Annotated in this window: 44 protein-coding genes and 2 pseudogenes; 24 read left to right on the forward strand and 22 right to left on the reverse strand. The window is 72.0% G+C overall.

Annotation, left to right across the window (positions count from 1 at the left end; all coding sequences use genetic code 11):
* From OFY01_RS19685 to OFY01_RS19695, 3 genes are all read left to right on the forward strand, one after another.
* On the forward strand, nt 1-658 hold a 658-nt coding region (locus OFY01_RS19685), incomplete at its 5' end, for a LysR family substrate-binding domain-containing protein (protein WP_266601706.1).
* Nucleotides 659-807: 149 nt separating this feature from the next.
* On the forward strand, nt 808-2,778 hold the full coding sequence (locus OFY01_RS19690; RefSeq protein WP_266601708.1) for a collagenase: 1,971 nt from the start codon (nt 808-810) through the stop codon (nt 2,776-2,778).
* Nucleotides 2,775-3,326, forward strand: a complete 552-nt coding sequence (locus OFY01_RS19695) for a hypothetical protein (protein ID WP_266601710.1) — start codon at nt 2,775-2,777, stop codon at nt 3,324-3,326. Before OFY01_RS19690 ends, OFY01_RS19695 begins: the two co-directional genes overlap by 4 nt.
* Before the next feature lie 43 nt (nt 3,327-3,369).
* Here OFY01_RS19695 and OFY01_RS19700 read toward each other — a convergent pair whose 3' ends face one another.
* On the reverse strand, nt 3,370-3,801 hold the full coding sequence (locus OFY01_RS19700) for a RidA family protein (protein WP_266601776.1): 432 nt from the start codon (nt 3,799-3,801) through the stop codon (nt 3,370-3,372).
* A gap of 5 nt (nt 3,802-3,806) precedes the next feature.
* Entirely contained in the window at nt 3,807-4,976 is a 1,170-nt protein-coding gene (locus OFY01_RS19705; protein WP_266601712.1) for an acyl-CoA dehydrogenase family protein, read from the reverse strand.
* 196 nt (nt 4,977-5,172) lie between these two features.
* Here OFY01_RS19705 and OFY01_RS19710 point away from each other — a divergent pair, with 196 nt between their 5' ends.
* Nucleotides 5,173-6,813, forward strand: coding sequence for an AMP-binding protein (locus OFY01_RS19710; RefSeq protein WP_323135535.1), 1,641 nt, complete (start codon nt 5,173-5,175; stop codon nt 6,811-6,813).
* Nucleotides 6,814-6,817: 4 nt separating this feature from the next.
* Entirely contained in the window at nt 6,818-7,672 is an 855-nt protein-coding gene (locus OFY01_RS19715) for a PaaX family transcriptional regulator (protein ID WP_266601716.1), read from the forward strand.
* 337 nt (nt 7,673-8,009) lie between these two features.
* Here the strand turns inward: OFY01_RS19715 and OFY01_RS19725 are convergent, their stop codons facing one another.
* Together OFY01_RS19725 and OFY01_RS19730 are read right to left on the reverse strand one after the other, a co-directional pair.
* Nucleotides 8,010-10,361 (reverse strand): bifunctional salicylyl-CoA 5-hydroxylase/oxidoreductase, encoded by a 2,352-nt coding sequence (locus OFY01_RS19725; RefSeq protein ID WP_266601718.1) that lies wholly within the window; start codon nt 10,359-10,361, stop codon nt 8,010-8,012.
* Nucleotides 10,362-10,366: 5 nt separating this feature from the next.
* Nucleotides 10,367-11,197: an enoyl-CoA hydratase family protein gene (locus OFY01_RS19730; protein ID WP_266601720.1), complete on the reverse strand. Its 831-nt coding sequence runs from the start codon at nt 11,195-11,197 to the stop codon at nt 10,367-10,369.
* 242 nt (nt 11,198-11,439) lie between these two features.
* Between OFY01_RS19730 and OFY01_RS19735 the strand changes: the two genes are divergently transcribed.
* Entirely contained in the window at nt 11,440-11,892 is a 453-nt protein-coding gene (locus tag OFY01_RS19735) for an ATP-binding protein (protein WP_266601722.1), read from the forward strand.
* On the opposite strand, the gene OFY01_RS19740 is transcribed toward OFY01_RS19735, so the two are convergent.
* From OFY01_RS19740 to OFY01_RS19760, 5 genes are all read right to left on the reverse strand, one after another.
* Complete coding sequence (locus tag OFY01_RS19740) at nt 11,846-13,390, reverse strand: amino acid permease (RefSeq protein ID WP_266601778.1); 1,545 nt, start codon at nt 13,388-13,390, stop codon at nt 11,846-11,848. The genes OFY01_RS19735 and OFY01_RS19740 overlap by 47 nt on opposite strands.
* A gap of 121 nt (nt 13,391-13,511) precedes the next feature.
* Nucleotides 13,512-14,528, reverse strand: a complete 1,017-nt coding sequence (gene argF, locus OFY01_RS19745; RefSeq protein WP_266601724.1) for an ornithine carbamoyltransferase — start codon at nt 14,526-14,528, stop codon at nt 13,512-13,514.
* 160 nt (nt 14,529-14,688) lie between these two features.
* The gene (locus OFY01_RS19750) at nt 14,689-15,924 is read right to left on the reverse strand and encodes an arginine deiminase (protein WP_266601726.1); all 1,236 of its coding nucleotides are present in this window, start codon (nt 15,922-15,924) and stop codon (nt 14,689-14,691) included.
* A gap of 233 nt (nt 15,925-16,157) precedes the next feature.
* Nucleotides 16,158-18,767 (reverse strand): polynucleotide kinase-phosphatase, encoded by a 2,610-nt coding sequence (locus OFY01_RS19755; protein ID WP_266601728.1) that lies wholly within the window; start codon nt 18,765-18,767, stop codon nt 16,158-16,160.
* Nucleotides 18,764-20,224 (reverse strand): 3' terminal RNA ribose 2'-O-methyltransferase Hen1, encoded by a 1,461-nt coding sequence (locus OFY01_RS19760; protein ID WP_266601730.1) that lies wholly within the window; start codon nt 20,222-20,224, stop codon nt 18,764-18,766. Before OFY01_RS19760 ends, OFY01_RS19755 begins: the two co-directional genes overlap by 4 nt.
* A gap of 108 nt (nt 20,225-20,332) precedes the next feature.
* Between OFY01_RS19760 and OFY01_RS19765 the strand changes: the two genes are divergently transcribed.
* A complete protein-coding gene (locus tag OFY01_RS19765) occupies nt 20,333-21,256 on the forward strand; it encodes an LLM class F420-dependent oxidoreductase (protein ID WP_266601732.1) in 924 nt (307 codons plus the stop codon).
* Nucleotides 21,257-21,485: 229 nt separating this feature from the next.
* Nucleotides 21,486-21,671: a hypothetical protein gene (locus OFY01_RS19770; protein ID WP_266601734.1), complete on the forward strand. Its 186-nt coding sequence runs from the start codon at nt 21,486-21,488 to the stop codon at nt 21,669-21,671.
* 49 nt (nt 21,672-21,720) lie between these two features.
* Here the strand turns inward: OFY01_RS19770 and OFY01_RS19775 are convergent, their stop codons facing one another.
* The 9 genes from OFY01_RS19775 to OFY01_RS19815 form a co-directional block, all read right to left on the reverse strand.
* Complete coding sequence (locus OFY01_RS19775; protein ID WP_266601736.1) at nt 21,721-22,278, reverse strand: DUF6099 family protein; 558 nt, start codon at nt 22,276-22,278, stop codon at nt 21,721-21,723.
* 236 nt (nt 22,279-22,514) lie between these two features.
* Nucleotides 22,515-22,892: a nucleotide pyrophosphohydrolase gene (locus OFY01_RS19780; protein WP_266601738.1), complete on the reverse strand. Its 378-nt coding sequence runs from the start codon at nt 22,890-22,892 to the stop codon at nt 22,515-22,517.
* Nucleotides 22,889-24,055 carry an ATP-binding protein gene (locus tag OFY01_RS19785; protein WP_266601740.1) on the reverse strand — a complete coding sequence of 389 codons (1,167 nt, stop codon included), beginning with the start codon at nt 24,053-24,055 and terminating at the stop codon, nt 22,889-22,891. The genes OFY01_RS19780 and OFY01_RS19785 overlap by 4 nt, the downstream gene beginning before the upstream one ends.
* A gap of 175 nt (nt 24,056-24,230) precedes the next feature.
* Nucleotides 24,231-24,623 (reverse strand): cell division protein SepF, encoded by a 393-nt coding sequence (locus OFY01_RS19790; protein ID WP_266601742.1) that lies wholly within the window; start codon nt 24,621-24,623, stop codon nt 24,231-24,233.
* Nucleotides 24,624-24,836: 213 nt separating this feature from the next.
* Entirely contained in the window at nt 24,837-26,837 is a 2,001-nt protein-coding gene (locus OFY01_RS19795) for an ABC transporter permease (protein WP_266601744.1), read from the reverse strand.
* An 89-nt stretch (nt 26,838-26,926) separates the two neighbouring features.
* Nucleotides 26,927-27,733 (reverse strand): molybdate ABC transporter substrate-binding protein, encoded by an 807-nt coding sequence (gene modA, locus OFY01_RS19800; protein WP_266601746.1) that lies wholly within the window; start codon nt 27,731-27,733, stop codon nt 26,927-26,929.
* A gap of 118 nt (nt 27,734-27,851) precedes the next feature.
* Nucleotides 27,852-28,250: a TOBE domain-containing protein gene (locus OFY01_RS19805; RefSeq protein ID WP_266601748.1), complete on the reverse strand. Its 399-nt coding sequence runs from the start codon at nt 28,248-28,250 to the stop codon at nt 27,852-27,854.
* Between the two features lie 192 nt (nt 28,251-28,442).
* Entirely contained in the window at nt 28,443-30,218 is a 1,776-nt protein-coding gene (locus OFY01_RS19810; protein ID WP_266601780.1) for an amylo-alpha-1,6-glucosidase, read from the reverse strand.
* Between the two features lie 269 nt (nt 30,219-30,487).
* Nucleotides 30,488-31,504, reverse strand: a complete 1,017-nt coding sequence (locus tag OFY01_RS19815) for a LacI family DNA-binding transcriptional regulator (protein ID WP_266601750.1) — start codon at nt 31,502-31,504, stop codon at nt 30,488-30,490.
* A 164-nt stretch (nt 31,505-31,668) separates the two neighbouring features.
* On the opposite strand from OFY01_RS19815, the gene OFY01_RS19820 reads away from it, so the two are divergent.
* Nucleotides 31,669-31,869 carry a hypothetical protein gene (locus OFY01_RS19820; RefSeq protein ID WP_266601782.1) on the forward strand — a complete coding sequence of 67 codons (201 nt, stop codon included), beginning with the start codon at nt 31,669-31,671 and terminating at the stop codon, nt 31,867-31,869.
* Nucleotides 31,870-31,964: 95 nt separating this feature from the next.
* Nucleotides 31,965-32,735, forward strand: coding sequence for an AraC family transcriptional regulator (locus tag OFY01_RS19825; RefSeq protein ID WP_266601752.1), 771 nt, complete (start codon nt 31,965-31,967; stop codon nt 32,733-32,735).
* 167 nt (nt 32,736-32,902) lie between these two features.
* On the opposite strand, the gene OFY01_RS19830 is transcribed toward OFY01_RS19825, so the two are convergent.
* Nucleotides 32,903-33,637 (reverse strand): ArsR/SmtB family transcription factor, encoded by a 735-nt coding sequence (locus OFY01_RS19830; RefSeq protein ID WP_266601784.1) that lies wholly within the window; start codon nt 33,635-33,637, stop codon nt 32,903-32,905.
* A gap of 56 nt (nt 33,638-33,693) precedes the next feature.
* Between OFY01_RS19830 and OFY01_RS19835 the strand changes: the two genes are divergently transcribed.
* From OFY01_RS19835 to OFY01_RS19860, 6 genes and pseudogenes are all read left to right on the forward strand, one after another.
* The gene (locus OFY01_RS19835) at nt 33,694-34,428 is read left to right on the forward strand and encodes a flavin reductase family protein (RefSeq protein ID WP_266601754.1); all 735 of its coding nucleotides are present in this window, start codon (nt 33,694-33,696) and stop codon (nt 34,426-34,428) included.
* A gap of 87 nt (nt 34,429-34,515) precedes the next feature.
* Nucleotides 34,516-34,827, forward strand: a complete 312-nt coding sequence (locus OFY01_RS19840; protein ID WP_266601756.1) for a cupin domain-containing protein — start codon at nt 34,516-34,518, stop codon at nt 34,825-34,827.
* 236 nt (nt 34,828-35,063) lie between these two features.
* Nucleotides 35,064-35,765 carry a GNAT family N-acetyltransferase gene (locus OFY01_RS19845; RefSeq protein WP_266601786.1) on the forward strand — a complete coding sequence of 234 codons (702 nt, stop codon included), beginning with the start codon at nt 35,064-35,066 and terminating at the stop codon, nt 35,763-35,765.
* A 571-nt stretch (nt 35,766-36,336) separates the two neighbouring features.
* Nucleotides 36,337-36,672 (forward strand): annotated as a pseudogene (locus OFY01_RS19850) (ABC transporter ATP-binding protein); the annotation flags it as partial.
* A 213-nt stretch (nt 36,673-36,885) separates the two neighbouring features.
* Nucleotides 36,886-37,473 (forward strand): TerD family protein, encoded by a 588-nt coding sequence (locus OFY01_RS19855; RefSeq protein WP_266601758.1) that lies wholly within the window; start codon nt 36,886-36,888, stop codon nt 37,471-37,473.
* Nucleotides 37,466-37,993 (forward strand): SigE family RNA polymerase sigma factor, encoded by a 528-nt coding sequence (locus OFY01_RS19860; protein ID WP_266601760.1) that lies wholly within the window; start codon nt 37,466-37,468, stop codon nt 37,991-37,993. Before OFY01_RS19855 ends, OFY01_RS19860 begins: the two co-directional genes overlap by 8 nt.
* A 529-nt stretch (nt 37,994-38,522) precedes the next feature.
* Here the strand turns inward: OFY01_RS19860 and OFY01_RS19865 are convergent.
* Both OFY01_RS19865 and OFY01_RS19870 read right to left on the reverse strand, forming a co-directional pair.
* Nucleotides 38,523-39,095, reverse strand: a complete 573-nt coding sequence (locus OFY01_RS19865; RefSeq protein WP_266601762.1) for a TerD family protein — start codon at nt 39,093-39,095, stop codon at nt 38,523-38,525.
* Nucleotides 39,092-39,298 carry a hypothetical protein gene (locus OFY01_RS19870; protein ID WP_266601764.1) on the reverse strand — a complete coding sequence of 69 codons (207 nt, stop codon included), beginning with the start codon at nt 39,296-39,298 and terminating at the stop codon, nt 39,092-39,094. Before OFY01_RS19870 ends, OFY01_RS19865 begins: the two co-directional genes overlap by 4 nt.
* 1,122 nt (nt 39,299-40,420) lie before the next feature.
* On the opposite strand from OFY01_RS19870, the pseudogene OFY01_RS32630 reads away from it, so the two are divergent.
* From OFY01_RS32630 to OFY01_RS19900, 6 genes and pseudogenes are all read left to right on the forward strand, one after another.
* Nucleotides 40,421-40,603 (forward strand): annotated as a pseudogene (locus OFY01_RS32630) (glycosyltransferase); the annotation flags it as partial.
* A 75-nt stretch (nt 40,604-40,678) separates the two neighbouring features.
* The gene (locus tag OFY01_RS19880; protein WP_266601767.1) at nt 40,679-40,930 is read left to right on the forward strand and encodes a hypothetical protein; all 252 of its coding nucleotides are present in this window, start codon (nt 40,679-40,681) and stop codon (nt 40,928-40,930) included.
* Entirely contained in the window at nt 40,927-43,782 is a 2,856-nt protein-coding gene (locus tag OFY01_RS19885; RefSeq protein ID WP_266601768.1) for a bifunctional glycosyltransferase/CDP-glycerol:glycerophosphate glycerophosphotransferase, read from the forward strand. The genes OFY01_RS19880 and OFY01_RS19885 overlap by 4 nt, the downstream gene beginning before the upstream one ends.
* Nucleotides 43,779-44,960 (forward strand): glycosyltransferase, encoded by a 1,182-nt coding sequence (locus OFY01_RS19890; RefSeq protein ID WP_266601769.1) that lies wholly within the window; start codon nt 43,779-43,781, stop codon nt 44,958-44,960. Before OFY01_RS19885 ends, OFY01_RS19890 begins: the two co-directional genes overlap by 4 nt.
* 135 nt (nt 44,961-45,095) lie before the next feature.
* A complete protein-coding gene (locus OFY01_RS19895) occupies nt 45,096-46,829 on the forward strand; it encodes a phosphatidylglycerol lysyltransferase domain-containing protein (RefSeq protein ID WP_266601788.1) in 1,734 nt (577 codons plus the stop codon).
* Nucleotides 46,830-46,885: 56 nt separating this feature from the next.
* Entirely contained in the window at nt 46,886-48,007 is a 1,122-nt protein-coding gene (locus tag OFY01_RS19900) for an alpha/beta hydrolase (protein ID WP_266601770.1), read from the forward strand.
* Nucleotides 48,008-48,017: 10 nt separating this feature from the next.
* Here the strand turns inward: OFY01_RS19900 and OFY01_RS19905 are convergent, their stop codons facing one another.
* Nucleotides 48,018-48,545, reverse strand: a complete 528-nt coding sequence (locus OFY01_RS19905) for a hypothetical protein (protein ID WP_266601771.1) — start codon at nt 48,543-48,545, stop codon at nt 48,018-48,020.
* 304 nt (nt 48,546-48,849) lie between these two features.
* Here OFY01_RS19905 and OFY01_RS19910 point away from each other — a divergent pair, with 304 nt between their 5' ends.
* Together OFY01_RS19910 and OFY01_RS19915 are read left to right on the forward strand one after the other, a co-directional pair.
* Nucleotides 48,850-49,536, forward strand: coding sequence for a response regulator (locus tag OFY01_RS19910; RefSeq protein ID WP_266601772.1), 687 nt, complete (start codon nt 48,850-48,852; stop codon nt 49,534-49,536).
* Entirely contained in the window at nt 49,533-50,657 is a 1,125-nt protein-coding gene (locus OFY01_RS19915; protein WP_266601774.1) for a sensor histidine kinase, read from the forward strand. The genes OFY01_RS19910 and OFY01_RS19915 overlap by 4 nt, the downstream gene beginning before the upstream one ends.
* Nucleotides 50,658-50,847: the final 190 nt, after the last annotated feature.

Genomic DNA, 50,847 nt, shown 5'->3' on the forward strand with positions numbered 1-50,847 from the left:
ACCGCCGCGCCGTCTCCGTCTCGCCGTCACCAACTCGCCCGTGCTCCCCGGGCTGCTCAGCCGCCTGCGGGAGCGCCGACCGGGCATCGCGCCGACCGTGACCAGCGTCTACGCGTCCTCCGACAGCGTGGAGCTGCTGGAGAAGGGCGCGGTGGACGCCGCGATCGCGGCCGACTATCCGGGGCTCGAACTGCGCCACTCGGCCGCCGTGACGCACCGCGGCTTCGCCACGGAGCCGTCGTTCGTCGCCCTGCCGGCCACCCACCGGCTGTGCCGGGCACGGGACGTCGCCCTCGCCGATCTCGTGGACGACGCGTGGTTCCTCACCCCGGACGACGGCGCCGGCTGGCCCGGCGTGTTCTACGCGGCGTGCGAGGCCGCGGGGTTCGCTCCGGCCACCGTGCACGAATTCCTCGGCGACTCACTGCAGTTGCAGGCGATGATCGCGCAGGGGCTCGGCGTCTCGGTGGTGCAGGCGACGCTCAGGCCCGCTCCCGGGGTCGTCGTCAAGCCGCTCTCCGGGGCGCCTTTGTGGTGCCGTTACGTGCTGGCCTGGCGCGGCGACGCCGTCAGCGACGCGCAGGCGGACACGCTGGTGGCGTGCGCGTCGGCGTCCTACCGCGCGCTCGCCGCACGGTCCGCGCACCTGCGGGCGTGAGCGACGGCTCCGTCGGTCTTCCACGGGTGTTATGACCCGCGCCGCCAAGTGCTATGTCACATGGCATTGTCCGTGCCATGGGGCGCTGCCAGAGTGCCGCTCGCGCCTCAGTTCGATCCCCGGGGCGCGACCGCCACGAAGGAGCATGGATGCGCCTCCGTTTCACTCTTCCCCGATGGGTCACGGGCGGCCTCGCCGCCTGCGTGACCGTGGGCGGCCTCCTGGCCGCCCCCGCGGCAGCCGCGCCTCACGCGTCTTCCGCGCCGCCGTCCACCGTCCGGCCGACGGCCGCGGCATCCCTGGCCACCCCCCGCCCCACGGCCCAGTCCCCCACCCTGACCGGCGCCGACGAGCGGCCCGCCGTGCGGCGCAGACCGGTCGGCGCCGCCCGCCTCGCGCCCCAGCGCACCCAGACTCCGGACACCGTCGGCGAACACCCGCGCACCCCGGCCCGCAAGGCCGCTGCCTGCGACGCGGCGGCCTTCGCCGGCCGCACCGGCACCGATCTGGTCGCGTACGTCAGAGCCGCACCGATCGGCTGCGTCAACACCCTGTTCGACGTGACGGGCCGCACCGCCCACGACATCTTCCGCGAGGGCCAGATGGTCAGCGTGGCCGACGCCTTCGCCGCCTCGGCGGCGTCGTACCACGGCGACGACTCGACCGGCATCTGGCAGCTCGTCCTGTTCCTGCGCGCCGGGTACTACGTGCAGTCCTACCACCAGTCAGACGTGGGCGCCTACGGCCCCCGGCTGGCCGCGGCCACCCGCTCGGGACTCGACGCCTTCTTCGGCAACTCCCGTTCGGGCGATGTGAGTTCAGCCAACGGCGACGTGCTCGGCGAGGTTGTCGTGCTGACCGACAGCGCCGGGGAACAGGGCCGCTACCTGGACGCGTACGAGCGCATCCTCATCGACTACGACAGCTCCTACGACGCGGTCCCGAGCATGGTCGCCGCCGTCAACGACGTCTACACCCCGCTGTGGCGCGGCAACTGGAACCCCGAGTACGTCAGCGCCGTCACCGACGACCCGAGCATCATCTACACCCTGCACTTCTTCGCCTTCGCCCATCTGGGCCTGCTGGGCACCGGCAACAGCGTCCTGGACTCCAACGCCGGGATGATCGAGGCCCGTTACCTCGAGCACCCGGCCCTGCGCGGCCAAGTGCGCCCCCTCGTCGAGCAGCTGCTCCACTTCTCCCGCGTCACCGGCCCGACCGCCCGGCTGTGGGTCGCGGTGGCGACCCAGGCCGCCACGTACGACAAGGACCACTGCTCCGCGTACGGCGTCTGCCACCTGCCCGCCAGGCTCGCCGCCGCGGCCCTGCCCCGCACCCACTCCTGCGACGCGCACCACACCATCCGGGCACAGGCGCTGAGCGCGCGGGAGATGGAGGCGGCCTGTGCCAGCGTGCTGGGGCAGGACGCGTACTTCCGGCGCCTCGTCGGCAGCGGCGGCCCGATACCGGGACAGTACGAGTCGAGCATCGAGTTCGCCGTGTTCGCCAGCAGGGCCGACTACCAGACCTACGCCGGGGCCATCTTCGGCATCGACACGGACAACGGCGGCATGACCCTCATCGGTGACCCGGCCGACCCCGGCAACAAGCCTCTGTCGGTGATGTACCAGAAGGACCACGACGACGGCTTCCCCGCCCGGATCTGGAACCTCAACCACGAGTACACGCACTACCTCGACGCCCGCTACGACATGAAGGGCGACTTCGGCAAGCAGACGTCCGTCCCGGACGTGTGGTGGATCGAGGGCGTCGCGGAGTACGTCTCGTACGGCTACCGAGGGATCACCGACGACGAGGCGGTCGCCGAGGCCGCGAAGCACACGTACAAGCTCAGCACGCTGTTCGGGAACACGTACGCCAACAGCGACGTCACCCGCACCTACCCGTGGGGCTATCTCGCGGTGCGCTACATGATGGAGCGGCACCCCGCCGACGTGGCCGCCATGCTGGCCCGCTTCCGCGTCGGCGACTACCAGGGCGGCCATGCCGTCTACGCGACCCGGATCGGCACCCGCTACGACGCCGACTTCGACGCGTGGCTCAGCGCCCGCGGGTCCGGCGCCCAGGGGGTCGACCGGCCGGCACTTCACCGTCGATGACGGTGGCTGTCGGCGGTGCCGCGCACCGTCGACAGCGCCCGTCGGCAGTCGTGGCCCGTGGTGACCTCGGCCGTACCGGACGCCACCGGCACCGCGTTCGACATCCGCGCGCTGGAAGAGGTCGCGTCAGCCGTGCGAGGGAAACGGCTCGGTCGCGAACTTTCGCCGACACGCTGTGCGCGAAGGTCGCCACGACCGCCGGGCCCGCCTCGGCGACCGCCACTGCCGGGGTCGAGAAGGCGAGCATCGGGCTGCGGGGGCTGCCCGTCATCGGGGTCTGCGGCGGCACGGCCACGTCGGAGAGCACCTGCACCGCCCGGTCCGGCGACGTCGGCCTGACGTTCACCGTCGCCGGCCGGCGCGTCGACGTCGGTGACACGCCCGACCTCGACGTCGGCCTCGGCGTCGTCGGCGCCGAGCTCGTCGTCAACGAGCAGGTCGAGAACGGTGGCGACCTCACCGTCGACGCCGTGCACCTGACCGCGCCAGGGGGCATCGACATCGTCATCGCCTCCGCGACCAGCGCGGCGCACAACTGCACGGCCTGACCCGCGAGGCCGGGTAGAGGCGTCCCCTTGCCCGGGGGCGCCTCTACGTTCCGTCCGGCAGCACCGCCACCCCGTCGACCTCGACCATCGCCTGCTCGTCCCAGAGCCTGGCCACGCCGATGACCGCCATGGCCGGGTACTCGCGCCCGGCCAACCGACGCCAGATTCGGCCCAGTTCGGCGGCGTGCGCCCGGTAGTCCGCGACGTCCGTGGCGTAGACGGTGACGCGGGCGAGTCCCGACGGGGTGCCGCCCGCCGCGCGCAGGGCGGTCAGGAGGTTGCCGAGCGCGGCCTCGAACTGCTCGGGCAGCGTCGCGCCGACGACCTTGCCGTCCGGGTCGAGCGCGGTCTGCCCGGCGAGGAAGACGAGCCGGGAGCCGGTGACGGTGACGGCGTGCGAGAAGCCGGTGGGCGGGGAGAGCTGGGGCGGGTTGATCCGCTCGGCCGGGCTCGGGTCCGTGGCGCTCTGGTCCATCGGGTTCATGGGCGGGTCGCCTCTCCGTGGGACGCGTACAGCTCTCGGGCGATGATGGCGTACTGGACCTCGGTGGCGCCTTCGTAGATGCGGGGTGCGCGCACCTCCCGGTACAGGTGTTCCAGGAGGTGGCCGCGGCGCAGCGCCCGTGCCCCGTGCAGTTGGACGGCCGCGTCGACGACGTGCTGGGCGGTCTCGGTCGCCTGCAGTTTGGCCATGGCCGCACGGCGCGGCACGTCGCCGGAGTCCGGGGCCTCGTCGTACGCCGACGCGGCCGCGTGGACCATCAGGCGTGCGCTCTCGACGCGCAGCGCCATGTCGGCGACGGTGTGCCGTACGGTCTGGAGATCACTCAACGGGCCGCCGAACGCCTGGCGTTCGGCTGTGTGGGCGAGTGTCGCGTCGAGCGCGGCCTGCGCCATGCCGACGGCGAACGCGCCGACGCTCGGCCGGAAGAGGTTGAGCGTGCCCATCGCGACGCGGAAGCCCCGGTCCACCTCGCCCAGGACGTCGTCGGGTCCGACCGGCACGCCGTCGAAGGTGAGGGTGCCGATGGGGTGCGGGCTGAGCATGTCGAGGTGCTCGCCGGTCAGACCCGGACGGTCGGCGGGGACGAGGAAGGCGGTCACCCCGCGGGCGCCCGCGTCCGCGGCGGTGCGGGCGAAGACCGTGTAGAAGTCGGCCTCGGGGGCGTTGGAGATCCAGCGCTTCTCGCCGGTGAGCCGCCATCCGCCCGTGCCCTCGGCACCGCTTGCGCCGGGTTCGCGGTCCGGTTCCGCGCGCAGCGCGAGCGCCGCCGCGTCGGAGCCCGCCCCCGGCTCACTCAGCGCGAACGCGGCCACCGCCCGGCCCGCGCCGACCTCGGGCAGCCACCGAGCCCGCTGCTCGGGCGTGCCGTGCGCGTGCACCGGGTGCGCTCCGAGGCCCTGGAGGGCCAGTGCGGTCTCGGCCTCGGTGCAGCCGCGGGCGAGGGACTCGCGCATCAGACAGAGGTCGAGTGCGCCGGAGGTGAAGAGCCGGTCCAGGAGGCCGAGGCGGCCGAGCTCGGTGAGGAGCGGGCGGTTCACCCGGCCGGGCTCGCTCTTCTCGGCGAGCGGCGCCAGGCGGCGGGCGGCGTGGTCACGTAGTTCGGCACACCAGGCGAGCTGGTCGGGTTCGAGCGAGAATGTGCCCATATGCCGAAGCTCCTCTCCGGGTGGACGTCGCCGGTCCGGCGTCATCTCTCCGGGAACCGTATCGCGCTCTGTTGACTGTCGTCACCATCACGATACGCTCGATGGCGCCGCGGCTCGGGCCCGGTCCCCCCGGACAGGCCCGAACCGCAGCGACGGCATGCGAGCCAAGCCACCCACGCCGAGGGGGCGCCCGGCCATGAACCGACCGCTGAGTCCATCCGCCCACGTCGACACGTTCGCGCGCGACCACCTGCCGCCGACCGAACTGTGGCCGGGGCTCTCCTTCGACCTGCCGGAGCTGTGCTACCCGCAGCGACTCAACTGCGGGGCCGAGCTGCTCGACGCGACCGTGGAGCGGTACGGAGCCGACCGGCCCGCCTTCCACGCGCCCGGTGAACCGCCTTGGAGCTACGGCGAGTTGAAGGCGACCGTCGACCGGATCGCGCACGTCCTGACCGAGGACATGGGCGTGGTGCCGGGCAACCGGGTGCTGCTGCGCGGGCCTACCACACGCCGTCTGGCGGCGTGCTGGCTGGCGGTGATGAAGGCGGGCGGCGTCGCGGTGACGGTCCTGGCGCAGCAGCGGTCGGCCGAGTTGGCCACGATGTGCGAGATCGCACGGGTGCGGCACGCGCTGTGCGACGCGCGGTCGGCCGACGACCTCGCGAAGGCCCAGGTGCCGGGGCTTCGCACGGTCGTGTTCGGCGGGGACGGGCCCGATGACCTGCTGCGGCTCGCGGCGGACAGACCGGCGTCGTACGAGGCGGTGGAGACGGCAGCCGACGACGTGGCGCTGATCGCGTTCACCTCGGGCACGACCGGCCGTCCCAAGGGGTGCATGCACTTCCACCGGGACGTGCTGGCCATCGCGGACACGTTCGCCCGGCACGTCCTGCGGCCCACGCCCGACGACGTGTTCGCGGGCAGTCCGCCCCTGGGGTTCACGTTCGGGCTCGGCGGGCTCGTGATCTTCCCGCTGCGCGCGGGCGCGTCGGCGCTGCTGCTCGAACAGGCGGGCCCCGGAAGGCTGTTGCCCGCCATCGGGCAGCACCGCGTCTCGGTGCTGTTCACCGCGCCCACGGCGTACCGGGCAATGCTCACGGAACTGGCACGGGACACGTACGACGTCTCCTCGCTGCGCCGCTGCGTCTCCGCCGGGGAGAACCTGCCCGCCGCCACCTGGCAGGACTGGCACGAGGCGACGGGTCTGCGCGTCATCAACGGCATCGGCGCCACCGAACTGCTGCACATCTTCATCTCCGCCGCCGACGACGCGGTGCGTCCGGGCGCCACGGGGGTGCCGGTGCCGGGCTGGCAGGCACGGATCGTCGACGAGAGCGGCCGACACCTCCCCGACGGAGAGCCGGGGTTGCTGGCCGTCCGCGGGCCGGTCGGCTGCCGGTACCTCGCCGACGAGCGGCAGACCGTCTACGTACGCGACGGCTGGAACATCACCGGGGACACGTACGTCCGTGACGCCGACGGCTACTTCCGGTACGTGGCCCGCGCGGACGACATGATCATCTCCGCCGGGTACAACATCGCGGGCCCCGAGGTCGAGGAGGCGCTCCTGCGGCACCCCGACGTGACCGAGGCGGCCGTCGTCGGACGGCCCGACGCGGCGCGCGGACACATCGCCGTCGCGTACGTCGTGGTGCGCCCCGGCGCGCGGCCCGACGGCGACGCGCTGCGGGAGTTCGTCAAGGCGCAGCTCGTGCCGTACAAGTGTCCGCGCGAGATCGTCTTCCTTGACGCCCTGCCGCGCACCGCGACCGGCAAGCTCCAGCGGTTCCGGCTGCGGGAGCCTGGGGCACAGGGACCCGCCCCCGTAAAGTGATCACGTGCCCGACCAGCTCACACCACCGCCGCCCAGCGGCCCCCATGCGCACGCGCCGCGCTCCCTGATCGTCACGTTCTACGGGGCGTACGGGCGCGGCTTCCCGGGGCCCGTGCCGGTCGCCGAACTGGTCCGGCTGCTCGGTGCGGCCGGGGTCGACGCGCCGTCCGTGCGCTCGGCGGTCTCCCGGCTCAAGCGGCGCGGCCTGCTGCTGCCCGCGCGCACCGGGGCCGGGACCGCCGGGTACGCGCTCTCCGACGCCGCCCGCCAGCTCCTGGAGGACGGCGACCGGCGCGTCTACGGCGCCCGGGACAGCGGCGGCGGATGGGTGCTCGCCGTGTTCTCCGTGCCGGAGCCGGAGCGCGCCAAGCGGCACGTGCTGCGCTCGACGCTGGCCGGGCTCGGCTTCGGCACGGCCGCGCCCGGCGTATGGCTGGCGCCCGCCCGCCTGTACGAGGAGGCGCGGCACACCCTGGAACGGATCGGCTGCGCGGAGTACGTCGACCTGTTCCGCGGCGAGCACCTGGGCTTCGCGGCGACGGCCGACGCGGTGGCCCGCTGGTGGGACCTGCCCGCCCTGGCCGGGCAGCACGAGGCGTTCCTCGCCGAGCACGGGCCGGTGCTCGACGCGTGGGGGCGGCGCGCCGACACCCCGCCGCGGGACGCCTACCGCGACTATCTGCTCGCCCTCGACTCGTGGCGCCATCTCCCCTACGCCGACCCGGGACTGCCCGCCGCGCTGCTGCCGGACGGCTGGCCGGGGGTGCGTTCGGCGGCCGTGTTCCGGGCACTCGACGAGCGGCTGCGGGCGGCCGGGGAGCGGTTCGTCAACGGCGACCGAGAGGCCCCGGCCGGGTGACTCCCGCCGCATGAGAGGGCGCCGAGGAAACCTCGGGGCTGAAGGCGCGCAGAACTCGCCGACCAGCTGGACTCCGTCTCGCGGGCCGGGGGCACCGGATCCGGCACTGCTGGCGGACGGGGCGGCGGGCCGAGCGCGAGCAGGACTTCACGATCGACGTCGCCTACCGCCACTTCCCGACACCCTGGCCTCGCGTCATCCTCGCGCACACGCCGGGCACGTGCGGGCGCGGAACATGGTCACGGGCGCCGCGCTGCCGTGAGTGCCGCATGTGGTGCTCGCCGTGCGCGGTCCCCCGCGATCAGCCACCGCGCACCCGCGCCGGGGGGCGCCGGCGTCAACCCGGCAGGGAGAGCCGCGGCTTGGGGGCGTCGAGGCGTCCGGTCCGGGGGCGCCTCGAACCGGCACGGTAGGGCTGCGGCCACACCGCCCCGGGCCCCGAATAGCCCTGCTCGGCCGCCGCGTGCAACGTCCAGTGCGGGTCGTACAGATGCGGCCGCGCCAACGCGCACAGGTCCGTACGGCCCGCCAGGATGAGTGAGTTGACGTCGTCCCACGACGAGATCGCCCCGACCGAGATCACCGGGACGCCGGCCTCGGCCCGGATACGGTCCGCGTACGGCACCTGGTAGGAGCGGCCGTACGCGGGCTGCTCGTCGGCGACGACCTGACCGGTCGACACGTCGATCGCGTCGGCGCCGTGCGCGGCGAAGGCGCGCGCCATGGCGACGGCGTCCGCGCCGCTCGTGCCGCCGTCGGCCCAGTCCGTCGCCGAGATGCGGACGGTCATCGGCCGGTCGTCGGGCCACACCGCGCGCACCGCGTCGAAGACCTCCAGCGGGAACCTCATCCGGGCTTCGAGCGAACCGCCGTACGCGTCCGTCCTCCGGTTGGTCAGGGGCGAGAGGAAACCGGACAGCAAGTAGCCGTGCGCGCAGTGCAGTTCGAGCAGGTCGAAGCCCGCGCCCGCCGCCCGCCACGCAGCGGCGGAGAACTGCTCCCGGATCTCCGCCAGGTCGTCCGTGGTCAGCTCACGGGGCAGCTGGTTGGCCGGTTTGTAGCGGAGCGCGGACGCCGCGACGAGCGGCCAGTTGTCGGCGGGCTCCGGCAGCGGCTGATCGATGCCCTCCCACATCAGGCGTGTCGACCCTTTGCGCCCCGAGTGGCCGAGCTGCACGCCGATCGCCGTGCCGGGCGCGCTGGTGTGCGCGAACTCGACGACGCGGCGCCAGGCGGCGGCCTGCTCGGGTGTGTAGAGGCCCGCGCAGCCGGGGGTGATCCGGCCTTCCGGGCTGACGCAGACCATCTCGGTCATGACCAGGCCCGCCCCGCCGAGCGCCCGCGCCCCCAGGTGGACGAGGTGGAAGTCGCCGGGCACCCCGTCCACCGCCGAGTACATGTCCATGGGCGAGACGACGACCCGGTTGCGCAGGGTGAGGCCGCCGAGACGGAAGGGCGTGAACATCGGCGGCGTACCCTCCGGGCAGCCGAACTCGCGCTCCACCGCCTCCGTGAAGGCGGCATCCCGCATGCGCAGGTTGTCGTGGGTGACGCGGCGGCTGCGGGTGAGCAGGTTGAACGCGAACTGCCGGGGCGGCTGGTCGAGGTGGCGGGCCAGGTCCTCGAACCACTCCAGGCTGGCGCGTGCCGCGCGCTGGGTGGAGGCGACGACGGGCCGCCGCTCGGCTTCGTACGCGTGCAGCGCCGCGCCCGTCGTGGGCTGTTCGTGCAGGCACGCGGCCAGGGCGAGGGCGTCCTCGACGGCGAGCTTGGTGCCGGAGCCGATGGAGAAGTGCGCGGTGTGCGCAGCGTCGCCGATGAGCACGCAATTGCCGTGGGACCAGCGGTCGTTGACGACCGTGCGGAAGGTCAGCCAGGAGGAGTTGTTGGAGCGCAGGGTGCGGCCGCCGAGGGCGTCGCCGAACACCTTGGCGCACTGTTCGATCGACTCGCGGACGTCCGGCCCGTCGAAGCCGGCCGCCCGCCAGACCTCCTCGCGCATCTCGACGATGACGGTCGACTCGTGGTCGCTGAACGGGTAGCCGTGCAGCTGCATCACGCCGTGCTCGGTCTCGGCGATCTCGAAGCGGAAGGCGTCGAACGCGAAGTCGGCGGCGAGCCAGATGTAGCGGTTGCGGTGTTCCTCGATGTGCGGGCGGAACGCGTCGGCGTACGCCTCGCGGGTGCGGCTGTGCACGCCGTCGGCGGCGATCACCAGGTCGTGAGTGGCGCGCAGCTCGGCCACGGGCGGCGCCTCGGTGCGAAAACGCAGGTCGACGCCGAGGGCACGGCAGCGGCCGTGCAGTATGTCGAGCAGACGCCGTCGGCCGAGGGCGGCGAAGCCGTGGCCGCCGGAGGTCTGGCAGGTGCCGCGGTGGACGATGTCGATGTCGTCCCAGCGCACGAACTCGTCGCGCAGCGCGGCGTAGACGACGGGGTCGGCGTGTTCGATGCCGCCGAGCGTCTCGTCGGAGAGGACGACGCCGAAGCCGAACGTGTCGTGCGGGGCGTTGCGCTCCCACACGGTGATCGCGCGGGACGGGTCCAGGCGCTTGAGCAGCGCCGCCGCGTAGAGGCCGCCTGGGCCGCCGCCGATGACGGCGATCGCGCGGGCCGTGGACCTGGATGCGGATTCGGATGCGGGCGAGGGCGTCGGTGCGGGGGTGGGCGCGGGCGCGGCTGAGGCCATCGGGGTCACTTCCCCTGCCACTTGGGCGGGCGCTTCTCGGTGAACGCCGCGTGGAACTCGGCGTAGTCCTGGCCGTTCATGAGCAGCGCCTGCGTGGCCGCGTCCATCTCGACGGACGCGGCCAGGGGCATGTCGAGCTCGGCGGTGAGCAGCGCCTTGGTCTGGGCGTGGGCGAGGGCGGGGCCTTCGGCGAGGCGGCGGGCGAGGGCGAGCGCGGCCTCGTCGGCCTTGCCCTCCTCGGTGAGCTCGCTGAGCAGGCCGATGCGCTCGGCCTCCGGCGCGCGTACCGCCTCGCCGAGCATGAGCAGCCGGGTGGCGTGACCGAGGCCGACGACCCGCGGCAGCAGGTAGGCGGCGCCCATGTCGCCGCCGGAGAGTCCGACCTTGGTGAACAGGAACGCGAAGCGGGCGCTGGGGTCGGCGACGCGGAAGTCGGCGGCGAGCGCGAGCACGGCGCCCGCCCCGGCCGCGACCCCGTGCACGGCGGCGATCACCGGGAAGGGTGCCTCGCGCACGGCCCGTACGACCTGCCCGGTCATGCGGTTGAAGTCGAGCAGTTGCGCCGTGTCCATCGCGAGGGTGGCGCCGATGATCTCGTCGACGTCGCCGCCGGAGCAGAAGCCGCGGCCGCGGCCCGCAAGGACGAGGGCGCGCACGGCCTTCTCGCGGGACAGCTCGGCGAGCAGGTCACGCAGGTCGGCGTAGGCGTCGAAGGTGAGGGCGTTGAGCTTGTCGGGCCGATCGAGCGCGACGGTGGCGACGCCGTGCTCGTCCTCGGTGTACGTGAAGTGATGCCAGGTCGTGGTGCGGGGGGCGGAGCCGGTGAAGGGACTCATGCGCGTGCCTCCGGCGGGTAGCTGACGCGTCGACGGTATCACCGGATCGTGACTGCCGTCACGAGTACGCGATATAGGGTCCTACGTCCTGCGCCCCACCGCCGGGAGCCTCTAGCGGGACACGCCGTACCATTCATACGGTTGAACGCAGGACAGTCACTCCCCAGCCATCTCCCCGTCACCCTCTCGCCGCGCCGCCCCCACCGGATCGGGTGCGTCGAGCCGCTCTTCCAGGACCTGCCTTGCCCACTCCGCCCACACCCACCTCGTGGCGCATAGCGCTGCCCCACACGGCCGCGGCCGTGCCGGTCGCGCGCGCTCTCGTGCGCAGCGCGCTGGCCGAGATCGACTCGCCCGCCACCGATTCGGACACCGCCGAGCTGCTCACGGCGGAGCTGGTGGCGAACGCCGTCGAGCACACCACGGGGGACACCCCGATCGAGCTGGTCGTGGAGCTCTTCGAGACCGGCTGCCAGGTCGAGGTGCACGACCCGGACCCGGCTCCGCCGGCCGAGCTGACCGTGCCCTGGGACACGGTGGAGGCCGCACCGGACCCGTGGCAGGAGCACGGCCGCGGCCTGCTGCTGATCCGCACGCTCAGTGCGTCGTGCGGGCACCGCCCCACCGGCTCCGGCAAGGCGGTCTGGTTCACCCTTCCCGCGGTGCCGGCGCAGCGGCCGCCGTCGGAGGCGTAGGGCCGCTGACGGGCCGCGGTTCAGCGGCGGCAGCGCCGAGCCGCGAGTGGCGGCGGCCGTAGAGCGCGTAGACGAGGGCGCCGACGGCGAGGAACGCCGCGAACTGCACCCAGGTCGTCCAGCCCGTGCCCCAGATCAGGTAGAGGCACATCGCCACGCCGAGGACGGGGCTCAGCGGGTAGAGCGGCACCCGGAACGACCGCTTGAGGTCGGGCCGCCGGCGGCGCAGCGCGACGACCGCGACGTTGACGGCGATCATGATCGCCAGGGTGCCGATGGTCGTCAGGTCGACGACGACGCCGAGCGACGCGAACGCGGCCGGGACCGCGAAGACGGCCGCCACGATCCAGGTGCCCGCGACCGGCGTCGACGTACGCGGCGACACCCGTTCGAAGACCCGCGGGATCAGGCCGTCGCGCGACATCGACAGCAGGATCCGCGTCTGCCCGTACATCACCGCCAGCACGACGGAGGCGATGGCCACGACGGCGCCGAAGGCGATGATGCCGCCGCCGACGGTGGAGTGGGTGACCTTGTCGACGACGAGCGAGAGCGCGGCGGGCTTGTTCCCGACGGCGTCCGCGCCGAGCGCTCCGATCGCGCCGAGGGCGACGGAGCAGTACAGCAGGGTGACGAGCCCGATGCAGATCATGATCGCGAGCGGGATGTTCCGCCGCGGGTTCTTGACCTCCTCTCCGGCCGTGGTGATCGCGTCGAAGCCGATGTACGAGAAGAAGGCGAGTGAGGCGCCCGACGTGATGCCGCCGATGCCGTCCTTCATGAACGGCGCGAGGTTGCCGTCCTTGAACGCGCTGAACCCGATGGCGCAGAACGCGATGAGGATGCCGATCTTCAGCACGGCCATGGCGGCGGTGGCCCGCGCACTCTCCCGGACGCCGCGCACGAGCAGCGCGGCGGCCATCAGCATCACGATCACGGCGGGAAGGTTGATCACGCCGCCGTCGCCGGGCCCGGCGGACAGGGCGGTCGGCAGCTGGTGGCCGACGAGACTCTGGAGGAGTTCGTCGACGTACTGGCTCCAGCCGACGGCGACCGCGGAGACGGAGACGCCGTACTCCAGGAGCAGGCACCAGCCGACGAGGAAGGCGACGCGCTCGCCGAGGGCCGCGTAGGCGAACGAGTACGAGGAACCGGAGACCGGAATCGCGCCGCCCAGCTCGGCGAAGGAGAACGCCGTGAAGACGCAGGTGACCGCGGCCAGCACGAACGAGACGAGCACGGCGGGCCCGGACGCGGCGACCGTGTCGGACAGGCCGACGAAGATGCCGGTGCCGACGATGGCGCCGACGCCGAAGCACACGAGCTGGAAGAGGCCCATGGTGCGCTGGAGACCGTGGCCCTCCAGATCGGTGCCGGACTCGGCGAGGAGGGCTTCGGGGGACTTGACGCGCGGACCGGCGGGCGCGACCGGGCGTACCGGGGCGGTCGAGGCCGTCGGGGTGGTCGAGGCCGTCGGAGTCGTCGGGGTCGGCGACATGGGGGTGGTGCTCATTTCTGGTGGTGCGGGCGCGGCGGGGTGTGCCGCGGACGGGCGGGGCCGGGGAGGGTGTTCCGGTCCCACCGGTGAACGGGGTGGAGCGGTGGTGGCAGGGGGCCGCCTACGGTCGGCCGAGGGTGGCGACCATCACGGCCTTGATGGTGTGCAGGCGGTTCTCGGCCTCGTCGAAGACGACGGAGCGCTCCGACTCGAAGACCTCGTCGGTGACCTCCAGGGATTCCAGGCCGTACTTGGCGTGGATCTCCCGGCCGACCTTGGTGCCCAGGTCGTGGAAGGCGGGCAGGCAGTGCAGGAACCTCACGTCCGCGTTGCCGGTCGCGCGCAGCACGTCCGTCGTCACCGCGTACGGGGTGAGGGCCTTGATCCGCTCGTCCCACACCTCCTCGGGCTCACCCATGGAGACCCATACGTCGGTGACGACGAAGTCGGCGCCCGCGACGCCGTCGGTGACGGACTCCGTGAGCGTGATGCGCGCCCCGCTCGCCGCGGCCAGCTCGCGGGCCTTCGCGACGACGGCCTCGGCGGGCCAGTACGCCTTGGGCGCCACGATCCGCACGTCCATGCCGAGCAGGGCGCCGGTGACGAGGTAGGAGTTGCCCATGTTGAACCGGGCGTCGCCCAGGTAGGCGAAGACGATCTCGTCGAGCGGCTTGGCGCTGTGCTCGGTCATCGTGAGCACGTCGGCGAGCATCTGAGTGGGGTGCCAGTCGTCGGTGAGGCCGTTGTACACGGGCACACCCGCGTGGGCGGCGAGCGTCTCGACGGTCTCCTGGGCGTCGCCCCGGAACTCGATGGCGTCGAACATCCTGCCGAGGACGCGAGCGGTGTCCTTGCTCGACTCCTTCTTGCCGATGTGGGAGCCGGACGGGTCGATGTACGTCGTCGAGGCGCCCTGGTCGGCGGCGGCGACCTCGAACGCGCACCGGGTCCGCGTCGACGCCTTCTCGAAGATCAGGGCGATGTTCCGGCCGCGCAGGTACTGCGTCTCGGTCCCGGCCTTCTTCGCCGCCTTGAGCTCGGCGGCCAGGTCGACCAGAGCACGGAACTCCTCGGCGGTGAAGTCCAGCTCCTTGAGGAAGTGACGGCCGGCGAGGCCGGGACGCTGGGCGGTCGCCATGGGGACTCCTGAGGACGGCGGCGGAACAAGGGAATGCTGGAAGTCTATACGATAGAAGGCATTCTTATACAGCGAGGTGGTGTGGGACCGGCCACGATCCGCAGGCCGTGGGAGACAGTCACGGACACTGCGAGAACCCGTCAGGCGCCGCGGGAACCCGTCACCGCGTCGCCGCGACCGGATCGCGCTCCACCGGGCAGCTCATGCAGCGCGGTCCGCCCCGGCCACGGCCGAGTTCGCTGCCGGGAATCTCGATCACCTCGATCCCCTGCTTGCGCAGGAACGTGTTGGTGGTGGCGTTCCGTTCGTACGCCACCACCACGCCCGGCTCGACCGCCAGCACGTTGCACCCGTCGTCCCACTGCTCGCGCTCGGCCGCGTGCACGTCCTGCGTCGCGGTCAGCACCCGGATCTCGCTCAGCCCGAGCGCGGCGGCGATGGCCCGGTGCATGTGCTCCGGCGGGTGGTCGGTCACCTTCAGCTCCTGGTCGCCCGCCCCCGGTTCGATCGTGTACGAGCGCAGCATGCCGAGCCCCGCGTACTGGGTGAACGTGTCCGCGTCGATCATCGTCATCACCGTGTCGAGGTGCATGAACGCCCGCCGCTTGGGCATGTCGAGGGCCACGATGGTGCGGGCCGAGCCCGCGGCGAACAGCTTGTGCGCGAGCATCTCCACGGCCTGCGGCGTGGTGCGCTCGCTCATTCCGATGAGCACGGCGCCCTGCCCGATCACCAGTACGTCCCCGCCCTCGATGGTCGACGGGTAGTCGGCCTGCCCCTCGGACCAGACGTTGAACCGCTCGTCACGGAAGAGCGGATGGTGGCGGTAGATCGCCTCGAAGTGAACGGTCTCGCGCTGCCGCGCGGGCAGGCGCATCGCGTTGATGGAGACGCCGTCGTAGATCCAGGCCGAGGTGTCCCGGGTGAACAGGTGGTTGGGCAGCGGGCCGAGCAGGAAGTCGTCGAGCTCCATGGCGTGGAAGCGGACGGAGACCGGTTCCGGGTGCGCGTCCAGGAACTCCCGCTTGGTCATGCCGCCGATGAGCGCCTCGGCCAGCTCCGGCGCGGGCAGCGTCTCGAAGGCGGCCCGCAGGTGGGACGTGGCCAGCGGCCCGTACTCCTTCTCGTCGAAGACCCGGTCGAGGACCAACGTGCGGGCCGCGCCCTCCTCCAGGGTCTCGGTGAGCAGATCACCGAAGAGGTGCACGGCGACCCCGCGGTCACGCAGCACGTCTGCGAACCCGTCGTGCTCCTGGCGCGCACGGCGCACCCACAGCACGTCGTCGAAGAGGAGCTGGTCCTTGTTGCTGGGCGTGAGCCGCTTCAGCTCCAGGTCCGGGCGGTGCAGTATGACGCGGCGCAGCCGCCCGGCCTCGGAGTCGACGTGGAATGCCATGGGGACATCCTTCCCTCTGCGGGGCGGCTATGCGCGGTCGCGTGTGCCATGTGCTTCTCGGCGGGCGGTGCGGTCGGTAGGGGTGGACCGGGCCCCCGCGGCGAAGCCGCACGCCTCAGGGGCCCGCCCACCGGGGGCGCGGGAACCACGCGGGCGACCCGTCCCGAACCCGCGGACGCCAGCCGAGAGCAAGCCCGCACACGCCACGGCGACCGGTCGGCCGAAACAGGACCTCACAGCCGGGGGTCGACCGGCTCCGACTCGAGCGCGAGCACCGCGAACACCGCCTCGTGGACCCGCCACAACGGCTCACCACCGGCCAGCCGGTCCAGCGCCTCCAGGCCCAGGCCGTACTCCCGAATCGCCAGGGAACGCTTGTGGCCGAGCGAACGGCGCCGCAGCACCTCCAGGTTCTCGGGGCGCGTGTACTCCGGCCCGTAGATGATCCGCAGGTACTCGCGGCCGCGGCACTTGATGCCGGGCTGCACCAGTCGGCTCTTCCCGTCGCCCTCCTGTCTCACCAGCGCCTCGACCGGCTTGACGACCATTCCCTCGCCGCCGCGCCCGGTCATCTCAAGCCACCAGTCGACCCCGGCCCGCACCGACTCCGCGTCCGCCGTTTCCACGTACAGGCGCCGGGTCGTCTGCAGCAGCCCGCTCCCGTCGTGCTCGACCATCCGGTCGATGAGCGACAGTTGCGTGTCGTGCGGCAGCGCCGCCAGCGAGCGGCCCCGCGCGGCAAGTATCTGGAACGGCGCGAGCCGCACCCCGTCGAGCCCGTCCGTGGTCCAGCAGTAGCGCCGGTACGCGTCGGTGAACGCGGCGGCGTCCTCGGCCCGGCCGCGCTGGCGCTCCCTCAGCTCCGCCACGTCCACGCCGCGCGCGGCCGCCGCGTCGAGCGCGGCGAGCGCTCCGGGGAACACGGCGCCGGACGCCGCCCCGACCGCGGCGTACTGCGAGCGCAGCAGTCCGGACGCCTTGAGCGACCACGGCATCAACTCCGCGTCGAGCAGCAGCCAGTCCGTTTCCAGCTGCTCCCACAGTCCCGCCGCGGTGACGGCGGCACGCACCCGGTCGAGCACCGCCTCGGTGCGGTCGCGGGCGTCGAAGAACGGGCGGCCGGTGCGTGTGTACAGCGCCCCGGTGACCTCCGGGTCCATCACCCCGAACCGCTCACGTGCCACGTCCGCGGTGCGGCACACGAGCACCACCGCCCGCGAGCCCATGTGCTTCTCCTCGCACACGACGCGCGCAACACCGTCGGCCGCGTACTGGGCGAAAGCCTCCGCGGGGTGCTCCAGGTACCCCTCCACCCGGGAGGTGGCGGTCGGTGCCATGGTGGGCGGCAGGTAGGGCACGAGGCGCGGGTCGACGGCGAAACGGCTCATCACCTCGAGGGCCGCCGCCGCGTTCTCCTCGCGCACGGAGACTCGGCCGGTGTGCCGGGTCTCCACGATCCGGCGGCCCTGTACGTCCCCGAGGTCGAGCGGTCTGCCCTCGTGTCCGCCGGGCGCCTCGGAGCCCAGCGGCTTGGCCGGCTCGTACCAGACCCGCTCGGCGGGCACGTCGACGAGCTCGCGCTCCGGCCAGCGCAGCGCCGTGAGCCTGCCGCCGAAGACGGCACCGGTGTCGAGGCAGATCGTGTTGTTGAGCCAGGTGGCCGTCGGTACCGGGGTGTGCCCGTACACCACCGCCGCCCGGCCGCGGTAGTCCTCTGCCCACGGGTAGCGCACAGGCAGCCCGAACTCGTCGGTCTCCCCCGTCGTGTCGCCGTACAGCGCGTGGGCGCGCACCCGGCCGGAGGTGCGGCCGTGGTACTTCTCCGGCAGCCCGGCGTGGCAGACGATCAGACGTCCACCGTCCAGGACGTAGTGGCTGACCAGCCCGTCGACGAACTCCCCGACCTGTGCCCGGAACTCCTCGCTCTCCTTGCTCAACTGTTCGACGGTCTCGGCCAGTCCATGGGTGAGCCGCACCGCCTTGCCCTTGAGGTGGCGGCCCAGTTTGTTCTCGTGGTTGCCGGGCACGCACAGCGCGGTGCCCGCCCGCACCATCGACATCACCCGGCGCAGCACGCCCGGTGTGTCGGGTCCGCGGTCGACGAGGTCGCCGACGAAGACGGCGGTACGTCCTTCGGGGTGCGCCCCGTCCACATATCCCAGCTTCCCGAGGAGTGTCTCCAGCTCGCTCGCACAGCCGTGGATGTCGCCGACGATGTCGAAGGGGCCGGTGAGGTGCGTCAGGTCGTTGAACCGCTTCTCACGCACGACACTCGCCCGGCCGACCTCGTCGGCACCGCGCAGCACGTGCACCTTGCGGAAGCCCTCGCGCTCCAGGTGCCGCAGGGAGCGGCGCAGCTCCCGGGTGTGCCGGGTGATGACGCGGCGCGGCATGCCGGCCCGGTCGGTGCGCTCGGCGTTGCGCGCGGCGCACACCTCCTCGGGTACGTCGAGCACGATGGCGATGGGCAGCACGTCGTGCGTGCGCGCCAGCTCGATCAGCTGTCTGCGGCCCTCCTTCTGGACGTTGGTCGCGTCGACGACGGTGAGGCGGCCCGCGGCGAGCCGCTTGCCCGCGATGTAGTGCAGCACGTCGAACGCGTCGCCGCTGGCGCTCTGGTCGTTCTCGTCGTCGGCGACCAGACCGCGGCAGAAGTCGCTGGAGATGATCTCGGTGGGCTTGAAGTGGGCGCGGGCGAAGGTCGACTTCCCCGAGCCGGAGGCCCCGATCAGTACGACGAGGGACAGGTCGGTGACGGGCAGCGCCCGCACGCCGCGGTCGGTGCCCGTGTCGGCGCCGGTGGTGGTCAAGGGAGTCGTGGCGGTTGCGGTGGTGTCTGTCATGCTGCCTTCGCCTCCTTCTGCTCAGTCGTCGTGAACACCGCCATCTGGGTGGGCGGTCCCACCTCGGGGTCGTCGGGTCCGATCGGCGCGAACCGCACGCCGTAGCCGTGGCGCGCGGCCACACGCTCGGCCCAGGCCCGGAACTCGTCCCGCGTCCACTCGAAGCGGTGGTCGCCGTGGCGCACGTGCCCGGCCGGCAGGGACTCCCAGCGGACGTTGTACTCCACGTTGGGCGTGGTCACGAGGACGGTGCGGGGCCGGGCGGAGCCGAACACGGCGTACTCCAGGGCCGGCAGGCGGTCCGGGTCGACATGTTCGACGACCTCGCTGAGCACGGCCGCGTCATATCCGGCAAGTCTCTTGTCGGTGTATGTGAGTGAGCCCTGGGTCAGTCGCACGCGGGCGGCCTGCCGCTCCCCCATGCGGTCGAGCCGGAGGCGCCGCGACGCGACGGTGAGCGCGCGCACGGAGACGTCGACGCCGACGATCTGCCGGAACCGGGCGTCCTTGAGCATTTCGTGCACCAGCTGTCCCTGTCCGCAGCCGAGGTCGAGCACGCGCTCGGCCCCGCTGTCCCGCAGCTCGGTGAGGATGGCCTCGCGTCGCTGGACGGCGAGCGGAACCGGTCTCTCCTCGGTGTCGCTGTTCTCGTCGACCGCGTTGTCGATCTCCTCGACGTCGCTGTCGTCGGCGTCGGCGAGCCGCACCAGTTCGAGGCGTTCCAGCGCCTCGCGCGTGAGCGACCGACGGCGTGCCAGATAGCGGCTCGTGATCAGCGTCTGCTCGGGATGTCCGGCCAGCCAGCCGTCGCCCGCGCGCAGCAGCTTGTCCACCTCGTCGGCCGAGACCCAGTAGTGCTTGGCGTCGTCGAGGACCGGCAGCAGCACGTACAGGTGGCGCAGCGCCTGCGCGAGTCTCGTCTCGCCGTCGAGGGCGAGCCGGACATACCGTGACGCGCCCCACTCGGGGAACTGCTCGTCCAGGGCGACAGGCTCGGCCGTGACCGCCCAGCCGAGCGGCTCGAACAGTCTGCGCACCAACTCGGGGCCGCCGCGCGCGGGCAGCACGGGCACCTCGATGCGCAGCGGCAGCGTCTGCTCGGCGCGCTCGGGCCGTGCCTTGCACACCCCGCGCAGCGCGCTGGAGAAGACTCGGCTCAGCGCGACGGCGAGCAGCGACGAGGCCGCGTAGGGCCGGTCGTTGACATAGTGGGCCAGCGCCGCGTCGCCCTTGCCGCCCCGCGCCCCGCTCCTGGAGCGGCGGACGACTGCGACCGGATCGATCTCCAGCAACAGCCCGGCCGTGCACCGCTGTTCGCTCGCCTCCGGGTAGAAGACGTGCGCAACGCCGTACGATGTCGTGAACGCCTGCGCGTTGTCGGGATGCTTGTGCAGCAGGAAGCCGAGGTCGGTCGCGGGGCGCTCGTGGGTGCCGGTGGTACTGATCTTCAGGAACACGTACACGAGTTTCCCCTGCGACCGCCGCGGTGACCAGCGAGTTTCCATGTGGGACGAGACCGCGATTCGGGGCGCGGTCGCCGCGGGGCCTGCGGGCATCATGGCGGTATGGATCTTCGCGTGTTCACAGAACCCCAGCAGGGCGCCACCTACGAGACGCTGCTCCGCGTCGCGCGGGCGGCTGAGGACTTCGGCTATGGCGCTTTCTTCCGCTCCGACCATTACCTCAAGATGGGCGCCGCCGACGGGCTGCCTGGTCCCACCGACGCCTGGACGACACTTGCCGGGCTGGCCCGGGAGACCGAACGGATCCGGCTCGGAACCCTGATGACCGCGGGCACCTTCCGCCTCCCGGGTGTCCTGGCCATCCAGGTGGCGCAGGTCGACCAGATGTCCGGCGGTCGGGTCGAGCTGGGCCTCGGCTCCGGCTGGTACGAGGAGGAGCACACCGCCTACGGCATTCCGTTCCCCAAGGCGAAGTTCGGGCGCCTGGAGGAGCAGCTGGCCATCGTGACCGGGCTGTGGGAGACGCCGGTCGGGCAGCACTTCACCTTCGACGGCCAGTACTACCAACTGAAGGACTCGCCGGCCCTGCCGAAGCCCGCCCAGGCGCGCGTGCCCGTCCTGGTGGGCGGTCACGGGGCGAAGCGGACGCCCGCGCTCGCGGCGCGGTTCGCCTCCGAGTTCAACATCCCGTTCGCCTCGCTCGCGGACACCGAGCGGCAGTTCAAGCGGGTCGGCGACGCCGCCCTGGAACACGGCCGCTCGGCCGCCGATCTCGTCTACTCCAACGCGCTGGTGATCTGCGTCGGCCGCAACGACGCCGAGGTCCGGCGTCGCGCCGACGCGATCGGGCGTGACGTCGAGGAGTTGAAGGCGAACGGTCTGGCGGGTTCGCCGGCCGAGGTCCTCGAACGCATCGCCGCGTACCAGGCCGTCGGATCGCAGCGGATGTACCTGCAGATGCTCGACCTCGACGACCTGGACCATCTGGAGCTGATCGCCGCCGAGGTGGCGCCTCACCTGTCGTGACCGGCGACCGCCGACTGTGCGGGTGACCAGGGTGGTACGCGCCCCGCGCGGGTGAAAAACCGTCAACCCCGGGTGCGGTGACGTCCCGCCCCAGTGACCCTCCGCAACCGGTGATCGTTGACCCCTGCGGAGCCGGACCGCCCGGCCCCCGCGCCGGCGGTCGCTGCCGGGCGCCACGAGTTCAACTGCCTTCCCCCACGGGGGGTCGGCGAGGGCCGAGGAGGCCGTCATGTCCCAGGAAGCCGTGCCCGACCGGGCCGCGCACGAGTCGACCGCGCCGGAGCAAGGCGCCCCGAAGGGCCTGCTGCAGCAGATGGAGGAGCTGATGGCGGCGCTCAACGCCGACCTGTCGCAGTTGGACGCCGACCTCCAGCAGCCTCCCGCTTCCTTCCGCCCGGCGTCCGACGACGTCTGACCGCGCCGCCCGGCCGGGGGTCGGCCCGCCGCCGCGGGCCGACTTCGGGTCAGGCGGCCGTGCTCGGATCCGGATCGAGTCCGGCGTCCGCGCCCACGTCGGTGTCCCCGTCCGGGCCCGGCCCCTGTCCGCACTCCCTCCCCTGCCATGTCCGGGGCGGGCGGCTGTCGCGGTCCGGCAGCCGTCGCAGTATGTCCAGTACGCGGTCCCGTGATTCGTCCGCCGCGTCGATCGCTTCCATGCATTGCCAGTACGCCCCCTCCTCGAACGACTCGCTCGCCACCCCGACAAGCGCGATGCCCGCGTCGCCGAGCAGTGCGCTCAGGCTCTCCAACGCCTGCCGCGCATCGCTCAGTTCGGTCATCCGAGCCGCCCGTATTCCTCCTGCCCCCACCATCGGCAGCGCCGAGCCTCCGCTGCCGCGCGCTCCCGCCTCGCTGAGGCCCAGGGCCTCGCCTCTCAGCTCCGGCGGCCCCTGCATCGCCAGCCGACTGCCGATGGCCTGAGCGAGGGCCTGTGCCTGCCACACCTCCCTCATGATGTCCGGCGCGTCCTGGCTCTGCGCCAGGGCCCGCCTGCCGAACCCGATGAGCCGCACCGCATCCATCCGCTTCCTCGTCCCGCCCGAACTCCGTTTTTCCACTACCCAGAGTGAGGGTGAACGCGGCGAAAAGCCAGAGCTGGCCCGAAATCTGTGGACACGGAGTCCGATGTGGATAACTCAGCGACTCCGGAGAGTGACCACAAGGTGAAGGAGCGGACCGTACTGCCCGCCCCTCACCCATCGCCCCCAGCCCTCACCTCCCCCTCGCCCCTCCCCCTCTCGCCTCTCCCCCCTCGCCGCTACGCGCCCGGCAGCGGGAACCGGCGCTCGTTACGGTCGATCTTCGCGGAGAGCGCGGCCAGAGCGTCGACGCCGAGTACCTCGCACAATTGCAGGAGATACGCGAGCACGTCGGCGATCTCGTCCTCGACGCGATGTGCGCTGTCCTCGTCCTCCATCACCCGCGTCGACTGCTCGGGCGTCAGCCACTGGAAGATCTCGACGAGTTCGGACGCCTCCACGCTCAGCGCCGTCGCGAGGTTCTTCGGCGTGTGGAAGGGCCCCCAGTCGCGTGCGGCGGCGAAACGCGCGAGTCTGGCCTGCAGGCTCGCCACGTCGAGCGGGGCCGCGGGATCCTGCCCTGTCGGGCCGTTCGGTGGGGTCGCTGGGTCTGTCACGGCTTCAGGTCTACCATCGCCGCGCCGTTGGCCCGCGCCGCCCGGTCCGCGCACGACGCGTCCCCCAGGGCGGCGACGAGCCGGAGGTGCCCGCGGGCGCACACACGGGCCGCGAGCTCGGCGAGTTCGGTGCTCTGCACCGCGTCGAGCCCCTGGTCGATGCCGTCCGCGAGGACGGTCAGACTCTGGTACGCCTCGGGGACCTCGGCCGCGGCGTCCACCTCCAGGACGCGTGGCCCGGTGAGCAGGACGAGAGCGAGGGCCAGGTACCTCAACTCGCCGTCCGCGAGCCACTCCACGGGCGTGATCAGTCCGTGGCCGCGGTCGATCACGGCACGCACGGATCCGTCCGGGGTCCGCTCGGCGCGCACGTCGGTCACCGGTCCGGCCAGCCCCTCGCGGGCCGCCCTGACCAGCAGCCCGTGCCGGATGCCGCACTCGGCACGGGTGCGGTGCAGGACCGCCGCCAGGTTGTCGCAGCCGCGCGACAGCCGGTCGGCGCGGGCGGGCACCGGGGTCCGCATGCGCGCCGGGTCGGGGGCGCACACGAACACCGAGCGGAGTGCCACCACGGCCTGTTCCGCCGCGGCGAGGACCCTGCGCTGTCCCTCGGTCCGGCCGGAGACGCGCAGCGGGAGCAGGGCGGTGCCGAGCAGGTCGTCGGGGAAGGGCGCGCGGGTGACCGGCACGGAGCCCGCGGTGTGCCAGGCGGCCTGCACGTCGCGCCGGCCCGGGTCGCGCAGCGCCGTCTCCAGGTAGGTGACGTCAGGTCCGGCCAGGCGCTCGCCGACGACCCGCAGTTCGGGCTCGGCCTGGACGGCCAGGTCGAGGCGGACGGGCCCCACCGGGCCGTCGACCGTGCAGCCGATGCGGAATCCGCGGCGGCCCAGCGCGTCCGGCCTGGCCCGCTCCGGCACGTGCGCGCCAGGGTCGGGGAAGACCTCGGCCAGTGTCGCCCCGCCGCCGAGCCCGGCCAGCGCGGTCAGAGCCCGCAGTGCCGCCGATTTGCCGCTGCCGCTGGGGCCGCAGAGCACGGTGTACGGATGGAGCGGCACGGTGAGGCCACGGTGTTTCCCGAAGGCCGAAAGCCGCAGTTCGGTCACGCTCGGACGGTCCGGGGCCGGCCCGGGTAACGGGGGCCCGCCCCGCCGCAGCTCGGTCATACGAGGAACGTAGGACGTGGCACGGCGCAGAACCGTTTGTCTCGGCTCGCCTTCCTACGATCGGGGGACTATGCCGTCCGGGATTGCCGCAGCACGGCCGCCCGAGGTGCGGCGCGCCTGGGGCGGGGCTGCCCCTGGCGCCCCCGCCCGGACCGCCGGACCGCTGCCGCGCGGGTCACGAGAGAGCACCCGCGCCCGCGCCCGCGACCAGGCCCTGGACCTCGGTGCCGGGCGGGGCCAGCAGGAAGACGTTGCGGTCGACGCGGTGCATGCCGCAGCCGAGGCCGAGGACGACGCCGCTGCTGAAGTCCAAAACGCGCTTGGCCACTTCCGATTCGGCGCCGCTCAGGTCGAGGAGGACCGGCACACCGGCCATGACGGTCTCGGCGACCTCACGGGCGTCACCGAAGACATTGACCCGCAGGACGACGAAGCGGCGGCGTGGCTCCGTCGCGGCCTCGGGCACCGCCCTGTGGTCGATCGCCGACGGCCACTCGTTGCGACTGCGCAACGGCACGACCTGGGCGAGCCCTTCCCACTGTTCGTCAGTGACGTCGTGGCTGTTCACTGCCCCCACCCCGTCCGGGCTCGCACTGTTGTCTGCACCAGCCAATTCTTACGCGATGTCACCCGTTCAGCCCAACAGCGACACGGTCCGGAGTCCTGGAAGGCCAGGGTCACCGCTTCGAAGAGGCACTACCGACGCGCTACGAAACGACTGCGAACACACCAGTGTGGGCCGCCCCCCGCCGGCGCAGCCAGGGTACGCCGCCCGCTCGGTCTAGAGGGCGACGACCGTGATCTCGGTCGCCTTGACGCTCGTCCACACCGGAGTGCCGTCGGCCAGGCCGAGTTCGGCCGCGGCCTGCGGGGTGATCTCGGCGATCAGGTCGGGAGCCGCGTCGGAGGTGATCAGTACGCGCAGCCGGCTGCCGCTCGCGGTGATCTCACGGATCGTGCCCGGCCATATGTTGCGTGGGCTGCCGGAGGGCTTGTCGCGGTGGACGGCGACAGCCTCCGGGGCGATGACCGCGAGCGCGTCCACGCCGGTGGGCGGAGGCTCGGCGACCGTCAGCACACCGTGGCCGTCGACGAGTTCGAGGCCGTCGGCGGTGGCGGTGCCCGGCCAGGCGTTGCGGCCGAGCATGCGGGCCACCCACGGGGAGCGCGGGTGACGGGTGACCTCGGCGGGCGGGGCGTCCTGGAGCGTACGGCCGTCGTCGAGCACCAGGACGCGGTCGGCCAGGGAGACCGCCTCGACCGGGTCGTGCGTGACGATCAGGCAGACGCCGCCGAAGTTCTCCAGGTGGCGGCGGAGCGTGTGCCGCACGTGCGCGCGCGTGGTCTGGTCGAGTGCGGCGAGGGGCTCGTCGAGCAGCAGGAGGCGCGGCGAGACCGCCAACGCGCGGGCCAAGGCGATGCGTTGCGCCTGCCCGCCGGAGACCTGGGACGGCTTGCGGTGGGCGAGGTGGCCGACGCCGAGCCGGTCGAGCCAGAGCTGGGCGGTGCGGCGGGCCTCGGCCCGCGCGACGCCCTGGGCGCGTGGCCCGTACGCGGTGTTGGCCAGGGCCGTCAGGTGCGGGAAGAGCGCGCCGTCCTGCGGCACCCAGGCGACGCCGCGGCGATGCGTGGGCCGGTGCGTGACGTCGGTGTCGCCGAGCCGCAGGGAGGCGGTGCGGGCGCGCGGGGTGAGGCCGAGCAGGGCCCGCAGCAGGGTCGTCTTGCCCGCTCCGTTGACGCCGACGACCGCGATCGTGGTGCCGGGGTCGGCGTCGAGGGTGAGGCGGGTGAAGCCGGTGACCTCCGCGTGCAGCGGCCAGGGTTCGGCGGCAGGGGGCTCGGCGAAGGCCGCCCCGGCCGTGGCGGGTTCGGCGACGACGGGCCGGGCCGCCCCCGGTTGTTCCGCCACCTCCGGGGCTGCGCCCTCGGGGACGACCGACGATTTGGGTGAGGCACCCCTGGGGCCGCCCGCCCAGCGCCCCTTGAGCGCCACGAGCACGGTCATCGCGATGACGAGGAGCAGCAGCGAGACGGATGTCGCGGCCTGCGGATCGTCCTGGAGCAGCAGATACACCTGGAGGGGCAGGGTCTGCGTGGTGCCGGGAAGGTTGCCCGCGAACGTGATCGTGGCGCCGAACTCGCCGAGCGCGCGCGCCCAGGTCAGGGCGGCCCCGGCGGCCAGGCCGGGCGCGACCATCGGGAGCGTGACCGTCAGGAAGACGCGCAGCGGGGACGCGCCGAGGGACGCCGCGGCCTCCTCGTAACGAGGGCGCAGGCCCGCGAGGGCGCCCTCCAGGGTGATGACGAGGAACGGCATGGCGACGAACGTCGCCGCGAGGACGGCTCCCGACGTGTGGAACGGGAACGTGATGCCGAACGTGGACTCCAGCCACGGCCCGACGAGCCCCCGGCGCCCGAACCCGAGCAGCAGGGCCACGCCGCCGACGGTCGGTGGCAGCACCATCGGCAGCAGCACGAGCGAGCGGACGACCGCCTTGCCGGGGAAGTCCGTGCGGGCCAGCAGCCACGCGAGCGGGACGCCCAGCAGCAGGGAGAGCCCGAGCGCCCACAGCGAGACGACGAGGGAGAGCCTGAGGGCCGTCGTGGTGGCGGGCGACGTCAGGTGCGTGGGCAGCTCGTGCCAGTCGGTGCGCACCAGGATGCCGATGAGGGGCAGCGCCAGCAGGACGAGCCCGGCCAGCGCCGGAACGGCCAGCGGCAGCGGCGCGCGCAGCCGGCGGCCGAGCCGGGCGCGGGAACGGGCTTCAGGTGGACGGCTCATCGGGATCCTGGGACACGGGACGGGGCGAGGAGGCGGTACGCGGTACCGCGCGGTACAGGGCCGGGGCCCGGGGGCACCGACCGGGCGGCTCAGGGGCTCTGGAAGCCCGCCGCCGTGAGGATCTTCTGGGCCTGCGGTGTGGTGAGCCACTGGATGAACGCGGCGGTGGCGGCCGCGTGGTGGGAGTCCTTCAGAGTGGCCGCCGGGTAGGAGGCGATCCTGTTCTGGTCGTCCGGGATCTTCACGGTGTCGACCTTGTCCGGCGCGGTGGCCGCGTCCGTCTTGTAGACGATACCCGCGTCGGCCTCGCCGAGTTCGACCTTGCTGAGCACCGCGCGGACGTTGGGCTCCTCGGAGACCGGCTTGACGGTGAGGTGCTGCGCATCGAGGACCTCGCGACTGTAGTTGCCGACCGGCACGGCGGGCGCGGCGAGGACGACCTTGAGCTTCGACGAGGTGAGGTCCTTGAGGGCGGAGACCTTCTTGGGGTTGCCCTTGCCGGTGGCGATGACCAGACGGTTCTTGGCGACGATGGTCTGCTTGCCGGTCTGCGACTTCAGGCCGTCCATGGTCTTGGTGTCGGCGGTGAGAATGCCGTCCGCCGGGGCGCCCTGCCGCACCTGGGCGGCGAGCGCCTGGGAACCGGCGAACGAGAAGATGATCTTGGTGTTCGGGTGCTGCTTCTCGTACGTCTCGGCGGCCTTGGGAAGGACGTCGGTGAGCGAGGAGGCGGCGAGGACGGTGAGCTTCGTCGTGCCGCCGGACGCGGCCTTGGTGCCGCCGTTGGAGCCGCTGTCCTTGCTGTCGTTACCGCCGCACGCGGCGAGCGAGACGAGCAGGGCGGCGGTCAGTGCGGCGACCGCGGTGGTGCGGCGATGGCGCGGGAGGGTGGACACGGCGATGACTCCTCGGGACATGGACGGGGACCGGTGGGGGCAGGCGGGGCGGGGCGGGCGGAGGTACCGCGGCGGGCGCGACGAGCCGGGACGGCGGCGCGTCGCGGGTCCGTGACGGTCAGGCGCGGTCGATGTGCACGTTGGTGGACTTCACGCGCGCGGTGGCGCGCATGCCGACCTCGAGGCCGAGCTCTTCGACCGCCTCCCTCGTGAGGAGCGAAACGAGCCGGTGCGGCCCGGCCTGGATCTCGACCTGGGCGGCGACATCGCCGAGCTTCACGGCGGTGACGATGCCGGGAAACGCGTTGCGGACCGAGGTGTACGGGGACTCCTCGTCGCCGCCCGCCGCCGACTGGGCCAGCTCGGTGGAGAAGGCGGCAAGGTCACGGCCGTCGATCAGGCGGCGGCCGCTGTCGTCGCGGTGTGTGGGAATCCGGCCCGCGTCCGCCCAGCGGCGCGCGGTGTCGGGACTGACTCCGAGCAGCCGCGCGGCCTGGCCGATGGTGTAGGACTGCATGTGCGCCACATTAGGCGTGCTCGGCTCTCATCTGCAATGAAGTTCATGCGACACAACCAGCAGATGAGAACCTCATGAGAGGAACGTACAAACGCCGCCCGTGCCGTTTCCTCACGACGATGTCCAAGTCTTCGACGTGTCTCTTGACGGGGCTGCCGATGGGTGTGTTGACGGACATGTTGACGGGTGAGCTCACGGGTGTGTCGATGGGTCTGCCGCGGTCACGTCCGCGGCGCGGCGCACGTGCGCCTCGGCGAGGAGCAGGTAGGCGCTGGCGGTCCAGGTGTAGGCACGGTCGCGCAGGCCCGTGCCCGTCAGGGCGTCGAAGTTCTCAGCGAAGCCGTGTGTCTCGCACAGGGCCCGGAAGCGGGCGCCGACCTCGTCCGCGAGCCGGAGGTGACCCGCACGGCGCAGGCCGTCCTCGACCAGGACGGTGGCCGGGGCCCAGATCGGACCGCGCCAGTAGCCGTCGGCGAGGTAGTGCGGCGAGGTGGGCAGTTCGGTGGCCAGGCCGTGCTCCGTCAGATGCGCCTCGATGCGGGTGGCGAGGGTGGCGGCGATCTCGCCCGGCAGGTGCTCGCCGAGCACGATGGGCATGAGGTCCAGGAGTCCTGAGCTGTCCCAGGTGGCGCCGCCGGAGACGGACCTCGCGACGAACCGGTCGCCGCGCCACAGCTCGTCGAGCATGGCCGCCTGGGTCTCGTCCGCCACCCCCAGCCAGCCGGCCGCTTCCTCACAGCGGCCCAACTCGTCTGCCAGTTGCGCGAGTTCGCGCAGTTGCAGGGTCAGGAAAGCCGCCAGGTCGGCGGTGACGACGACGCGTGCCGGGTCGAAGGTGGTGGCATTGTCCCAGCCGCTGTCGTTGCCGTGCTGGTAGTGGGGCAGGGCGTCGCCGGGGGCCCGTCGCGCGGTCAGCCAGAAGTCGGTCCAGCGGGCGAGGCGCTCGTACGTCAGCGTCAGCTCCGCCCGGTCGAGGAACGCCTCGGGCAGGCGGCGGCGCAGCAGGTTCAGCGCCCATCCGTGGATCGGCGGCTTGACGTAGTTGTGCAGCACCTCCGAGTGCGTCACCGAGTCGGGCAGCGCACCCGTGGCGTCCTGGTGGTCGAAGGGCAGGTGGTACTGGTCCAGGGCGAGTTCCGGTCGGCCGGGCGCGAGCGCCAGGGCGTTGAAGCAGTGGTCCCAGCTCCATACCTTGTCCATCCAGTGCTTGGACATGAGGACGGCGGGCCGGGTGACCAGACCCGCCGGGCGGACGGTCGCCGACCACACGACATGGGCGGCCGCTTCGGCGGCCGGGGTGGCGGCCGAGCGCCACGGGGCCACCGAGTCGGCGAAGTCCGCGAAGGCGCTGTTCGCGGCCTGGACGACCTTGCCGAAGTCGGCACCGCGGGCGTAGGCGGGGCGGGCCGTGTCGAACTCCTCCACGGCGATCTCCCAGGGCCGCCCTCCCGCCTCCCCAGCGACGGTCAGGCCCCGCGCGGCGGTGCCCAGTGCCTGGCCGCCGAAGACCTCGGTCAGCGTCCCGGCGAGCAGGGTGACACGGTAGCGGCGGCCGGTCTCGTACGAGGTGAAGACGTGTGCGCCCGCGGCCGTGTCGGGGAAGAAGTAGGTACCGCTGAACGGGGTCAGCGTCCGGACCGCCGCGGACAGCCGCAGCGCGAGGCCCGCGCCACGCAGCCGCACCGTGTCCGGCGACTCGTACGCGAGGTCGACGCGGCCGCCCGCGCCCGTCCAGGTCAGCAGGCCCGGTGTCGCGGTCACCTCGGCGGCGGCTCGCTCGCCCGTCGCGGCGTCCAGGGGCACGAGGCTCAGCACGCCGTGCATGCCGTTCTGGTGCGAGACGAGGTGGAGGTCGTCGGCGCGGACCTTCTCCGCGAGAACCGGGGAGATGTCGAACCAGGATCCGTACGCGCTGAACGGGATGTCGTGGACACGGAAGGCCGGGGCGGGCGGGGTGGCGGTGATCATGACGGCGTCGCGCTCCTGATCGTTGGTGTCGATGCGGCGGTGGGCGGCGCCGGGCGTGCTCGGCGCATGCCGGTGAGCGGGGCGTGCCGATGAGCAGGGCATGCCGGCGAGCGGGGCATGCCGGCGAGCGGGGCGTTGCCCTGTACGAACGGGCGGACCGCACTCCCCGGTTCTCCGCTTCTTGGCGATGTCCGACGCGACGGCGAACCGGGCGGTGCTCAGGCGCAGGAGGGCAGGCTGCGGGGCGGTGCGGGGCCAGGGTGCGACGGTCAGAGCGCGGTCGGGCCGGGGCCGGTGCTGCCGCGCAGGGAGATCGGCGGGACGAGGAGGTGGTTGCGGGGCGACGTGCCCGGGTTGTCGAGCCGCTCCATCAGCAGGTCGACGGCGAGCCGCCCGAGCTCGGCGGCGGGTACGTCGGCGGCGGTGAGCTGCGGTGTCACGGTCTCGGCCCAGCGGGCGGCGACGACCCCGGTGACGGAGAAGTCGTGCGGCACCTGACGGCCCGCCTCCGCCAGGCCCCGGTAGAGACCGCCGAGCGCCGCCTCGTTGAGGGTGACGAGCGCCGTGGTGGCGGGGTCGTCGTGGAGGATGCGTTGCAGACAGGCACGGCCGGAGGCGGCGTCGTCGTCGCAGCAGTACGTGCGAGCGGTCAGGCCGCGCTCGGCGGCGGCCTCGGTGAAGCCCTCCAGACCGCGCCGGGCCGACTCGTAGCCGGTGCGCAGGAGTTGCTCCGGGCGGTTGACGAAGGCGACGCGCCGATGGCCGAGGTCGGCGAGGTGGTGCACGCATGCCTCGACGAGCGCGGTGTGGTCGAGCCCCGCCCACCAGCCTCTCTCGGGGTGGGCGGTGCGGCCGATGGCGACGAACGGAAAGTCCACGGAGGTCAGGTGGTCGACCCGGTCGTCCTCAAGTCGGATCTCCATGAGGATCGCCCCGTCGACCCGGCGCTCGCCGAGGAGCCGCTGGAAGGACCGGTCGCTGTCGACGCCGCTGGGCGAGAGCAGCAGGTCGTGGTCGCGGGCGGCGGCGGCCTCCACCACGCTGCCGATGAAGTCGAGTTGCATGCCCGTGTAGTGGTTCCCGGCGGGCGGGAAGACCAGGCCCAGAGTGCTGGTGCGGCCGTTGGCGAGGGCTCGGGCGCTGGCACTGGGCCGATAGCCGAGTTCGTCGACGACCTGCTTGACTCTTCTGCGGGTCTCCTCCGAGACGGGGCGTTTGCCGCTCAACGCGTAGGACACGGTGCTGCGCGAGACACCGGCCCGCAGGGCGATCTCACCGATGTTCACGAGGGCTCCTCACTGCGTTGCGCCCGGATCTGTCGAACCGGTTCGCATGGAGTGAACGTAGGAACCCTCTCCCGTACCTGTCAACACTTTGGTCGAATTCCCGAAAGCGCTTGAGAGCTGCGGTAGTTGCTCGGACGGAGAAGATTGCCGACCTCTCGGGCCAGGTGTCAGCACTCTCGAACCGGTTCGACCTCCAAGGGCCGCTCCTCGACGGGGCTGCGGCGACGCTGAAGTTCCACTTCCGGAGCCGCACCGTCGTCACCTACCAGGTCACGAAGACCGGCACGTCTGTGACGGGTTCAGCGTCTCGAATTCAGACATCTCGGGTTCAGGCACCTCGGGTTCAGGCACCTCGGGTTCAGTAGTCTTGGATTCAGACGTCTCGGATTCAGACGTTTTGGACCCGAGGGCTTGCACACGGCCTCCTGACGTCGTCCGCCGCTGGTAGCTTTTCTTCCTCGTGGAACGCGTGACACTTCGGCTCGACGAGCCGCCCTCGATCGTCGCCGCGGGCATCGGCGTGCACGGGGTCGCCACCGCCCACGAGGTCTTTCGGCTGCCCGACCTGTGGCAACTGCACCTTTACCACTACGAGGGCGCGCTCTCCCTGGGAGAGTCGGTCCACCCGATCCGCCCCGGCCACGTGAGCCTGGTGCCACCCGACACGGACGTCCACTTCCACTACCGGGGCAGATCGGAGCACCTCTACGTCCACCTGCGGCTGCGGAACGCGGGCGCCCCGCTGGTCGTCCCGGTGATGCAGGACGCCACCGCCGAGAGCACCCGTCTGGCCGAGCCGCTGCGCAACGCCGTGACCGCCGTGGCGACTTCGCCCGCCCGTGCGGCCGCCGAGGTGTGGGCGGCCCTGTGGCGCGTCGCCGAACTGGCGCGCCACGAGGCCGAGGGAAGCCCGCACCCCTTCGTGGCGGCCGCGCGGGCCTACGTGGAGGAACACCTGGCGGGCCCGTTGTCCGTGCCCGAGGTCGCCGCCGCGGTCGGCGTCTCCCACACTCACCTGACCCGGGTCTTCCGCGCCGGGACCGGTCGCACGGTCGTGGCCTACATCCGGCACCGGCGCCTCCAGCGCGCCCGCCACCTTCTGGTGTCGTCCACCCTGCCCGTCACCGCGATCGCCGCGGCCGTCGGGATCGCCGACCTCCAGGCGTTCAACAAGGCGTGCCGCCGCGAACTCGGCGCGGGCCCGCGTGAGGTGCGCGCGGGCGGAGCGTGAGATCCGATGTCGGCATACGGAGGACGACCGAGGGAGGACGGAGGGCTGCGCGGACGACGATCCACACGTCACCAGCGCCGCCGGTCGGTGCCAGTGCCAGTGCCAGTGCCAGTGCCAGTGCCAGCTACTACTCGTGCCCACGGCCTGCCGGAGCTGCTCATTTCCGCTCATTTCCGCGAAAGAAGTTCATCGGACAGCCCGAGGTCACCGCGGAGTGCCTCTCGGCCGAGTGACGTGACCGCGACGGCGCGTGTGGTGCCGACGCGGGTGATCCAGCCGGTGTCGAACGCGTGACGGCACAGGGCGCCACCGACGGCGCCGGCCAGGTGGGGGCGGCGTTCCGTCCAGTCCAGGCATGACCGGACCGCCGGGCGGCGCGTGCCGGTCGGGACGGTGACGCCGAGCTGTTCGAGCCAGGTCGCGCCGGCGCTGGTGAGTGCGAGCCCATGCTCCAGGTCGAGCAGCTCACGCTCGATCATGGCATCGGTGATGGCCACGCCGACCGTCCCGGCGAGGTGGTCGTAGCACGTGCGGGCGTGGGCGAGGGCCTGTCGGCGGCCGACCGCCGACAGGGAACGCGGCGCCGGGGCGTGCCCGGGGGCCATCGCGGCGAGGCTCTCGACCAGTTCGGCGACGTGCGGACCGGCCAGCCGCACGTAACGGTGGCGTCCCTGCCGTTCCTCGGCGAGCAGGTTGCCGCGGACGAGCGCGTGCAAGTGCTCGGTCGCCGTCGACGGCGCCACTCCCGCATGACGTGCCAATTCCGTCGCTGTCCAGGCCCGACCGTCGAGCAGGGCCAGACAGAAAGCCGCCCGTGTGCCGTCGGCGAGAAGCTTCGCCACAGCAGCCAGGTCCGGGCCGCCCGGGTGCGGGTGCGCGCGCTGCTTGTCCATGCGGTCCATTGTCACCCGTGACACTTCGGCGGCGACCGAAACAACCGGCTCCTACGCTGCCAGCCATGAACACGGCAACCTCCGACGCTCCGCCCGCCCAGACAGTCGGCCCCCACCCGGTCGGCCCCGACCCGGTCGGTCCCCACCCGATCGGTCCCCACCTGGAGATCGAGCCGAGCATCCTGTACTTCGGTACGCCCGTGGTGCTCCTGTCGACGGAGAACGAGGACGGCTCGTTCAACCTGGCCCCGGTTTCCTCCGCGTGGGCCCTCGGGCGGACAGTGGTGATCGGACTGGGCCGTGCGGGGCAGACGGCGTACAACCTGGGCAGCCGCCCCGACCTGGTCATCAACCTGCCGGCTCCCGCCCAGTGGCCGGCCGTGGAGCGCCTCGCCCCACTGACGGGACGGAATCCAGTGCCGGCGGGCAAGCCCGAGGGCTGCCGCTTCGAACCGGACAAGTTCGCCGCCGCGGGAATGACCGGCGCGCCCTCTCATCTGGTCCGACCGCCTCGCGTCGCCGAATGCCCGATCCAACTGGAGGCCCGTGCGGAGAGGGTGCGGCCGGGCGTCTCCCGGGACTTCGTCATCGTCGAGGCCGTCGTGCGCAAGGTGCACGCCGACTCCCGCGTCGTCGTCCCTGGCACCGACCACATCGACCCCGCCGCCTGGAGCCCCCTCATCTACAGCTTCCGCCACTACTTCGGACTCGGCCCGGAACTCGGCCACTCCTACCGCTCCACCACACCACGCGAGTCGACGGCCCGGCCGCCCGGGACCGGCGAAGGCGGGCACACGTGACGTCGAGCCCCGCGCCCCTCTTGCACGACGGACGCACCATAAAATCCGACTCGGGCCCCACCCAGCTCTTGATCAGGGAGAACTCCGATGCGTTTCGTCGACGCCGCCGCATTCACCGCTGAACGCCCCTGGGGTGCCATGGATCTCGCGGCCCTGGACGACGCGACGGTACGGATGCACTGGACCGACCAGCCGTACGTGTGGCACGTCAACGACGGCCCCGAAGTGTTCGTCGTCCTGGACGGGGCAGTGGACATGCACTACCGCCTGGACGGTGTCGAGCACGTCGAGCGTCTGACGCCGGGCCGGGTGTGCTGTGTCGAACCAGGGGACGAGCACGTCGCCCACCCCGCGCCCCAGGCGCGCATCCTCGTCGTCGAACGGCGCGGAAGCGTCTGACGCGGCCCTCCGGGACGGCCTACTGGATCGCGTGTCCCGCGCACCCGGTGAAAACGGGGCGCCACGGCGCCACGTCCTCGCCACGCCCCAGGCGGCCCTGAGTTTCCGCGGCATGGATGGTGCCCCCGCCCCGGCGACCACGGCCCGACAACAGACCGCGCTGACGGATCGGCATCGGCGGCCCGACCGACACGCCCTCCGGCAGACGCGCCCTCCGGCAAAGGACCAGCACGATGATGAAGGACCACGACTCGGTGCTCGACGACCCGGTGGGCCGGTCGCTCGGCGGCCGGCACGCACATCTCGCCCGGCGGCTCGGCCGGGCCGCCACCTATGTCACCGGCGTGGCGACCTTCTCCTCCGTGCCCGTCGACCCCGGCGCGGAGGACTGGGACGACCTCGCCGGGCTGCTCGGTCCCGGCGCGTTCGCCGACATGTTCAGCTGTCCTGCCGTCCCGCCGTCGGCCTGGGAGCCCGTGTTCACTCTCGAAGGCCGTCAGATGATCTGGCCGGGCCGCGACCGGACCGGTCGTTCTCGTACCGCGTCCGAGGCCGGTGTGGTCGAACTGGGCGCCGACAGCGTGCCCGAGATGCTCGACCTCGTCGCGCGGACGACGCCGGGGCCCTTTTGGCCCCGCACCCACGAACTCGGCACCTATCTGGGTGTCCGGGTCGACGGCACCCTGGTGGCGATGGCCGGGGAGCGCCTGCGGCCTCCGGGCTGGACCGAGATCAGTGCCGTCTGCACCGCCCCGGAGGCACGGGGACGGGGACATGCCGCTCGTCTGATCGGTGCGCTCGCCGCACGGATCGCGGCGCGCGGCGAACGCCCCTTCCTGCACGTGGCCGAGACGAACACCCGCGCGATCGCCCTGTACGAGAGCCTCGGCTTCAAGGCTCGCAGGCAAGTGACCTTCCGAGGCTTCCGCACCCCCTGACGGACTGACTCGGCGACCTGCCGCGGCGGTCTTGCGGGACGGAGGACCTGCCTCCTGTGCGGAAGGTGCGCAAACTCGCGGCGCCGACGGCTCTTGATCGCCCGTGCACGCCCCGGCGGAGAGAGCCCGGTGGACCGTGCGCGGGTCGGGAGCGCCGGCGCCCGCGACGCCGAAGCGGTCAGTGGCGGATCGCGTACGCAGGGTCCGGTCCGCAGTCGAGCACGCGGCCTGGCCAGTACAGTTCCGCGGCCGGGCCGACGGTGCGTATCGGCGCTGAGAGCGAACTCACGTCCCCCGGCGAGACGACACCTCGGCGGCTCGGAGCGTGGCCGATCGGTCCCCCGACACGATCAACCGCCATGCGACACCACCCCTTTTTCACAGGTCTTCCAGCCACTCGGCGGGGGTCCTCCCGACGATCGCCGGATGGTCGATGGGGCGCCTGCGCCCCCAGGCTGACGCAGACGGCTCCTGCCTGGCCGCCGGACGCCTGATCTCCGCCGCGTCGTGGTACACACCCAGCCACCTCGGCTGCGGTGCCCCGAGGGCGACCACGTAGGAAAGGAATCTTGTGAACACCCCGTCCGCCTCTGAGGCGACGGGTGCCGAGTCCCCTCGTACGCGCGAGACGCTCAGGGCACTGTACGGGTATGTCCGCCCGCACCGGTGGGCCGTCGCGCTCGGACTTCTGTGCGCGCTCGTCGTGGCCGCCTGAGGACTGCTGTGGCCGCTGGCCACGAAGGCACTGGTCGACCGGCTCTCGTCCGGTGGCACGATCGGCTCCGTCCTGCCGGCCATGACCGTCCTGGTTCTGAGCATGGCGGCCGAACCCTTCGGCGCGTGCGTGCTGGAGCGGAGCGCGGAGTCGGCGGTGCTCGCCGCCCGCCGCGGCCTCATCGGACGGCTCTCGGCGACGCAGCTGCTGACCTCGGCAGGAAATCCCCGCGGGTGAACCGGTCCGCCCCCGCCGCACGGCGGGGGCGGGCCCGCCGTGCGGCGGGGTGGCCCCGGGCAGTCGCCGGATACCGGGGAGTCGCGCACCTCGTGAGGCTGAGGCCAGCGCTCCCGTCGGCAGGCGGCGCGCTCCCCGCAACCGGTCAGCCACCACACAGGAGTTTCCGTGCCCGTACTCATGGCCAAGGGCCAGCGGCTCCCGCTCAACGGGCCGGACGGCCGCCCGCTCAACCTGATCAGCATGGGCATCGGCTGGCAGCCGGCTCTCCGCCCCGGGCTCCTTGGCGCCCTCGGGCCGCACCGGCGCGGCCGTCTCGGCTCCTTCGCCGTGCTGTACGGCCGCGGCCGGTTCCTCGACGCGCTGTTCTCCGAGAATCCCACCAACCCGGACGAGTCCATCGAGCACAGCACCGGCCTGCCGTCACAGGACACCGCGGGCGAGGACGACACCGAGTCGTTCGCCGCCCGCCTGTCCCGGCTGCCCCCTCACGCGGACCGCGTCGTCTTCGCCGTGAGCTCGTTCGACGGCAGCACCTTCGAGACCGTGCACAGCGCGCACTGCCGACTCGTCGACGAGAGCCGGGGCCTTGAACTGGCCCGGTACGTCTTCCCCGCCCAAGGCCCCCACACGGCACTGATCCTGGCGGACCTGACCCGTGCGGCAGGAGCTGAGTGGACCATGACGGCCCTCGGTGAACCGGCGGCCTGCGCCACCTTCGCCGACCTCCTCCGGGCCATCGAGCGTCATGGCTGAGCGTCCGGCCACCGGCCAACGGTTCGAGGCGCACGAGGACTTCGGGGAGTACGTGCGGCTGCGCCGGGACGCTTTGCTGCGCATCGCCCTGCGCATCGTGCCCGACCCCGCCGACGCCGAGGACCTCCTTCAGGCCGCCCTGCTGCGCACGCAGGCCACGTGGCCGGGCATCAAGGACATGGCGCGCGCCGACGGGTACATACGCCGCGTCATGATCAACCTGAGGACCGAGTGGTGGCGCGCGCGCAAGGTGGACGAGGTACCGCTGGAGCACCTCCCGGACGCCGGGTTCGAGGAGGTCCGCCCGCGGCAACTCCTGGATCAAGAAGAGCTGTTGGAGGTGCTCCCGCTGCTCGGAGAGCGTCAGCGCACGGTGGTGGTCCTGCGGTACTGGGAGGACTTCAGCACCAAGGAGACCGCCCAGGCGCTCGGTATTTCCCCGGGCACCGTCAAGAGCACGCTGCACCGGGCCCTGGAGGCGCTCCGTCGGGAGCTGACGACCGCACGGCCCGCGGCCTGATCACGGGACGCGACGGCCTTCGTGCTCGGCCCGCGAGGAGGCGGGTGAGGGGCAGCGGGCGGACGTCGTGGAGCAGGACACCGCCGAGCACGGTGATGGTCGCGGCGTACAGGACGGTGTCCGTGTCGGCTCCGTCGGGCAGCGGGTTGTGCGCGAGCGCCGGAGTGCTTGACCGCGCCGAAGACACTGACCAGGTGCTGGAAGCAGACGACTTCCGCGACTTCCCGGCCCGAGTACAGGCCCGCCGAGGCGTCGAGATCGATCGCCGCGGGCCCCATCAGCCTCCCGAGGAAACCGGACGCGGCCTCGCCTGCCAGCCCAGGCCCATTCGGACGCGGCTGAGCGGGGTCGTGTCGGACTTGGCGAGGGTGATCCTTTGGCCCCTGGTGAGGGTGATGGACATGAGAGCTCCCGGGTGGGTCGGTCCGGGGGTGTGGGCGAGCTGATGCGGGCCCGCCGCCCGCGCGCGAGAGAGGTGTCCGCGCGGGGGCGGCGGGCGAAAGGACAGGCGCCCGAGGGGCCTTGCGGGTCAGAGGGCGACGCCGAAGTCCTGGGCGATCCCGGCGAGACCGGAGTCATAACCCTGGCCGACGGCGCGGAACTTCCACCCCGCGCCGCTGCGGTAGAGCTCACCGAAGATGGCGGTCTCGGTGGCGGCGTCCTCGCTGAGGTCGTAGCGGGCGATCTCGACACCGTCTGCCTGGTTGACCACCCGGATGTGGGCGTGGCGCACCTGACCGAAGTTCTGCGCGCGGGCGGCGGCGTCGTGGATGGAGACCGGGAAGACGATTTTCGCCAGGCCGGCGGGGACGGAGGCGAGGTTCACGGTGATGACCTCGTCGTCACCGTCGCCTTCACCGGTGAGGTTGTCACCGGTGTGCACGACCGAACCGTCCGGGCTCTGCAGGTTGTTGTAGAAGACGAAGTGCGCGTTGGAGGCGACCTTGCCGTTCTCGTCGCACAGCAGCGCGCTCGCGTCCAAGTCGTAGTCGGCGCCGGTGGTGGTGCGCACGTCCCAGCCCAGGCCGACCTGTACCGCGGTCAGGCCGGGCGCCTGCTTGCTCAGCGAGACGTTGCCGCCCTTGGACAGCGAGACACTCATGACATTTCTCCTTGCCGGTGAGGGTGAACGCACCCGCTCCAGTCGGCGACCACGCGCACGGTCCGCTCCGGGGCCGTGTCGTGATCGGTCGCGGCGCCCTCGAAGGCGCCGACGTCACCGACGGTCGTCGCCAGAACGGTGATCAGTACGGCGAGAGCCGCCGCCACGGCACCGGCGAGCAGGGTTCGGCTGGTGACCGACATGGGAGTTCCTTGCTTCCGCTCATGGCCGTCGCACGGCCAGGGTTCGGGGGGCACCGGGCCGGTCCGCTCGTCCGGCGGGGCCGACGCTCGCGAGGCCCCGGTGTGCGTGTCCCCAACCTCGTCGGTGGCGCGGGTTTTCGGTATCCGGCGGGTGGCCGGTCGCCCCCCGCCGGGCGGCGGATGGTCTCCCGCCATGTGGCGGCGCGGGTTCACCTCGTACTCGCCCTGCCTCAACGTGTCGCCTGAGCCCCGCCGTTCGGCGGGGGCGTGGCCGCCACCTGGCGGGGCCGGACCGGCCCCTCGCCGGATACCGCCGGCACCGTGCCGCCACCACCGTGGACGGCAGACGGCTCTGAAGCCCACGGCGACCACGAGGCACCCGATGAAGATCACTTTCCTGCTGTTCGACGCGTACGGGATCGGCGGCACGATCCGCGCGACGGCGAACCTGGCCACCGCCCTCGCCGAGCGCCACCACGTGGAGATCGTCTCCTACCACCGCACGGCCGAGCGCATGGCCGTGCCCGTCGACCCACGCGTGCGCGTGCGCGACCTGGTGGACCTTCGGCGGGACGCCCACGAGGACCCCGTGTCGCAGACCCTGGACGCCGTCTGCCCGTACGACCCCGTCTACGCGAGCAGGACGCCGCCGAGCGCGCTGGGCGAGCAGCGCCTCGCACACTTCCTGCGCCGCACCGACAGCGACGTCGTGATCGCCACCCGTCCCTGCCTGGTGTGCTTCCTGGCCGAGCACGGCCGCGCCGACGCGTATCGGCGGATCGGCCGGGAACACCTCACCCGCGCCTCTCACAGTGACGCGTTGCTGCGCGACCTGGACGCGGCCCTCGACGCCCTCGACGCCTTCGTGACCCTCTCCGAGGGCGACGCGCTCGCCTACGACCGGGCGCTGCCGGTGCGGCAGGCCCTGATCACCCATATCCCCGGCTGCTGCCCCCAGCCCGAGGTCGAGGCCGCCACCGGCACCTCCCGGATCGTCGTCGCCGCCGGCCGTCTCGTCCCCGTCAAACGCCACGACCGCCTCATCGGCGCCTTCGCCAAGGCGGCCGCCCGCCACCGGACTGGACCTTGCACATCTACGGCAGCGGCCCGCAGCAGGCCGCATTGCGCCGTCGTGTCGACGAACTCGGCCCGCACGCCCATGTGTTCCTCATGGGCCCTTGCCCTCGCATCGACACCGAGTGGGCCAAGGGTGCCGTCGCCGCCGTGTCCAGCGACACAGAGGCGTTCGGCCTGCTCGTCGTCGAGGCCATGCGCCTGGGCGTCCCGGTCGTCGCGACCGACTGCGACCACAGCCCCCGGGAGATCATCAGCCACGGCGGGGACGGTCTCCTCGTCCCGGCGCACCCGGGGCGCAGCGCCGTGTGGGACATCCATCTGACCCCGTACGCCCAGGGGCTCACCCTGCGCCCCGCCCGCCTCTTCGGCGACCTTCCACAGCGCGGTGGCATCGACCGCTTCCCCACGGCCCACCACGCGGTCCCGCCGCGCACCTGCACCGTCCAGCCGCGTCTCACGGCCGACCACAACCTCGCCCTGCGCACCGTCCTCAGCACCCGCCCGCACCAGCCCGACGACCTCGCCGCGGAAGATCGACCCAGGAAACGCACATGAACCGTCAACCAGACATCTCCGTCGTCGTCATCGTGCACAACGACGCCGCGCGGCTGCTCACCGCCGTGCAGTCGGTCCTCGACCAGACGCTGCGCGGCGTCGAGGTCGTGATCGTCGACGACTGCAGCACCGATCCCTCGTACGCGGCGGCCCAGCGGCTGGCCGCGGCGCACCCCGCCCGGATACGCGCCTTCCGGCTTTCCGAGAACAGCGGCGCGGGCGGCGAACCGCGCAACCACGGCATCCGGCACGCCTCGGGCCGCTACGTCATGTTCCTGGACAGCGACGACGTGCTGGAGCGCAACGCCTGCCGCAATCTCCTCGAAGCCGCCGAGACCACCGGCAGCGACATCGTCTCCGGGCTGTGCGTGCGCCGGCACCTGGACAGTCGCCACCGCGGCACCACCAAGTGGTACCCGTGGCTGTACGAGAGCACGCGCACCGTGGATCCGGTCTCCGAACTGCCGGATCTGTTCGTCTGGGACACGCTGTCCACGAACAAGTGCTACCGGCGCGGCTTCCTCATCGACAGCCAACTCCGCTTCCCCAAGGGGATGTTCTACGAGGACCTGCAGTTCATCGCCGAGGCGTATCTGGCCGCGCGGCGCATCACGCTCATCCCGAACCAGGTCTACTTCTGGAACGTCCGCCAGAAGGCGGAGTCCAAGTCGGTCACCAACAGCCGCCACGAGATCACCAATTACACGCATCGCCTGGAGATCCACCGCCGCATCGACGCGCTTTTGGCGGACCGTGGCCTCGACGATCTCAGGCGCGCCAAGGACCGCAAGTTCCTCAAGCACGATCTCGTCCTGCACCTGCGGGACCTTCCGCTGCGCGACGACGCCTACCGCCGTGAGTTCGCCGCGCTCTCGCAGGAGTATCTCGCGGGCATCGACCCGACGGCCTACGAGGCGGTCCACGCCTCCGTGGCGATCTGCGCCTATCTGCTGCGGCAAGGCGACTGGGAGCGGCTGATCCCGGCCGTGGACACGCTCATGCACCGGGACAAGATCTCCTCGCCGCTCGCGCAACGGGACGGCCGCGTCTACTGGACCGACGCCGGCGGGCACCTGGACGACCCGCTGGGCCGCCGCGTCCTGGACGTGACCGCACTCGGCTACCACCACAGGCCGTTGGAGCGGATGTCGCTGCGCAACGAACTGACCGGGTTCGCCGCGGCGGGCACCACGGTCAGCCTGTCCGGCCGCATCACCAATCCGCTGGGCTCGATCCCGCCCGGCGCCGCCCTCCGCGGCGAGCTGGTCCTGTCGGCTCGCCGCAAGAGCCTTCAGTCGTTCACCTTCCCGGTACGGTCCCTACGCCACGACGGCTCCACGGTCAGCTGGGAGACGGAGGCGGACCTCGGCCGACGGCTGCGCCCCCTGGGCATCGTGGACACCGTCTGGGACATCCGCATGCGCCTGGAGGCGGACGGTGCCCGCACCGTCTCCCGGATCACCGCCGCGGACACCGCCCTGACCGGCAACGAGGTGCCGGTCAGGCCACGGCTGACCCGCCTGACCGCCGACCGCGTCGAGCCGCACGTCAGCGCCAAGGGGCACCTCGCGTTCCGCCTGATCTCCCAGGGCCCTGCCGCCACCAGCGCCTCCGGACTGATCGAACGCGGGGTGCACGGCGCTCCGGGCGCACTCGGCAAGGCCGCTTACCGCAAGGCTCGGGCCCTGCGCAGGAAGCTCACCTCCACCGACACGAAACTCCGTGCCTACCACGAGGTCTTCAGCCGCTTGCCCGTACGCGGACGCACCGTCGTCTTCGAGAGTCACCTGGGCAAGCAGTACAGCGACAGCCCCCGCGCCCTGTACGAGGAGATGCGCCGCCAGGGCCTGGACTTCGAGGCCATCTGGTCCTACCAGGGCAGCCCGCAGGGCTTCCCCGAGGACGCCACCCTCGTACGCCGCTGGTCGCTGCCCTACCTCAAGGCGCTCGCCCGGGCCGAGTTCTGGGTGGACAACCAGAGCTTCCCGCTCAAGCTCACCAAACGCGCGGGAACCACCTACCTGCAGACCTGGCACGGCTCCGCGCTCAAACGGATGGGCTTCGACCTGCCCGAACTCAAGGCGATGACGCGCGACCGACAGCGCGAGCAGCACGACGCGCTCCGCCGCTTCGACCACTTCGTGGTCCGCACCGAGCACGACGTGGGCACCCTCGCCAAGGCGCTGCGCCTGGACGAGCAACGCCTGTTGCGGACCGGGTATCCACGCAACGACTCCCTGGTCCGCGCGCGGGAGCGCGAACGCGCCGTCGGCCGGCGCGAACGCGGCCCACTCGCCCGCGAGTTGGGCGTCCCGCAGGACAAGGCGGTGCTGCTGTACGCGCCCACCTTCCGCACGCCAGGCCGCTTCGAGCTGCCCTTCGACGTGGAGCGCTTCGCCGAACAGTTCGGCGACCGGTACGTGCTCCTCGTCCGCGCGCACTACCTCAACCACGTCGTGCTGCCGCCCTCGGTGACCGGCCGTGTCATCGATGTGTCCACCCACCACGACGCCGCCCCGCTCCTGGAACTGGCCGACGCGCTGATCACGGACTACTCCTCGGTGATGTTCGACTTCGCCCTCCTCGACCGGCCGATGCTCTTCTTCACGTACGACTACGACACCTACGCCCACGACGGCCGCGGCACCTACTTCGACCTGGCCTCCCGCGCGCCGGGGCCGGTGTTCGCCACCGAGGAGGAGTTCCACGCGGCGGTGAAGGCCCTGGACTCCCAGGCACTCGCCTACGCACCGGCGCGCGAGCGGTTCGTCGCGCGCTTCGGCGAATACGACCGCGGCGACGCCGCGCGGCGGATCGTCGACCAGCTCTTCGCAGATTGGAAGCACCGATGACGCACCGGACCCGGACACTCACCGCTGTCGCTAGCCGGGACGTCTTCCTCGTCTCCAACAGCGTCGACGAACTGGGCGGGATCACCAGCTGGTCCCACCAGATGGCTCGCCTGTTCAGCGAACGAGGGCACAGAGTGCACGTCCTCGGCATCACCCCCGCCCCGGCGGGCCGCCGCCATGACCTCGGCGACGACCTTCCGTACCGCACCACGACCCTCTACGACGTCCATCCGCCCACACGGCCCCCGGCCGGAGTTCTCCGGCGTCGCGTCGACCCGGTCGACCGGCGCCGCCACGCCGCCCATCTGGACGGCATGCGCCGACGAGCCGCGAGGCTCACCGACCTGTTCCGGGCCGCCGGGCCCGGCGCCGTCGTGATCGTCACCCAGGTGTGGGCGATGGAGTGGGTCGCGCTCGCCGACACCACGGGGCTGACCGTGATCGGCATGAGCCACGAGTCGTACGAGACCTGCCGAAGGTCCTCCCGGTTCCGGCGAGTTCAGCGCTACTACAAGGACGTCGACCGCATGCTCACGCTCACCCGCGAGGACGCCGACCTGTGGATCCGCGAGGGACTCGACCACGTGGGGGCCATGCCCAACCCGTTGCCGTTCTTCCCTGACGAGCCCTCACCGCGCCGCGCGAAGACGGTGGTCAGCATCGGCCGACTCCACGAGGAGAAGGGCGTCGATCTGCTCCTGGAGGCATGGGCACTGGTCTGCGTGAACCATCCCGACTGGACCCTGGCCGTATTCGGCGCCGGCGAGGAGGAGCCCGCCTTGCGGCGCCAGTGCGCGGACCTGGGCATCGAGAAGTCTGTCGAGTGGCGGGGCCGTACCGCCGACGTGCCGGGAGCGCTGCGCGAGAGCTCCGTCTTCGCGCTGAGCTCGCGCGGCGAGGGGTTCCCGCTCGCCCTGATGGAGGCGATGGCCACCGGCGTGCCCTGTGTCGCCTTCGACGTGGCCCCCGGAGTACGCGAGATCGTCACGGACCAGGTCGACGGCCTTCTCGTACCCCCCGCAGACACCCGTCGACTCGCGCACTGTCTGGAGCGGTTGATGAGTGACCAGGACCTGCGCGACCGCATGGGGGAAAGCGCACGCCGAGGCGTACAGCGCTTCTCCACCGACCGGGTCGTGGCCCGCTGGGAGAGCCTGTTCGACCTCCTCGCCCGCTGAGCGGCCGACCCCCGCCACCCGGCGGGGTACTTGCAGCCGGTCGCCGGATGGCAGACCCGCCCGATCCTCACGAATGTCGTAGACGTGACTGCATACACCACACCGTCCACCACAGCCGGGAAGCCTCACGCGATCGTGACCACGCCCCAGTGCCGTCGGGCGGCGGCCGCGGCGAGCGTCTGGTACCTGCGCGCCATGGCCCTGCTGAACGTGCTGGCGGTGCTCTCCGTTCCGCTGCGCGACCGGGTCCAGGAGCACAACGAGGGCGAGTACTTCACCCCGTACCTGCTCACGGCCGGCCTGGTGTCCGCGATGCTCGCGCTGTGTCTGGCGGTCGCCATGCGCCGGCGCAAGCGGGCGGCGTGGATCTTCAACACGGTGCTCACCGCACTGACCCTGGCGGGGATGCTTCTCTTCCTGCTCGTGCCGGACGACGACCTCGGCTTCCGGCACCACTGGATCAACTGGGCCTCCGCCGCGCTCACCGCCCTCTTCCTGCTGGCCCTGCTCGTGGGCCGCAAGGAGTTCACGTCGAAGGGCGACCGCTCCAATCCACGGACCGCGCTGGCGACCCTGGTCGGCGGCGGGGCCCTCGGCACCGCGCTCGGTATGGCGCTGGTGCAGGCGACCGGCGCCGGGACGGGAGCGGACTTCTCCGACCGCCTCGGCTACGTCGTGGCCCGCTTCGTCACGCTTGACCCCTCCGAGAAGGCCGACCGCCTCCTCCAGGTGCCCGGCTGGGTCGACGCAACCCTCAACGTGACTGCGGCAGTCGTGTTCCTGAGCGTCCTCTACGTGGCGTTCCGCAGCCCCCGGGGACGCGTGAGGCTGACCGAGGACGACGAGAACCGGCTGCGCACCCTCCTCGACCGGCACGGCGAGCGCGACTCCCTGGGCTACTTCGCCCTGCGCCGCGACAAGGCGGCCGTCTTCTCCCCGAGCGGCAAGGCAGCGGTGACCTATCGCGTGGTCGGCGGCGTCTGCCTGGCCTCCGGCGACCCCGTCGGGGACCCCGAGGCGTGGCCGGGAGCGATCGGCGCCTGGCTGGCCGAGGCGCGCCGGCACGCCTGGGTCCCGGCCGTGATGGGCGCGTCCGAGGAAGCGGGAGTCATCTACGCACGGCACGGCCTGAACGCCCTCGAACTCGGCGACGAAGCGATCGTCGAGGTCGCCGACTTCACCCTGGAGGGGCGCGCCATGCGGGGCGTCCGCCAAGCCCACAACCGCGTCCGGCGCGCCGGCTACACCGTGCGCGTCCGCCGCCACGAGGACATACCCGAGCCCGAGATGGCCCGGCTCGTCGCCGACGCCGACCGGTGGCGCGACGGGGCGACCGAGCGCGGCTTCTCGATGGCGCTCGGCAGGCTCGGCGCACCGGCCGACGGGCGCTGCGTGATGGTCGAGTGCCACGACGCGCACGGCGAACTGCGCGCACTGCTCAGCTTCGTCCCCTGGGGCGGCAAGGGACTCTCCCTCGACCTGATGCGCCGGGACCGCGACGGCGACAACGGCCTCGTGGAATTCATGGTCATCGAACTGCTGCGGCGGGCCGACGACGTGGGCCTGGCACGGGTCTCGCTCAATTTCGCGATGTTCCGGTCGGTCTTCGAACGTGGCGACCGCCTCGGCGCGGGACCCGTGCTGCGGCTGTGGCGCGCCACCCTGGGATTCTTCTCGCGCTGGTGGCAGATCGAATCGCTGTACCGCGCCAACGCCAAGTACCGGCCCATCTGGGAACCCCGCTTCATCCTCTACGAGAAGAGCAGCGAACTGCTCCGGATCGCTCTGGCCGGCGGCCGGGCGGAGGGCTTCGTCACGACGCCGCGCCTGCCCGCCCTCTTCCGGCGACGCACACGCGTCGACTCCTGACCTGCCGCACTCCACCCTGCCCCTCCGCACGGATTCACCCGAGAAAGTCTCGTCCCATGGGTCTCACCAGCAGCAAAGTCCTGGCACTCGCCGTGCTGACGGCCGTGGCGCTGTTCGTCCTCACCATCGTGCTCTGGCCACGACTGGCCCGGCGCAGCCGGCGCGCGGTCCTCGGCCGCACCGGACTGCTCCTCATGACCCAGGTCATGATCTTCGCCTCGGTCGGCCTCCTGGCGAACAGGACCTTCGTGTTCTACGCCTCCTGGGCCGACCTCATCGGCAAGGAGCAGACGCAGGGCACCGTCGTGGACCACCCGACGGGCCCGGCCGGTATGTCACAGCTCGCCGTGGTGGAGAAGCAGAAGGTGCGGGTTCACGGCAGCAAGCGAGCGTCGTCCGCGGGCCAGATACAGAAAATCGTCGTACGAGGCGGTAAGTCCGGCCTCGTCAGCCCCGCATACGTCTACCTCCCGCCGGAATACTTCCAGTCGGGCCACGCGAGACAGACGTTCCCCGCGTCCATCGTGCTCACCGGCTACCCCGGCAACGCCAAGTCCCTCATCAAGGGCCTGAAGTACCCGACGACGGCCCACCGTCTGGCGGCGCAGGGAAAGATGCAGCCGATGATCCTGGTGATGCTGCGCCCGACCGTCGCCCCGCCCCGGGACACCGAGTGCACGGACGTCCCCGGCGGCCCGAAGGCCGAGACGTTCCTCGCCCAGGACCTGCCCCAGGCGATATCGGCCGCCTACCGGGTCGGTGCCCACGCACGCAGCTGGGGCGTCATCGGAGACTCGACCGGCGGCTACTGCGCGCTGAAACTGGGCCTGCACCATGCGGACCGCTTCGCGGCGAGCGCGGGCCTTTCCGCGTACTACAAGGCCGCCGAGGACGTGACCACGGGTGACCTCTTCCACGGTGACCAGCGCCTGCGTCACCGCGCCAACCTGTTCTGGAGCCTGGACCACCTCCCCGCACGCAACTCCTCCTTCCTGGTGACCAGCTCGAAGAAGGGCGAGCGGAACCTCAAGACCACCCTGAAGTTCATCAAGAAGGTGAAGGCCCCCGACCGCGTCTCGTCGATCATCCTCGACAGCGGCGGCCACAACTTCACCACCTGGAAACGGGAGATTCCCCCCGCACTGCGGTGGATGAGCGGCCGGCTCACCGCGCGGTGACGCTCCGGGGCTACTTGATGACGGCGTTGGCCGCCACGACGACCAGTCCGAGCAACGCGTCACCGGCACCGACCTTCGCGGCGGAACCCCAGGCACGGCCGCCTGCGCGGGCGGCGAGCAGCCCCCAGGTGAACAGCAGCACCACGTTCACGGCGAAGGCCACGTACTCGATGCCCCGCGAGGGCCACCAGCCCCACGCCGCGCCCAGCAGCAGGATCAGCGTCGGCGCTGTGGCCAGGACCAACGGCCACTCGGAGAACAGCAGCCGCGCCACCGGGCGGACCCCGTGCACGGCCTGGTCGCCGCGCCTGGCGATCAGATGCGCGTAGCCGTGCGCCAGAGCCGACGCGACGGCCGTGACCAGGAGCCACTGGGCGCTGCTGAACCGATCCTCGGGGGTCGTCTCACCCAGCTCCGTCAGGGCGGCCACCATGGAACTGGCGAGCACCGCCCCGTACACGCCCCCGAACAGCACATGGGGCCGCGCCGCGGAGCGGCGCAGAGCACGGACAGTGTGACGCAGGTGAAGACGGGGCATGACTGGCTTCCTCGAACGGTACGGAGATCGGCCGCCGCCCGCGGCCTCGGGCGGGCATACCTACCGATCCCACCGGATATGAACCATGGACACCATCCACCACACCTCGCCCGCCCGCCCGCCGACGGGCCGGAGCGCTCCCCCCCGAACGGCTGGAACGGGTCTGCCGGGTGGCTGGTGTCCCCGATGGCGTCGGTCTCCCGCGCGCCCGTGCACATAGGGTCGACGGCGAGCGATCAGCGTGCGGACGTACAGGTCGCCGAGAAGCTGGCAAGGTCAGACGAGTGTGTGAGGCGGAACGCCGGTGATCCGGGTAGTGGTGGTGGACGACGAGGCGCTGGTGCGCTCCGGCTTCGAGCTGATCCTGAACACCTCCGACGGCATCCAGGTCGTGGCCACCGCGGAGGGGGCACAGGCCGCCGACGTGATCCGCCGCGAACAGCCGGACGTCGTGCTCCTCGACATCCGTATGCCGGACGTCGACGGCCTGACCGTCCTGCGGCAGATCCAGCAACTGCCCGCACCACCCCAGGTGGCGATGCTGACCACCTTCGACACCGACGAATACATCCTGACCGCACTGCGCTCGGGAGCCGGCGGCTTCCTCCTCAAGGACACCGAACCCGAACAACTCGCCCAACTGGTACGCACGCTGGCCGCGGGCGGCGTGGTCATGTCCCCGAAGGCATCACGCGCCCTGCTGCGCAGCCACCCCGGGGCAAACGGCCCCCAGGACGCGGACGTGGCGCGGGTGGACCTGCTCAGCGACCGCGAACGCGATGTCCTCGTCCTGATCGCGGAAGGACTCTCCAACGCCGACATCGGCGCCCGCATCCACCTGAGCGCGGGCACCGTCAAGGACCACGTCAGCTCGATCCTGACCAAACTACGGGTGTCCAGCCGCGTCCAGGCCGCGCTCCTCGCCGAGCGCGCCGGACTGCTCAGCGGCGGTGACGACGAAGAACCCGCGAAACGGGACGGCGGTCGATGAGCACCGGCCTGACACTGTGGCGGCGGGTACCGCCCTGGGTCCTCGACACGGCCCTGGTCGCACTCGCCGTGCTCGATGCCTGGCTCAACCTCTTCGACGAGGACACCACCTCGTTCATGCGGGCCTGCGCCGCCATGGGTTGCGTCGCACTGTTCCTGCGCAGGCGCTTCCCGCTGGCCGTCTTCGTGCTGACCCTGCCCATGCTCCTGTTCATGGACGTGGCAGTCGCGCCGTTCGCCGCCCTGTACACCCTGGCCGCGCACACCCGACACCGTCCGCTCCTGGCCGGCTGCGCCCTGCTCAACGCGGCAGCGAGCACCCTGACGTGGCCGCTGTCCGACACGTTCTCCGGTGACCGGACCTGGACGCTCATCCAGTTCGCCTACACCCTGGCCACGGCCTTCGCCCCGGTCCTGATCGGCCAGCTCGTCCAGGCCAGGCAGGACGTGGCCCGCCAGCTCGTCGAGGTCGAAGAGGCCCGCGAACACGAGCGTGCCCTGCACGCCCAGACCGTCCTCGCCCGCGAACGCGCCCAACTGGCCCGCGAGATGCACGACGTCGTCTCCCACCAGGTCAGCCTCATCGCCGTACAAGCCGGAGCCCTGCAGGTCGCGGCCAAAGACCCCCAGGCGCGCGACGGCGCCCGCGCCATCCGCACCCTGAGCGTGAACACCCTCGACGAACTGCGCCACATGGTCACTCTCCTGCGCGCCTCCGGCGGCAAGGAGACCGAACTCACCCCGCAACCCACCCTCGCCGATCTCCAGCAGCTGATCGCCAACAGTGGCATCCAGACGACCCTGACCGGCGAGCTCCCGCCGCACATCAGCACCACCGCCCAGCGCACCATCTACCGCACGGCGCAGGAAGCCCTCACCAACGTACGCAAACACGCGCCCGGCGCCCGCGCCCACATCCACCTGTGGCACGACGCCCAGCACTTCGGCGTCACCGTCACCAACACAGCCCCCACCCGCCCGTCCGTCCCGCTGCCCAGCGCCCACCACGGCCTGATCGGCCTCAAGGAACGCGCCGAACTCCTCTACGGCACCCTCGCCGCCGAGCCCACCCCGCAGGGCGGATTCAAAGTCGATCTACGGGCCCCCTCACGGCCCGCCTGAGCACGCGCCCGGCGTCATCTCGACGTCAAGGCATCGCCGCAACGCACCACACCGCACACCGCACATAACGCGTACGGTCAGATCCGCAGGTCAGGCGCCTTTTGCGACGCGCTCTAGTGTTCTGAGTCGGGAATTCTGTTCAGATGTGTAGGCTTGCTTCATGGCACGGATGGGGCGGCCGAAGGCCGAG

This window comes from Streptomyces beihaiensis, from assembly GCF_026274175.1.
Classification (GTDB): Bacteria; Actinomycetota; Actinomycetes; order Streptomycetales; family Streptomycetaceae; genus Streptomyces; species Streptomyces beihaiensis.

Coding starts and splice junctions, on each gene's coding strand:
- OFY01_RS19690 (WP_266601708.1), top strand. CDS start 808: ATGCGCCTCCGTTTCACTCTTCCCCGATGGGTCACGGGCGGCCTCGCC.
- OFY01_RS19695 (WP_266601710.1), top strand. CDS start 2,775: ATGACGGTGGCTGTCGGCGGTGCCGCGCACCGTCGACAGCGCCCGTCG.
- OFY01_RS19700 (WP_266601776.1), bottom strand. CDS start 3,801: ATGGACCAGAGCGCCACGGACCCGAGCCCGGCCGAGCGGATCAACCCG.
- OFY01_RS19705 (WP_266601712.1), bottom strand. CDS start 4,976: ATGGGCACATTCTCGCTCGAACCCGACCAGCTCGCCTGGTGTGCCGAA.
- OFY01_RS19710 (WP_323135535.1), top strand. CDS start 5,173: ATGAACCGACCGCTGAGTCCATCCGCCCACGTCGACACGTTCGCGCGC.
- OFY01_RS19725 (WP_266601718.1), bottom strand. CDS start 10,361: ATGGCCTCAGCCGCGCCCGCGCCCACCCCCGCACCGACGCCCTCGCCC.
- OFY01_RS19730 (WP_266601720.1), bottom strand. CDS start 11,197: ATGAGTCCCTTCACCGGCTCCGCCCCCCGCACCACGACCTGGCATCAC.
- OFY01_RS19740 (WP_266601778.1), bottom strand. CDS start 13,390: ATGTCGCCGACCCCGACGACTCCGACGGCCTCGACCACCCCGACGGCC.
- argF (WP_266601724.1), bottom strand. CDS start 14,528: ATGGCGACCGCCCAGCGTCCCGGCCTCGCCGGCCGTCACTTCCTCAAG.
- OFY01_RS19750 (WP_266601726.1), bottom strand. CDS start 15,924: ATGGCATTCCACGTCGACTCCGAGGCCGGGCGGCTGCGCCGCGTCATA.
- OFY01_RS19755 (WP_266601728.1), bottom strand. CDS start 18,767: ATGACAGACACCACCGCAACCGCCACGACTCCCTTGACCACCACCGGC.
- OFY01_RS19765 (WP_266601732.1), top strand. CDS start 20,333: ATGGATCTTCGCGTGTTCACAGAACCCCAGCAGGGCGCCACCTACGAG.
- OFY01_RS19770 (WP_266601734.1), top strand. CDS start 21,486: ATGTCCCAGGAAGCCGTGCCCGACCGGGCCGCGCACGAGTCGACCGCG.
- OFY01_RS19775 (WP_266601736.1), bottom strand. CDS start 22,278: ATGGATGCGGTGCGGCTCATCGGGTTCGGCAGGCGGGCCCTGGCGCAG.
- OFY01_RS19785 (WP_266601740.1), bottom strand. CDS start 24,055: ATGACCGAGCTGCGGCGGGGCGGGCCCCCGTTACCCGGGCCGGCCCCG.
- OFY01_RS19795 (WP_266601744.1), bottom strand. CDS start 26,837: ATGAGCCGTCCACCTGAAGCCCGTTCCCGCGCCCGGCTCGGCCGCCGG.
- OFY01_RS19805 (WP_266601748.1), bottom strand. CDS start 28,250: ATGCAGTCCTACACCATCGGCCAGGCCGCGCGGCTGCTCGGAGTCAGT.
- OFY01_RS19810 (WP_266601780.1), bottom strand. CDS start 30,218: ATGATCACCGCCACCCCGCCCGCCCCGGCCTTCCGTGTCCACGACATC.
- OFY01_RS19830 (WP_266601784.1), bottom strand. CDS start 33,637: ATGGACCGCATGGACAAGCAGCGCGCGCACCCGCACCCGGGCGGCCCG.
- OFY01_RS19835 (WP_266601754.1), top strand. CDS start 33,694: ATGAACACGGCAACCTCCGACGCTCCGCCCGCCCAGACAGTCGGCCCC.
- OFY01_RS19840 (WP_266601756.1), top strand. CDS start 34,516: ATGCGTTTCGTCGACGCCGCCGCATTCACCGCTGAACGCCCCTGGGGT.
- OFY01_RS19845 (WP_266601786.1), top strand. CDS start 35,064: ATGAAGGACCACGACTCGGTGCTCGACGACCCGGTGGGCCGGTCGCTC.
- OFY01_RS19860 (WP_266601760.1), top strand. CDS start 37,466: ATGGCTGAGCGTCCGGCCACCGGCCAACGGTTCGAGGCGCACGAGGAC.
- OFY01_RS19865 (WP_266601762.1), bottom strand. CDS start 39,095: ATGAGTGTCTCGCTGTCCAAGGGCGGCAACGTCTCGCTGAGCAAGCAG.
- OFY01_RS19870 (WP_266601764.1), bottom strand. CDS start 39,298: ATGTCGGTCACCAGCCGAACCCTGCTCGCCGGTGCCGTGGCGGCGGCT.
- OFY01_RS19885 (WP_266601768.1), top strand. CDS start 40,927: ATGAACCGTCAACCAGACATCTCCGTCGTCGTCATCGTGCACAACGAC.
- OFY01_RS19890 (WP_266601769.1), top strand. CDS start 43,779: ATGACGCACCGGACCCGGACACTCACCGCTGTCGCTAGCCGGGACGTC.
- OFY01_RS19900 (WP_266601770.1), top strand. CDS start 46,886: ATGGGTCTCACCAGCAGCAAAGTCCTGGCACTCGCCGTGCTGACGGCC.
- OFY01_RS19905 (WP_266601771.1), bottom strand. CDS start 48,545: ATGCCCCGTCTTCACCTGCGTCACACTGTCCGTGCTCTGCGCCGCTCC.
- OFY01_RS19915 (WP_266601774.1), top strand. CDS start 49,533: ATGAGCACCGGCCTGACACTGTGGCGGCGGGTACCGCCCTGGGTCCTC.